The sequence below is a fragment of the Nocardia flavorosea genome (genome assembly GCF_015477805.1).
Lineage (GTDB): Bacteria > Actinomycetota > Actinomycetes > Mycobacteriales > Mycobacteriaceae > Nocardia > Nocardia flavorosea_A.
The window spans coordinates 745,710-803,240 of the sequence record NZ_JADLQL010000002.1; the positions used below are offsets into that span (position 1 = coordinate 745,710).

52 protein-coding genes and 1 tRNA gene (2 of these 53 running past the window's edge) are annotated in these 57,531 nt (G+C 67.7%); 24 read left to right on the forward strand and 29 right to left on the reverse strand.

Translation table 11 applies throughout. From position 1 onward, the window contains the following. A protein-coding gene (gene ftsH, locus IU448_RS12380) for an ATP-dependent zinc metalloprotease FtsH (RefSeq protein ID WP_228812647.1) crosses the window boundary here: on the reverse strand, window positions 1–365 show its start. 2,035 nt of this gene lie to the left of the window's left edge; 365 of the gene's 2,400 nt are visible here — the first part of the coding sequence; it begins with the start codon at window positions 363–365; its stop codon lies off the left edge, out of view. Between the two features lie 386 nt (window positions 366–751). On the opposite strand from ftsH, the gene IU448_RS12385 reads away from it, so the two are divergent. Further along, complete coding sequence (locus IU448_RS12385; RefSeq protein ID WP_228812649.1) at window positions 752–1,660, forward strand: hypothetical protein; 909 nt, start codon at window positions 752–754, stop codon at window positions 1,658–1,660. Between the two features lie 168 nt (window positions 1,661–1,828). Then, window positions 1,829–2,578, forward strand: coding sequence for an SDR family oxidoreductase (locus tag IU448_RS12390; protein ID WP_195055694.1), 750 nt, complete (start codon window positions 1,829–1,831; stop codon window positions 2,576–2,578). Window positions 2,579–2,601: 23 nt separating this feature from the next. Here the strand turns inward: IU448_RS12390 and IU448_RS12395 are convergent, their stop codons facing one another. After that, entirely contained in the window at window positions 2,602–3,417 is an 816-nt protein-coding gene (locus IU448_RS12395; RefSeq protein WP_195055695.1) for a DUF1266 domain-containing protein, read from the reverse strand. Between the two features lie 102 nt (window positions 3,418–3,519). On the opposite strand from IU448_RS12395, the gene IU448_RS12400 reads away from it, so the two are divergent. The 4 genes from IU448_RS12400 to IU448_RS12415 all read left to right on the forward strand — a co-directional run bounded on the left by IU448_RS12400 (window position 3,520) and on the right by IU448_RS12415 (window position 7,670). Continuing rightward, the gene (locus tag IU448_RS12400) at window positions 3,520–3,774 is read left to right on the forward strand and encodes a DUF2277 domain-containing protein (protein WP_195055696.1); all 255 of its coding nucleotides are present in this window, start codon (window positions 3,520–3,522) and stop codon (window positions 3,772–3,774) included. 169 nt (window positions 3,775–3,943) lie between these two features. Continuing rightward, window positions 3,944–5,533 (forward strand): aldehyde dehydrogenase family protein, encoded by a 1,590-nt coding sequence (locus tag IU448_RS12405; RefSeq protein WP_416382989.1) that lies wholly within the window; start codon window positions 3,944–3,946, stop codon window positions 5,531–5,533. Next, window positions 5,530–6,357, forward strand: a complete 828-nt coding sequence (locus tag IU448_RS12410) for an SDR family oxidoreductase (protein WP_416382990.1) — start codon at window positions 5,530–5,532, stop codon at window positions 6,355–6,357. Before IU448_RS12405 ends, IU448_RS12410 begins: the two co-directional genes overlap by 4 nt. Window positions 6,358–6,785: 428 nt before the next feature. After that, the gene (locus IU448_RS12415) at window positions 6,786–7,670 is read left to right on the forward strand and encodes a LysR family transcriptional regulator (RefSeq protein ID WP_195055697.1); all 885 of its coding nucleotides are present in this window, start codon (window positions 6,786–6,788) and stop codon (window positions 7,668–7,670) included. A gap of 100 nt (window positions 7,671–7,770) precedes the next feature. Here IU448_RS12415 and hpt read toward each other — a convergent pair whose 3' ends face one another. The 4 genes from hpt to IU448_RS12435 form a co-directional block, all read right to left on the reverse strand. Further along, entirely contained in the window at window positions 7,771–8,334 is a 564-nt protein-coding gene (gene hpt / locus IU448_RS12420; protein WP_195055698.1) for a hypoxanthine phosphoribosyltransferase, read from the reverse strand. 26 nt (window positions 8,335–8,360) lie between these two features. Beyond that, window positions 8,361–9,431 carry a tRNA lysidine(34) synthetase TilS gene (gene tilS, locus IU448_RS12425; protein WP_195055699.1) on the reverse strand — a complete coding sequence of 357 codons (1,071 nt, stop codon included), beginning with the start codon at window positions 9,429–9,431 and terminating at the stop codon, window positions 8,361–8,363. Window positions 9,432–9,498: 67 nt separating this feature from the next. Further along, on the reverse strand, window positions 9,499–10,608 hold the full coding sequence (locus tag IU448_RS12430) for a zinc-dependent metalloprotease (RefSeq protein WP_195055700.1): 1,110 nt from the start codon (window positions 10,606–10,608) through the stop codon (window positions 9,499–9,501). A gap of 14 nt (window positions 10,609–10,622) precedes the next feature. Then, window positions 10,623–12,107 carry a D-alanyl-D-alanine carboxypeptidase/D-alanyl-D-alanine-endopeptidase gene (locus tag IU448_RS12435; protein WP_195056268.1) on the reverse strand — a complete coding sequence of 495 codons (1,485 nt, stop codon included), beginning with the start codon at window positions 12,105–12,107 and terminating at the stop codon, window positions 10,623–10,625. 186 nt (window positions 12,108–12,293) lie between these two features. Here IU448_RS12435 and IU448_RS12440 point away from each other — a divergent pair, with 186 nt between their 5' ends. Continuing rightward, the gene (locus IU448_RS12440; RefSeq protein WP_043739743.1) at window positions 12,294–12,785 is read left to right on the forward strand and encodes an inorganic diphosphatase; all 492 of its coding nucleotides are present in this window, start codon (window positions 12,294–12,296) and stop codon (window positions 12,783–12,785) included. A gap of 229 nt (window positions 12,786–13,014) precedes the next feature. On the opposite strand, the gene IU448_RS12445 is transcribed toward IU448_RS12440, so the two are convergent. Beyond that, on the reverse strand, window positions 13,015–13,836 hold the full coding sequence (locus tag IU448_RS12445; protein ID WP_195055701.1) for a crotonase/enoyl-CoA hydratase family protein: 822 nt from the start codon (window positions 13,834–13,836) through the stop codon (window positions 13,015–13,017). Window positions 13,837–13,964: 128 nt separating this feature from the next. Between IU448_RS12445 and IU448_RS12450 the strand changes: the two genes are divergently transcribed. The 4 genes from IU448_RS12450 to IU448_RS12465 all read left to right on the forward strand — a co-directional run bounded on the left by IU448_RS12450 (window position 13,965) and on the right by IU448_RS12465 (window position 20,884). After that, window positions 13,965–14,438 carry a YbaK/EbsC family protein gene (locus IU448_RS12450; RefSeq protein WP_195055702.1) on the forward strand — a complete coding sequence of 158 codons (474 nt, stop codon included), beginning with the start codon at window positions 13,965–13,967 and terminating at the stop codon, window positions 14,436–14,438. A gap of 69 nt (window positions 14,439–14,507) precedes the next feature. Beyond that, the gene (locus tag IU448_RS12455) at window positions 14,508–15,068 is read left to right on the forward strand and encodes a flavin reductase family protein (protein ID WP_280458693.1); all 561 of its coding nucleotides are present in this window, start codon (window positions 14,508–14,510) and stop codon (window positions 15,066–15,068) included. Window positions 15,069–15,629: 561 nt separating this feature from the next. Then, entirely contained in the window at window positions 15,630–19,541 is a 3,912-nt protein-coding gene (locus IU448_RS12460) for a Pls/PosA family non-ribosomal peptide synthetase (protein WP_195055703.1), read from the forward strand. Beyond that, window positions 19,541–20,884, forward strand: a complete 1,344-nt coding sequence (locus IU448_RS12465; RefSeq protein WP_195055704.1) for a M1 family metallopeptidase — start codon at window positions 19,541–19,543, stop codon at window positions 20,882–20,884. The genes IU448_RS12460 and IU448_RS12465 overlap by 1 nt, the downstream gene beginning before the upstream one ends. On the opposite strand, the gene IU448_RS12470 is transcribed toward IU448_RS12465, so the two are convergent. Together IU448_RS12470 and IU448_RS28905 are read right to left on the reverse strand one after the other, a co-directional pair. After that, window positions 20,869–21,057, reverse strand: coding sequence for a hypothetical protein (locus IU448_RS12470; RefSeq protein ID WP_195055705.1), 189 nt, complete (start codon window positions 21,055–21,057; stop codon window positions 20,869–20,871). The genes IU448_RS12465 and IU448_RS12470 overlap by 16 nt on opposite strands. Before the next feature lie 91 nt (window positions 21,058–21,148). Next, window positions 21,149–21,634 carry a DUF2752 domain-containing protein gene (locus tag IU448_RS28905; protein ID WP_324188578.1) on the reverse strand — a complete coding sequence of 162 codons (486 nt, stop codon included), beginning with the start codon at window positions 21,632–21,634 and terminating at the stop codon, window positions 21,149–21,151. A 242-nt stretch (window positions 21,635–21,876) separates the two neighbouring features. Between IU448_RS28905 and IU448_RS12480 the strand changes: the two genes are divergently transcribed. From IU448_RS12480 to IU448_RS12495, 4 genes are all read left to right on the forward strand, one after another. Beyond that, on the forward strand, window positions 21,877–22,929 hold the full coding sequence (locus tag IU448_RS12480; RefSeq protein ID WP_195055707.1) for an alpha/beta fold hydrolase: 1,053 nt from the start codon (window positions 21,877–21,879) through the stop codon (window positions 22,927–22,929). 209 nt (window positions 22,930–23,138) lie between these two features. Then, the gene (locus tag IU448_RS12485; RefSeq protein ID WP_195055708.1) at window positions 23,139–24,059 is read left to right on the forward strand and encodes an NADP-dependent oxidoreductase; all 921 of its coding nucleotides are present in this window, start codon (window positions 23,139–23,141) and stop codon (window positions 24,057–24,059) included. An 83-nt stretch (window positions 24,060–24,142) separates the two neighbouring features. Continuing rightward, window positions 24,143–25,390 (forward strand): alpha/beta hydrolase family protein, encoded by a 1,248-nt coding sequence (locus IU448_RS12490; protein WP_195055709.1) that lies wholly within the window; start codon window positions 24,143–24,145, stop codon window positions 25,388–25,390. Window positions 25,391–25,491: 101 nt separating this feature from the next. Continuing rightward, the gene (locus IU448_RS12495) at window positions 25,492–26,547 is read left to right on the forward strand and encodes a dihydrodipicolinate reductase (RefSeq protein ID WP_195055710.1); all 1,056 of its coding nucleotides are present in this window, start codon (window positions 25,492–25,494) and stop codon (window positions 26,545–26,547) included. Window positions 26,548–26,607: 60 nt separating this feature from the next. Here IU448_RS12495 and IU448_RS12500 read toward each other — a convergent pair whose 3' ends face one another. Together IU448_RS12500 and IU448_RS12505 are read right to left on the reverse strand one after the other, a co-directional pair. Further along, the gene (locus IU448_RS12500; protein WP_195055711.1) at window positions 26,608–27,081 is read right to left on the reverse strand and encodes a DUF1772 domain-containing protein; all 474 of its coding nucleotides are present in this window, start codon (window positions 27,079–27,081) and stop codon (window positions 26,608–26,610) included. Between the two features lie 41 nt (window positions 27,082–27,122). Next, window positions 27,123–27,557: a DUF4267 domain-containing protein gene (locus IU448_RS12505; RefSeq protein WP_228812651.1), complete on the reverse strand. Its 435-nt coding sequence runs from the start codon at window positions 27,555–27,557 to the stop codon at window positions 27,123–27,125. Window positions 27,558–27,622: 65 nt separating this feature from the next. On the opposite strand from IU448_RS12505, the gene IU448_RS12510 reads away from it, so the two are divergent. From IU448_RS12510 to IU448_RS12525, 4 genes are all read left to right on the forward strand, one after another. Beyond that, window positions 27,623–28,249, forward strand: a complete 627-nt coding sequence (locus IU448_RS12510; protein WP_195055712.1) for a TetR/AcrR family transcriptional regulator — start codon at window positions 27,623–27,625, stop codon at window positions 28,247–28,249. A 397-nt stretch (window positions 28,250–28,646) separates the two neighbouring features. Next, window positions 28,647–29,939, forward strand: a complete 1,293-nt coding sequence (locus IU448_RS12515; RefSeq protein ID WP_228812653.1) for a lipase family protein — start codon at window positions 28,647–28,649, stop codon at window positions 29,937–29,939. Between the two features lie 209 nt (window positions 29,940–30,148). Continuing rightward, window positions 30,149–30,982 carry a hypothetical protein gene (locus IU448_RS12520; protein WP_195055713.1) on the forward strand — a complete coding sequence of 278 codons (834 nt, stop codon included), beginning with the start codon at window positions 30,149–30,151 and terminating at the stop codon, window positions 30,980–30,982. Between the two features lie 74 nt (window positions 30,983–31,056). Next, window positions 31,057–31,215 (forward strand): hypothetical protein, encoded by a 159-nt coding sequence (locus IU448_RS12525; protein ID WP_195055714.1) that lies wholly within the window; start codon window positions 31,057–31,059, stop codon window positions 31,213–31,215. A gap of 43 nt (window positions 31,216–31,258) precedes the next feature. Here IU448_RS12525 and IU448_RS12530 read toward each other — a convergent pair whose 3' ends face one another. Further along, window positions 31,259–31,825 carry a nuclear transport factor 2 family protein gene (locus IU448_RS12530; RefSeq protein ID WP_228812655.1) on the reverse strand — a complete coding sequence of 189 codons (567 nt, stop codon included), beginning with the start codon at window positions 31,823–31,825 and terminating at the stop codon, window positions 31,259–31,261. Here IU448_RS12530 and IU448_RS12535 point away from each other — a divergent pair. Next, window positions 31,820–33,034, forward strand: coding sequence for an MFS transporter (locus IU448_RS12535; protein ID WP_280458690.1), 1,215 nt, complete (start codon window positions 31,820–31,822; stop codon window positions 33,032–33,034). The genes IU448_RS12530 and IU448_RS12535 overlap by 6 nt on opposite strands. A 21-nt stretch (window positions 33,035–33,055) precedes the next feature. Here the strand turns inward: IU448_RS12535 and IU448_RS12540 are convergent. From IU448_RS12540 to IU448_RS12560, 5 genes are all read right to left on the reverse strand, one after another. Beyond that, a tRNA-Thr gene (locus IU448_RS12540) sits at window positions 33,056–33,131 on the reverse strand. Window positions 33,132–33,188: 57 nt separating this feature from the next. Continuing rightward, window positions 33,189–34,379, reverse strand: coding sequence for a DNA polymerase III subunit delta' (locus tag IU448_RS12545; protein ID WP_195055715.1), 1,191 nt, complete (start codon window positions 34,377–34,379; stop codon window positions 33,189–33,191). A gap of 249 nt (window positions 34,380–34,628) precedes the next feature. Continuing rightward, a complete protein-coding gene (locus tag IU448_RS12550) occupies window positions 34,629–35,135 on the reverse strand; it encodes a DUF664 domain-containing protein (RefSeq protein ID WP_195055716.1) in 507 nt (168 codons plus the stop codon). A gap of 55 nt (window positions 35,136–35,190) precedes the next feature. Next, entirely contained in the window at window positions 35,191–38,043 is a 2,853-nt protein-coding gene (gene topA, locus IU448_RS12555) for a type I DNA topoisomerase (RefSeq protein ID WP_324188609.1), read from the reverse strand. A gap of 606 nt (window positions 38,044–38,649) precedes the next feature. Beyond that, window positions 38,650–38,856: a cold-shock protein gene (locus IU448_RS12560; RefSeq protein WP_011206895.1), complete on the reverse strand. Its 207-nt coding sequence runs from the start codon at window positions 38,854–38,856 to the stop codon at window positions 38,650–38,652. A gap of 432 nt (window positions 38,857–39,288) precedes the next feature. Between IU448_RS12560 and IU448_RS12565 the strand changes: the two genes are divergently transcribed. Then, window positions 39,289–41,652, forward strand: coding sequence for a DEAD/DEAH box helicase (locus IU448_RS12565; protein WP_195055717.1), 2,364 nt, complete (start codon window positions 39,289–39,291; stop codon window positions 41,650–41,652). Window positions 41,653–41,894: 242 nt separating this feature from the next. Here IU448_RS12565 and IU448_RS12570 read toward each other — a convergent pair whose 3' ends face one another. From IU448_RS12570 to ssd, 7 genes are all read right to left on the reverse strand, one after another. Then, a complete protein-coding gene (locus tag IU448_RS12570; protein WP_267467111.1) occupies window positions 41,895–42,248 on the reverse strand; it encodes an Rv3654c family TadE-like protein in 354 nt (117 codons plus the stop codon). A gap of 98 nt (window positions 42,249–42,346) precedes the next feature. After that, window positions 42,347–42,661: a TadE family type IV pilus minor pilin gene (locus IU448_RS12575; RefSeq protein WP_195055719.1), complete on the reverse strand. Its 315-nt coding sequence runs from the start codon at window positions 42,659–42,661 to the stop codon at window positions 42,347–42,349. 82 nt (window positions 42,662–42,743) lie between these two features. Continuing rightward, window positions 42,744–42,980, reverse strand: coding sequence for a DUF4244 domain-containing protein (locus IU448_RS29385; RefSeq protein ID WP_195055720.1), 237 nt, complete (start codon window positions 42,978–42,980; stop codon window positions 42,744–42,746). Between the two features lie 73 nt (window positions 42,981–43,053). Beyond that, window positions 43,054–43,653: a type II secretion system F family protein gene (locus IU448_RS12585; protein ID WP_195055721.1), complete on the reverse strand. Its 600-nt coding sequence runs from the start codon at window positions 43,651–43,653 to the stop codon at window positions 43,054–43,056. 97 nt (window positions 43,654–43,750) lie between these two features. Next, a complete protein-coding gene (locus IU448_RS12590) occupies window positions 43,751–44,407 on the reverse strand; it encodes a type II secretion system F family protein (protein WP_416382991.1) in 657 nt (218 codons plus the stop codon). Window positions 44,408–44,565: 158 nt separating this feature from the next. Continuing rightward, window positions 44,566–45,765, reverse strand: coding sequence for a TadA family conjugal transfer-associated ATPase (locus tag IU448_RS12595; protein ID WP_195055723.1), 1,200 nt, complete (start codon window positions 45,763–45,765; stop codon window positions 44,566–44,568). Further along, a complete protein-coding gene (gene ssd / locus IU448_RS12600; protein WP_195055724.1) occupies window positions 45,762–46,868 on the reverse strand; it encodes a septum site-determining protein Ssd in 1,107 nt (368 codons plus the stop codon). The genes IU448_RS12595 and ssd overlap by 4 nt, the downstream gene beginning before the upstream one ends. A gap of 413 nt (window positions 46,869–47,281) precedes the next feature. Between ssd and IU448_RS12605 the strand changes: the two genes are divergently transcribed. Continuing rightward, window positions 47,282–48,067 carry an HAD family hydrolase gene (locus IU448_RS12605; protein ID WP_195056275.1) on the forward strand — a complete coding sequence of 262 codons (786 nt, stop codon included), beginning with the start codon at window positions 47,282–47,284 and terminating at the stop codon, window positions 48,065–48,067. 474 nt (window positions 48,068–48,541) lie between these two features. Here the strand turns inward: IU448_RS12605 and IU448_RS12610 are convergent, their stop codons facing one another. From IU448_RS12610 to IU448_RS12630, 5 genes are all read right to left on the reverse strand, one after another. Further along, window positions 48,542–49,288: an oxidoreductase gene (locus IU448_RS12610; protein WP_195055725.1), complete on the reverse strand. Its 747-nt coding sequence runs from the start codon at window positions 49,286–49,288 to the stop codon at window positions 48,542–48,544. A gap of 57 nt (window positions 49,289–49,345) precedes the next feature. Further along, the gene (locus IU448_RS12615) at window positions 49,346–51,001 is read right to left on the reverse strand and encodes a dipeptide ABC transporter ATP-binding protein (RefSeq protein WP_195055726.1); all 1,656 of its coding nucleotides are present in this window, start codon (window positions 50,999–51,001) and stop codon (window positions 49,346–49,348) included. Window positions 51,002–51,080: 79 nt separating this feature from the next. Then, window positions 51,081–52,034 (reverse strand): ABC transporter permease, encoded by a 954-nt coding sequence (locus IU448_RS12620; protein WP_195055727.1) that lies wholly within the window; start codon window positions 52,032–52,034, stop codon window positions 51,081–51,083. Window positions 52,035–52,048: 14 nt separating this feature from the next. Then, window positions 52,049–52,975, reverse strand: a complete 927-nt coding sequence (locus IU448_RS12625; RefSeq protein ID WP_195055728.1) for an ABC transporter permease — start codon at window positions 52,973–52,975, stop codon at window positions 52,049–52,051. Window positions 52,976–53,006: 31 nt separating this feature from the next. Next, entirely contained in the window at window positions 53,007–54,614 is a 1,608-nt protein-coding gene (locus tag IU448_RS12630; protein WP_195055729.1) for a peptide ABC transporter substrate-binding protein, read from the reverse strand. A 342-nt stretch (window positions 54,615–54,956) separates the two neighbouring features. Between IU448_RS12630 and acs the strand changes: the two genes are divergently transcribed. Together acs and nhaA are read left to right on the forward strand one after the other, a co-directional pair. Beyond that, on the forward strand, window positions 54,957–56,903 hold the full coding sequence (gene acs / locus IU448_RS12635; RefSeq protein ID WP_195055730.1) for an acetate--CoA ligase: 1,947 nt from the start codon (window positions 54,957–54,959) through the stop codon (window positions 56,901–56,903). A gap of 373 nt (window positions 56,904–57,276) precedes the next feature. Further along, window positions 57,277–57,531 carry the start of a Na+/H+ antiporter NhaA gene (gene nhaA, locus IU448_RS12640; protein ID WP_195056276.1) on the forward strand. It continues 957 nt past the right edge of the window, so 255 of the gene's 1,212 nt are visible here — the first part of the coding sequence; it begins with the start codon at window positions 57,277–57,279; its stop codon lies off the right edge, out of view.

The window sequence follows — 57,531 nt, forward strand, 5'->3', positions numbered from 1 at the left end:
ACGAACAGCAGGATCTGGGTGAGCCAGCTCTCCTGTTTGACGACGGTGTTGTACGGCGCGCCGGAGTTCTGTACAGCCTGGAAGATCTGCGCGGAGGTGTCACTGCCGCCGGGATACTTGGCGATGATCTTGTTCTGACCCTCGGTGGCCTCGTTCCCGTCCTTCAGCTCGATCCGCAACTGTTGCTCGCGATCATCGATCTGAACGTTGGTGACGTTCTCCTTGTTGTTCAGCTGCTCGAGCGCCACCGACGTATCGACGCTCTGCCAGCCGCGGGTGTCGTTGCCGAAGTAACTGAACAGATAGATCACGAGCAGAATGCCCGCGATTATCGCCAGGGTACGAAACACTGTCTTGCGGTTCATAGAGCGTCGGCCGGGCGGCCAGTCCTTTCAGGCGTCTCCGCGTTTTGCCTAGCGATGCGTCGGTCTCGAACGGCGCAACCCACATCCGCGCACCGCCCGGTGGGCGGATTCGGATGCGGACATGCCACGTTACCGCGTACGGTCTATTCGATACATCGCGCTTCCTGACTTATCGCAAGCGAGGAGTTCGGCAGGTGATGCAGTTCAACAGGTAAACGGCCGGAAAACCACGGTGGTTCCCGGCGTCGTGGTCTGTGATATCTCGTAGTGATCACAATCATGGCACGCCCGACCGATGATGATCGACGTACGACCCGAGCGCAGGGGGTATGGACATAGTCGAGTTACGGACACCCACAGCAATAGTTCGGCACGGTGCAGGACGGTTGGTAGTCCTGCGCCCGGAGGCCGACGGCGATACCGAGACCGACGGCGAGCGCGTCCTCGACGTAGCGGTCACCGACCTGCTGGAAGTACGGCTCAGCCGACGCGCCGACGATGCGGTCGTCATCGAGATCTACCTGCGTTATCCGACCCCGGTGCTGGTCGGCGTGCCCGCCGACCGGACGCCGCTGCCGGTACTGATCGCCGAGCACGACGTTCCCGCCGCCGCCGGGATCGTCTCCCGGATCAACGACCAGATCCTGGCCGCACAGCGCATCGATATCTCCGCTCCGGCGCTCAACCCGCCCGCCCCGGAAGTCACCGAGCGGGGACCGGTTCGCGCGGACGTCGACCGGGCCGTGGGCCGGATGTCGGTCACCGGGCGCGGCGAAGCGGCCCTGCACGAACTGCACGGCCTCGTCGACGGCGACGAGTACGTGCTGGAGACCGCGTACGTCATCGCCCATCCGCCGGTCGGTGACGACGACGCATGCCTGCTCACGGTCACCACCAAACGCCTGCTGCTGGCATCGCTGAGCACCGACGAGCCCTACGCCCACGACCTACCGATCCCGATGATCATGATGGCGCGGGCCACGGAGGAACCCGGCTCGATGGCGGGCGGCCTGCGCGACGCGGACCGCCGTCCCATCATCGAGGTGCGCGACGGCAACACCACGACGTGCTTCACGGGGCTGGATCGCGCCGATACCGAGCGGATGACCTACGCCATCAATTTCGCCGTCCGGCTGATCGCGCTGGACGGTTCGGCGGGACCGGCCGATCCGAGCGTCGCGCAGCTGTACTCCGAATGGGAACTGCTGGTCGAACGGCACTCGCTGGGCATGGTCGACGACACCCAGTTCCAGCGCTACGGCCGCGGCATCCTGCGCTCCCTGCCAGGGATCTGACAGGCTCGGCGGGCGCGAACGAGCGGGTCCTGGCGTGCCCGTGAGGCGACGGCGGGTGCGTTCGCGTGCCCACTCCGGTAGTTCGACCACCGGATCGGCGAGCGAAGTGGCGCCCGGGCTGCTCGGGACCTTCCCGCGCGAAGCACCCACCTCCAGAAAGGAACAGCTATGACCTCACGAGTCGCTGTTGCGGGAGCTACCGGAAACATCGGGTCACTCACCGCGGCCGCACTACAGAGAGCCGGCCACGAGGTCGTGCCGATCAGCCGCGCACGCGGGGTCGATCTCTTGCACGGCGAGGGGCTGGACGACGCGTTGACCGGCGTGAACACCGTCATAGATACGACCAACTACGGCGCAACCGACCGGGACGAAGCCGTCGCCTGGTTCGGCACCACCACCCGGAACCTCCTGGCCGCCGAGGAACGGTCCGGCGTAGGCCACCATGTCCTGCTCTCCATCCTCGGGGTGGACCGGGTGGAGGGGAACGCACACTATGCCGGTAAGCGCGAACAAGAACGACTGGTCGCCGAGGGCCGGGTGCCGTGGACCATCGTGCGGGCCACCCAGTTCCACGATTTCGCCGCCATGGTGAGCGGATGGACCGAACAGGACGGGGTCGCCCCGATCGCCCCGCTGCTGGTGCAGCCGATCGCTCCCGCTGATGTGGCCGCCGTCCTGGCCGAGACCGCGGCGGGCGCACCGCAGGGCCGGCACATCGACATCGCCGGCCCCGCACCCCAGGACCTCGTGGATATGGCCCGCCGTACCCACATGGCCCGCGGCCACACTGTGGATCTCGTACCGACCTGGTCTTCGATTTTCGGCCCCGAGATGGCCGGCAACGTACTGCTGCCGGGCGATGACGCGCGCCTGGCGCCGACCACCTTCGAGGAATGGCTGGCCGGCCATGCCTGAATGCCGCGGGGCGAGCTACCGCACTACAGCAGCTCGATACGACGCCAAGGGCTGGTCGGGCGTAGCCATAGTCGTAACAATTCCAGCCGGCGGTCCACGCCGCCGTCCTTGAGTTCGGCCAGGTCCTCGCAGGCCTGCCAGTAGGTCCAGCCGGTGAGATAGGCGTCGCCGAACTGGCGCCAGTTGCGGTATTTGCGCTGGGCCAGCGGGAGCGCGCGGGCCAGATAGTCCCAGGCGACATCCGTTTCGATATAGCCGGCGGTATAGGCCATCCGGGCTACCGCCACCACGCGCGCCAGGTCCCAGGCGTGGATATCGGCCGGCAGCGGGCGGGACAGATGGTCGGTGAAACCGATTTTGATCGCCTGGGACCAGATGTCGTAGTCGCGGACCAGGGCCTCGGAATTGTCGATACCGCGGAACGAAGCGACCTGCCGGAGGAAGGCGCGGTGCCGGTCGGCACGCTCGCCGAACCGGTCCCGTTCGCTGGCGTTCAGCGATGCCGTCACCAGCGGGTGCACCAGGGCATAGAGCGGGGCGTGCATTCCTTCGAGGAGTTGTTCCATCGAGGCCCGGGCCTCGGTTCCGTCGGTGATTCCCCAGGCTCCGGTGAGCGTATCGATGGCGAGTTCGCGCCGGTCACCCAGCGGATGGTCGCGTTCGGGGCCGAGCAGCAGCGCGTCGTGGAAGGCATCCCAGCGCGCCGAGTAGAAGGCGCCCAGCGACAACGCCCGCAGGCGGTCATCGTCGATCTGCGCGCCGGACCAATGGTCTTCCTCGCGCTTGTCGAGCTCCGGATAGGGGAAGGGGGTCGGCGTGGGCAATCCGGCAGCAGCCATACCGTGAGTGTAGGACTCCCGTCCAGCACCGGTCCGGTCAATGTGTTTTCACATTTGGGGCTTGTCCTGTCACGGCGCTGGTTCCGGGGCTAATGTGCAAACATGTGTAGAAATATCACCGTCTTGCGAGGTCTGGAACCCGCCGCCACCGAGGAGGAGATCTACGCCGCCGCACTGCAGTACGTGCGCAAGGTGGGTGGTCTGTCCGGACTGAGTTCGGCCACCAAACCCGCGGTGGACAAGGCAGTGGCCGCGGTGGCCGAGGCAACCACCGCCCTGTTGACGGAGTTGCCCGACCGGCGAGTCCCGCCCGCTACCGAACCGCCACTGCGCCGGCTGGCTCGGGAAAACCTGTAATCACTCACCGACGGGACGCCGCGACCGGGCGCGGTGACCCGAGACAAGCTGCCCCACATCTGTGAGATGCTGAGGCAGTCACCGATAGATTGTGTCACGATCGGTACTATGCGCCGATCCACTGTGATCGGCCGCCAGCGGTTCAGCACGACGCAGTGGGAGAACAGCAGTGACCGACACCGAATCGGAACGACCCGATACCGAGCCCGGAACGGGCCGGTCCCCCGACACGGATATCCGTGTCCGCAACCCCGCAACCGGCGAAACAGTCGGCAGCGTTCCCGACACCCCCGCCACAGCGGTAGCCGCGCGGATCGCCGAACTACGCGAGCACCAGCGCGAATGGGCGGCCATGGGCGCGAACGGGCGCAAGGAATGGCTGCTGAAACTGCAGGACTGGATCATCGACAATACCGAGTCGCTCGCCGACGTCCTCCAGTCCGAAACCGGTAAGCCCCGGGTGGACTCCCTCATCGATCCGATTTTCGGCAGCGATCTGATCGGCTACTACGCGCGTCGCGCACCGAAATTCCTGGCCGACGAACATCCTTCCCCACACAGCCCACTGTCCCGGGTGAAACGGCTGACCACGGTATTCGAACCGTACCCGGTGGTCGGCGTGATCACGCCGTGGAACTTCCCGCTGGCCATGCCGATCCTCGATGTGATCCCGGCGCTGGCGGCCGGGGCCGCAGTGATCTTGAAGCCGTCCGAGGTCACACCGCTGTCGGCCCTCGAACTGGCTCGCGGCTGGTCCGAGATCGGCGCGCCACCGGTGTTCTCCGTCGTCACCGGAGCGGGCGCCACCGGCGCGGCGGTCGTGGACAACGCCGATTACATCCAGTTCACCGGCTCCACGGCCACCGGACGCCGGATCGCCGCCGCCTGCGCGGCCCGCATGATTCCCTACAGCCTGGAGCTGGGCGGTAAAGACCCGGCGATCGTGCTCGCCGACGCCGATATCGATCGCGCTGCGCACGGAATCGCGTTCGGCGGCATGTTCAACTCCGGCCAGGTCTGCATCTCGGTGGAGCGGGTTTATGTCGAGGCCCCGGTCTACGACGAATTCGTCGCCAAACTGACCGCGAATGTCGAATCCCTGCGGCAGGGTCGCGACGATCGCACGCCTCGTCACGATGTCGGCGCCATGGCGAACGAGAACCAGGTCGCGATCGTGTCCCGGCATATCGAGGAAGCGGTCGCAGCGGGCGCGAAGGTGCTGACCGGCGGTAAACGCACCGGCGAAGGAACCTTTTTCGAGCCGACGGTGCTGGTCGATGTCGATCACAGCATGACCTGTATCACCGAGGAGACCTTCGGGCCCACCCTGCCGGTGATGAAGGTCGCCGACGAGGCCGAGGCCATCCGCCTGGCCAACGATTCGGTGTACGGCCTGTCCGCCTCGGTGTGGACCGGCGACAAGGCCCGGGGCGAACGGGTTGCGCGCGCGCTGAACGCCGGCGCGGTGAACATCAACGATATTTTCGCCAACCTGTTCAACTTCGCACTGCCGATGGGCGGCTGGGGCGATTCCGGTGTCGGCGCCCGCTGGGGCGGCGCCCAGGGTGTACGCAAATACTGCAAGGCCAAGGCGATCACCACACCGCTGTTGCCGACCCAGGAACGCGAGCTGACCTGGATGCCCTACGACCTGAACAAGATCCTGATCGGACTGGGCGCCATGCGCGCGGCCGGTGCGCGCGGGATGCGCCGGATCGACCTGCCCGCCCTGCTCCGACTCAAGGGAGATAAACGATGATGCGAGACCTCCGCGGCAAAGTTGTCGTGATCACCGGCGGCGCCCGCGGAATCGGCCTGGCCACCGCTGTGGCACTGGCGAAACTGGGCGCGAAGATCGCGATCGGCGATATCGACGAGAAAACGGTCAAGGAATCGGGTACCGATTACGATTTCGACCACTACGGCCGGCTCGATGTCACCGATCAGCAGTCGTTCACCACGTTCCTCGACGACGTCGAGCGCGAACTCGGACCGATCGACGTACTGATCAACAATGCGGGGATCATGCCGACCGGGCGGCTGGTCGACGAATCCGACCGGATCACCCGCCGGATCCTGGATATCAACGTCTACGGCGTGATCCTCGGATCGAAGATCGCGCTGGCCCGGATGCTCGCGCGCGGACGCGGGCACATCATCAATATCGCCTCGCTGGCCGGCGAGACCCATATTCCGGGCCTGGCCACGTACAACGCCTCCAAACACGCGGTATTGGGTTTCACCGACACCCTGCGTGAGGAGTACCGCGGAACCGGTGTCGAATTCTCCTCGGTCCTACCCACGCTGACCAAGACCGAACTGGGGTCCGGGGTCGCCGCACCCAAGGGGCTGCCGGCCGCCGAGCCGGCGGATATCGCCGCCGCGGTGGTCCGGCTCATCGCCAAACCCAGGGCGAAGGCGCGGGTTACGCGGGCGGCGGGCGCCATGTCGGTTTTCGTGAACCTGCTACCGCAGTCGGTGGGCGACGCGCTGGGCCGCTCGATGGGTTCGGCTCAGACCTTCCTCGACGACGTGAACACCGAACAGCGCAAGGCCTACGAGGAACGTATCCGACACGACTGACACCGCCTTGGGGGGATCTTTCCGATACGCACCGCGGCCCGCACGGTGGGGCCGCGGTGCTGTCGTGCGCACCATCGGACGGCCATCGAAACACCATTGTGATCAATATCACTTGACGTGCATAGTCGAGTACAGGCTGCACAGAAACCGCCGCCGCGGCCGGAGCCGAAACCGTGCAGCCTCTCCATCGCCCGAGGTGGACACCACATCGTCCACGAAGAGCTCTACCACCGCAAACGTCCGGCGTTTTACGTCGTATCGCCCGCGAACGACATACAGACCATGCGGCGCGAAACCGATGATGCACATCACCGTGACACCGAATAAGCTGTCACTAACAAACCTGCCGACTGTTTCTGGGCCACTATGCGGACCTTCCGAACATATTAGGGCTGGAAATTCGGCAACGATTCTGATAGCAAGGTGCTATGGACCCGCATTTGCGCGATCTGCGGTATTTCGTCGCCGTCGCCGAGGAACTGCACTTCACCAACGCCGCTCAGCGGCTGCACATCGCTCAACCGACACTGTCGCGTCAGATCCGGCAGCTGGAACGCCAACTCGATGTGGTCCTGTTCGATCGCAACCAGCGCAGCGTCGCGCTCACGGTTGCGGGTAAGGAACTGCTGGGCGGGGCCCGCAAGATCCTGGAACTCTGGGAGACCACCAACGGCTCGCTACAGGAAGCCGGCGAAGTACTGCGCGTCGGCCTGCAATCGAACCTGGGCCGCGGCCTGCTCAACGATCTGGAAAGCGCCAGCGGCCACCGTCTCGCGCTGCACCAGGCCTCCTGGACCGATCCGTCCAGCGGTCTGTCCGGCCGCCAGGCCGATCTGGCACTGGTCTGGCTCCCACTGCCCGATCCCAACCGGTACCGCTGGCAAGTGCTGCGCACCGAGCGGCGCTGGGTTCTGCTCCCGGAGAACCATCCACGAGCCGCCCAGGAAATGATCGACTTCGCCGATCTCGTCGACGAACCGTTCATCGCCCTACCCGCCGAGGCCGGCGCGGTCCGCGATTTCTGGCTCGGCAACGACGCCCGCAACGGCCGGACGGCGAAGATCGGCGCGGAAGCAGCCACCCCGGAAGACCGGCTGGAAGCCGTCGGGCTGGGGCTCGGACTGTGCTTGCTGGCCGAGAACAACGTGCCGATGTACCGCTGGCCCGGCCTGACCGCGCGTCCCCTCACCGGGATCGCACCGTGCGAACTCGCGGTAGCCTGGCGTGCCGACGACACCCGGCCGACCATTCTGGAATTCGGCCAGCGGGCCGTGTCCGGAGGTTTCGCGGAACCGCCCGCCATCCCTGCGTGAGCTGTGCTTATTTTGCGGCGCCTGCGGCGCCGCGGGGTTCGGCCGATGGTTCGCCGGCGGCGGGCGCGTTCTCGTGGCTCACCGCGGCACCGTCGCGCCTTCAGTCGGTTTCGCCGCCGTAGACCCGCGGGTGCAGGGTGCCGATATAGGGCAAGTCGCGGTAGCGCTCGGCATAGTCCAGGCCGTATCCCACGACGAATTCGTTGGGGATGTCGAAACCCACATTCGCCACCTCGACCTGGGTGCGCAGCGCATCGGGTTTCCGCAGCAGGGTCACCACCTCGAGCGAGGCCGGATTGCGGGTGGAGAGGTTGCGCATCAGCCAGGACAGCGTCAGACCCGAATCGATGATGTCCTCGACGATCAGCACATTGCGGCCGGCGATGTCCTTGTCCAGATCTTTCATGATGCGCACGACGCCGGAGGACGAGGTCGACGAACCGTAGGAGGAAACGGCCATGAACTCCAGCTGTGTCGGGATGGGTAGCGCCTTCGCCAGATCGGTCATGAAGAAGATCGCGCCCTTGAGTACCCCGATCAGCAGCAGATCCCCCTCCGGGGCATCGGCCGGATACCGTTTGGAGATCAGTTCGGCCAGCTCGCTGACCTTGGCCTCGATTTGTTCCTCGGTGATCAGGACCGAAGCGATATCGTCCCCGTACACGTCACTGGTTTCCCTTCGGTTTCGGCTCACCCGGTCGCGCGGGCAAGTGTCAGCCTGCCATGCTCGCGGGCGACGACCAACCTGATCCCCCGCTCTTTCCCACTCACCGCGACCCCGCCCTGACCGTGCCAGGCCACCACAAGATCGTCCACCGCCCGCAGATGGGCGCCCGTCACCACCCGCACCCCGCCGGCCAGCAGCCAGGCCCGCACGGTCCGGCGCCGTACCGCGGCCGCGGCGTCGGCGAGTACCGCGCAGGACAGGCCCGGCCCCCCGAATTCGGCCCGGACCAGCAGTTCGGCAGCGAATCCGTCGAGTGCGGTGTTGTCCTCGCGCAACAGGTCGGCGGTCCGGGCCAGCGCTACCGCCGCGCCACCGCCGAGCACATCTTCCAGCAGCGGCAGAACTTCCGTGCGCAGGCGGACGCGGGTGAACTCCGGGGAAAGATTGTGTGGATCCTCATAGGGCGACAGGCCCAGATCCGCACAGAACTGCCGGGTGGTCGCGCGCCGGACGTTCAGCAACGGTCTGCCCCACGGATTGTCGAACTGCGCCATGCCCTGGATCGAGCGCGCCCCCGAACCCCGACCGAGCCCGAGTAGCACGGTTTCGGCCTGATCGTCGAGCGTATGACCGAGCAGTACCGGCAGTTCACCGCGCGCACGGTCCAGCACGCCGTAGCGGGCGGCGCGTGCGGCCGCCTCCATACCGCCGGGACCGTCGACATCGACGGGCAGTACCCGCACCGAACGGCAGCCCAGCGCTCGCGCGACGGCCGCCGCTGTCGCCGCGACCTCGTCCGATCCGGCCTGGAGCCGATGATCCACGATCAGCGCGTCCACTGTCGCCGCCTCGGCCACGGCCGCGGCCGTCAGGGCCAGCGAATCGGCCCCGCCCGACAGCGCGACGGCTACCCCCGGTTGCGTAGGCCGGAACCGCGCCAGCCAGGCCCGGACGGCATGCCGCAGTGCCAGCACCGCGGGTGTCTCGGGTAGCCGGACCGGCCGTGCCGTAGCGCCGTGCGACGGCGCGGCGGTCGGGGTGGCAAGGCCCGGCCCGACCTCGGTCTCGTTGTCCACTCCACTGCTCCGTGTCATGGCGCTACTTTTCGGCGCGTCTCGAGGGTGGGGCCGCACCTCGTTCGGGCTGCCCCGGGTGGGCGGGTCAGGCCAGGACTCGGGTGATCCAGCGTTGGGGTACATCGATCTCGTCGGGGCGCGGGAGGGTGTCCGCGTCGGTCCATATCGCGTTGAACTGCTGCATGCCGACCGTTTGCACCACCTCGTCGACGAAAGCCTTTCCGCGCACGTACTGCGCGACCTTGGCGTCGATCCCCAGCAGTGCGCGCAGCAACCGCTGGACCGGATTGGCGGGACGAGTGCGCCGTTTGTCGAAGGCGGCCCGGATCTGCTCGACCGTGGGCACCACGCTCGGGCCGACGGCATCCATCACGTGGTCGGCGTGTCCCTCGAGCAAGGTACCCAGCATCAGCAGCCGGTCCAGCGCCTCCCGCTGTGCCGGGGGCTGAGTGGCACGCAGCAGGCCGACCACGCCACGCGAATTAGGATCGTCGGTGGCCCGGCCACTGCGCCGCAGTCTGAGTTCGGCGATCAGCCGCGCCAGCATCTCCGAGGTGGCCTCGTCCTCGATATCGCCGAGCACCTCGACGTTCTCGCGCATATAGCCGGCCAGCCACGGGGAAGCCGAGAACTGCACCCGATGGGTCACCTCGTGCAGGCAGACCCACAAGCGGAAATCTGCCGGTGACACCCCCAGTGCCCGCTCGACGCCGACGATATTGGGCGCCACCAGTAGCAACGTGCCGTCGGGGCCGGTGAACGGATCGTACTGGCCGAGGATCGCGGTCGACAGGAAGGCGAGCATGGCGCCCACCTGCACCCCCGCCGGTTTACCGGCCAGCGGGCCACCCCGGTCCGGCGTTCCGGCCCCGGTGAGCAGTGACATCGAATCGGCCGCGGCACCGATCCAGCCGGGCCGGTCGACGATCCGCGCCGCGGGCACCGGCTGATCGTCCAGCAGACCGGTCACCGCGCGGACCGGCTTCTCGGCCCGCACCGACGCGTCGGCGAGTTCGGCCACGGCCTGCTCGGCGGCGAGCCGCGAAGTTCGTGGCCCGGCGGGCACCAGCGCCGCCCCGGTGCGGGCGGCCCACCGCCAATCCACCGCGCCTGCGAACGTGCGCCGCTCACCTTCGGTATCGGATGGGCCGGCACCGGCCGTCTCGGACGCACCGGGACCTTGTCGAATCGTCATGCGCCCTCCAGCCGTCAGGAACATCCACAGTTGCGCAGCGTGGTCGCGACGGCGTCCAATGCGGGCCGGCTGACCTCCGGCGGCCGATCGCTCGACATCAAAGTGAAGGTCAGGACCCGGCCGTCACGATCCAGCACATACCCGGCCAACGTACTGGCCACCGACAGAGTTCCGGTCTTGGCGCGAACCCACCCCGCGCCGCCCTGGTTCTGGGTGACATAACGGCCGGCCAGCGAACCGGTACCGCCCGCGACCGGCAGATAGTCGAGCAGCGGAACCAATGTGGCGGTCAACATCTGCTCGGGGTCGGCTGGTTCGGACTTCGATCCGGCTCCCGCGCCGAGCGGCGATATCACCGGTTTCGGTGCGGTGCCGGTCGTCGCCGCATCGATACCGGGGCCGGCGGCGGTGGCCAGTATCCGGTCCAGCACCCGCGCCGGTATCCGGTCGTCGGTCGACAAGCCGCTGCAGTCGTACATGGTCACACCGCTCAGATCGAAGCCGTGCTCGGCGAGAACCGCGGCGACCGCGGCGGCCGCCCCGTCGAACGACGCCGGATGGCCGGTGGCCAGCGCGACCTCCCGGCCGATGGTTTCGGCCAGCACGTTGTCCGAATGCACCATCATGTCGCGCAAACGGTCACGCAGCGGCGCGGAAGCCACCTCGGCCAGCCGTTTGGTTCCCTCGGGCGCGATACCGATCCGCACCTTGGCCGGATCGAGGCCGAGTTCGGTCGCCAGCCGCCGGCCCACATCCAGCGCCGGGGTGCCCGAACGCGGGGAATACTCGACCAGCGGGTCCAGCCGGCCACCGTCGAGCATGATCGGTTCGAGGGGGGCGATCGAACCACCGCCGATATCGACCGGGTCCCAGCCGCGGGCCATCGTCGGCCCGGAGTAGCGCGAGATATCGACCACGACGGTGTCCGCCCGCACATCGGCGGTACGCACCTGATTCGCCAGATCGGCCAGGCTGGCGGCGCCCGGATAGTAACCTTCGCCGCCCGGTTGCGCGGTCAGCGTGGGATCGCCGCCGGCCACCAGCACGATCTCGTCCGGCGCCGCGCCCGCGACCACCCGGGTGTGCACGCGCTGATCGGCGGGCAGGGTGAGCAGCGCCGCGGCGGTGGTCATGATCTTCGCCGTCGACGACGGCACCCGCGGTTCGTCGGCGCGGGAATTCCACAGCACGGCGCCGGTCTCGGCATCGGTGACCGATCCGGCGAAACCACCCAGGTCAGGATTGGCCGTAACCGGTCCCAGAGCCGCCGCGACACCGGCCGGGCTGGGTACCGGAGCGGTATCGGGCGCGGGCCGGACCTCCGGAAGCACCCGGACCGGAGCGGGCGGCGCCGCGATGGTGAGCCCGCCGTGCCGGAATTCCGGGGTCCACGGCTGTAATACGACAGCCAGCACCACCGCCGCACCCACCAGCCCCACCAGGACAGTGATCAACCACGCCCGCAACCCACGGCGCCGGCGCCCCGCCGACCCGTCCATCCCGCTGCCACCCTGCCAAACCACGCTGCCGCCGTCTCCCTCGTACCTGTCCGTGGCACCGGGCCCCGCCGAACCCATGTGCCGCCGACAACCCTATCGGTGTTCGGCTACCGTTCTCGGCGAACAACCGGGTGCGCCGGACGCCGGCCACCACGGTGCATCGTGAGAGCAGCGGAAGGAGTTGGCGTGGAGTTCGACGTCACCATCGAGATCCCCAAGGGTTCGCGCAACAAGTACGAGGTCGACCACGAAACAGGACGGGTCCGGCTGGACCGGTTCCTGTACACCTCGATGGCCTACCCGGCCGACTACGGTTTCATCGAGGACACCCTCGGCGAAGACGGCGACCCGCTGGACGCCTTGGTGCTGCTGCCGGACTCGGTGTTCCCCGGCGTCATCGTCGAGGCCCGGCCCGTCGCCATGTACCGGATGACCGACGAGGCGGGCGGCGACGACAAGATCCTGTGCGTTCCCGCGGGCGATCCGCGCTGGGACCATATCCAGGACCTCGCCGACGTCCCGGAATTCGAACTGGCCGCGATCAAGCACTTCTTCGAGCGGTACAAGGACCTGGAGCCGGGCAAGTACGTCAAAGGCTCGGAATGGGTCGGGCGGGCCGAGGCCGAAACCGAGATCGAGGCGTCCTTCCAGCGGTTGAAGGACAAAGGCGGGCACTGAGTTTTTCGCCGCGCCGGCGCGCGGGGTTTCGGCCCCCTCGGCCCCTGCTTTCCGCCCGCGATACTCGCGGCTGCGCCGCACGGCGCTGAATGACAGGCACGGCCTGGCGGATGCCCGCGGCTCAGGGGCGAGGCGCACCGCTCAGACGATGCCTGCGGGTTTGTCCGCAGGCATCGTCGGCTCGGCTCTCGCGGCGGCGAGGAGAACTACCGTCCGCCGGTATCCGCTGTTACCGGCCCTTGTAATCGGGGGTGCGCTTCTCGAAGACTGCCTGGATGGCCTCGGTGAGATCCTCGGAGGGCAGGAAGGCGGCGTTCCAGGCAGAAACGTAGCGCAGCCCCTCGGTAACCGCGGGCGAATTGCGCTGGCCGAGGACGTCTTTCACCCCCTGGACCACCAGCGGCGGGTTGGCGGCGATTTCCCGGGCGGTCGCGTGGGCGCCGGCCAGCACCGCGTCCTGGTCCGGGAAGACGTCGTTGACCAGGCCGATCTTCTCCGCGCGGGCCGCGTCGATATCCTTGGCCGTGTAGGCGAGTTCACGCAGGTGACCTTCGCCGATGATGCCGGGCAGCCGCTGCAGTGAACCCACATCGGCCACGATCGCGACCTTGGCCTCACGCAGGCTGAACTTCGCCTCGGCGCTGGCGTAGCGGATATCCGCGGCGGAAATGAGGTCGAGACCGCCGCCGATGCACCAGCCCGAGACGGCGGCGATCACCGGTTTACGGCATTCGGCCACCGCGGTGATCGCATCCTGCAGGCGGCGGATCTCGCCGAGGAAATCGGTACGCGGGGCGGCCAGGGCCCGGTCGGCCATGAGCGGGCCGAAGGTACCGCTCATCGCGGGCAGGTCCAGGCCGTAGGAGAAGTGCTTCCCCGAGCCGGTGAGTACTACCGCCCGGACTTCGGGGTCGGCGTCGAGACCGCGGAAGATCTCCGGCAGCTCCCGCCAGAAATCCGGGCCCATTGCGTTTCCCTTACCCGGGCCGGTGAGCGTCACCCGGGCGACGCGATCGTCGGTTTCGACGGTGAAAGCCTGCCAATCTGTCATCGGCCCAGACTAATGCCCATACCGTACCGTCCCGGATTACCGGGCGGACCTGTCCACTCGCTGGGACGGGCCTGCTCGGTCATCCGCAAACGGCGGCGCAGGCGCCCGGTTCGCCTTACCCTGTGGCCATGCGCAGGTCGCTTCCACCGATAACCTGCCGGGTCTCGGACACTTTGATAGCGCGCGGACACCACGGTCTGATCGTCACCGTGCCGGATACCGCGGCCGGTCCCGCGGAAACCGCGCAGGCGATGGAGGTGGCGACCGGGGCATTGGTGCAGGCACAGGTCTTCCTACTCGGTGACGACCCGATCCTGCTGCTGGTTTCCGCGGCGCATCAGGTGGACGCCGCGCATACCGGCGCACGGCTCGACGGTGAACTGGTGCCCGCGCCCCCGCATCTGGCCGTCAAGTACACCGGACAGCTGCCGGGCAGTATCGCGCCCGTCGGTCATCCCGCGAACCTGCCGACCTGGGTGGACAGCACACTGTCGGGGTTCGGTGAGCTGGTGGCGGCCGGTGGCTACCCGGGTGCCGTTTTCCGCACTTCCTATCGCGAACTCCTGCGGATCACCGCCGGTCTCTCCCTCGATGTGGAATGACCCGGGTGAACCTTCCACCCAGCGGACCGCCCCGCGCGACCGGGACTATCCGGGCGTAGCGTCGACTGGGTGACCGAAGCACCACGGCCCGAGACCGGCATCCGGATTCCCGACGATCTCAGCGGGATCACCGCCGAGCAATACCGCGCCTCGATGCGGCACTATCCGTCCGGCGTCACCATCGTGACGTTGGACTCGGCCACCGGCCCGGTCGGTTTCACCGCGACCTCGTTCGCCTCGCTGTCCCTGGACCCGCCGCTCGTCTCGTTCAATATCGCCGATACCTCCTCCAGTCTCGCCGCGCTGACCGCCGCGAAATCGGTGGTGATCCATTTCCTGGGCGAACACCAGCGCCATCTCGCCCAGCGGTTCGCCCGGACCGCGGCGCACCGGTTCAGCGACCCCGCCCTGTGGTCGGCCCTGGACACCGGGGAGCCGGTCCTGCACGGCACCCCGCTGTGGCTGCGCACCACCATCGAGCAGCTCATCCCGATCGGCGACCACACTCTCGTGGTGGGCCGGGTGGTGAAGGTCCACGACGACACCGAGGAAGAACCCCCCACCGTCCCCTTGCTCTACTACAAGGGCCGTTACTACCGCCCCACCCCGCTCGCCGACGACGTCGACTGAACGCGGACGCTACCGTCCCCACTTCGCCGGGCGCAGACTTCTGATTCGGAGCCGTCGGCGCCTTCCGAACGATTCGACCTGCCCGGCCCCACGGCGACAGGAGACCTACGTCCCGCCGAGGCCGTATGCACGCGCGAGCAGTAGGAGTCCGGCGGTATTCACGGAAGTCGAATCGGCACCCTTCCACGTCCATGCCGCTGACGACCAAGCCACCTCACGGCACCGGCGACGGCCGGCTCAGGCGCGACCCGGCCTACTTCACCAGCGCCTGCTCGGAGCCGGACCAGACGCTGCCGAACAACGGCCCCGGCACAGGGCGGCATTCGATGGACTCCCTCGCGGTTACCGGAGGTGTCCAGCGTTCCGGCCGAGTCCGGCGAACCCCGAGAGTCCAGAGCGGGTCTGGGCCCGCGGCAGCGGTTTCGTCACCGGTGGACACAGGGGTCGAAGCCCGCGGGCACCTGCGCGTCAATAGACTCATTCGACCGCTGTTTGCCGGGCGGTAACCCTCGTGTGGGAGAACGAGTCGGTCGGCTGGGCGATGGAAGGTGGGCCGGGTACATGCAGGCGCAGCTGCAAACGGTGAGCGGGCTCCGGCGCGCCGAGGCGGCGCCGCGGGCACGCACGCTGGTCGATGTTCTCGCCGAGACGGCGGCCCGGCACCCGGACGCTCCCGCGGTGGCGACCGCCGACCGCACTCTCTCCTATGCCGAACTGCTGGCGGAGATCGACCGCTCGGTCCGGGATCTACGGGCGGCCGGGGTTCGCCGTGGTGATCGGGTGGGTGTCCGGATGCCGTCGGGCACCTGGGAGCTGTATCTGACCATTTTGGCAGTTCTGCATGCCGGTGCCGCCTATGTTCCGGTCGATGCCGACGATCCCGACGAGCGGGCCCGGCTGGTTTTCGGTGAGGCGCAGGTCACCGCGATCGCCACGGCCACGGGAATCGAACCGGCCGGCGACCGCCGCCCCGGTTCGGCAATCGACGGGCAATCCGCGCCCACCGTGGACGACGACGCCTGGATCATCTTCACCTCCGGCTCCACCGGCACACCGAAGGGTGTCGCCGTCACCCACCGCAATGCGGCCGCCTTCGTCGACGCGGAGGCGCGCCTGTTCCTGCGCGACAACCCGCTCGGTCCCGGCGATCGCGTACTGGCCGGGCTCTCGGTCGCCTTCGACGCCTCCTGTGAGGAAATGTGGCTGGCCTGGCGGCACGGCGCGTGCCTGGTTCCCGCGCCGCGCGCGCTGGTGCGGACCGGCGCGGATCTGGGACCGTGGCTGGTGCGGCAGGGCATCACCGTGGTGTCGACCGTCCCCACGCTGGCCGCGACCTGGCCCGCCGAGGCGCTGGAATCGGTGCGGCTGTTGATCTTCGGCGGCGAAGCCGTACCGCCGGACCTGGCCGAACGCCTGGCCGACGACGATCGCGAGGTATGGAACACCTACGGCCCCACCGAGGCCACCGTGGTCGCCTGCGCTGCGCTGCTGGATGGCACCGGTCCGGTGCGGATCGGGCTGCCGCTGGACGGCTGGGATCTGGCGGTGGTCGACGCGAACGGCGCCCCAGTGGGTGAGGGCGAATCCGGCGAACTGGTGATCGGCGGTGTAGGTCTTGCCCGCTACCTCGACCCCGTCAAGGACGCCGAGAAATACGCACCGCTGGCGTCACTGGGCTGGGACCGCGCCTACCGCAGCGGCGATCTGGTCCGCAACGACAGCGCCGGTCTGATCTTCCTGGGCCGCGCGGACGATCAGGTGAAGATCGGCGGCCGGCGGATCGAGCTCGGCGAGATCGACAATGCCCTCCAGCATCTCCCCGGGGTGAGCGGCGCCGCCGCCGCGGTACGCACCACTGCCACCGGCTCGCCTGTTCTGATCGGCTACCTCACCGGCGTCCCCGGCGATTACGATTTGACCGCTGCCCGCACGCAACTGTCCGGGCAGCTTCCCGCCCCGATGATCCCGCGACTGGTGGTCGTCCCCGAACTACCCACCCGCACTTCCGGCAAGGTCGACCGCAATGCCCTGCCCTGGCCGCTGGCGGGGGCCGATTCCGGAACCGAACACGGTCTCACGGGCACGGCTGCCTGGGTGGCGCAGATCTGGACCGATGTACTCGCCGCAGAGATCACCGGCGCCGAGGCCGATTTCTTCGAACTCGGCGGCGGATCGCTGTCGGCGGCGCAACTGGTGTCGGCATTGCGCACGCGGTATCCCCAGGTAACCGTCGCCGATATCTATGACCATCCGCGACTCGGCGCACTGGCCGAACTCCTCGACGACACCGGTCCGGGCGCCACCGCCGAAACGCGCCGGGTCGCGCCGACGCCGCGTTCGGCGCAGTTGATCCAGGTGCTCGCGACGATCGCCCTGACCACTCTCACCGGGCTGCAATGGGTGACCTGGCTTGCGGTGGCCGCGAGTGTCGCGGACGGGTTCGACGTGCTGCCGTGGCTGCCCCGTCTCTCCTGGTGGTGGACCGCATTGCTGTTCGGGGTGTTCATCACTCCGCTGGGCCGGATGGCGATCTGCGTCGCCGGTGCCCGTCTCCTCCTCACGGGTGTGAAGCCGGGTAGCTATCCGCGCGGCGGCTCGGTACATGTGCGGTTGTGGGCCGCGGTCCGGCTGGCCGAGGCCAGCGGTGCGGAAAATCTTTCCGGCGCCCCGTGGATGGTGCCGTTCGCCCGCGCGCTGGGGGCCACCGTCGGCAAGGGGGTCGACCTGCACACCCTGCCCCCGGTGACCGGCATGCTCGAACTGCGCGACGGATGCAGCGTAGAACCCGAGGTCGACCTGTCCGGTTACTGGATCGACGGCGATACCGTGCACATCGGTTCGATCCAGGTGGGCAAAGGCGCTGTCGTCGGTGCGCGCTCGGTGCTGCTACCCGGTACCAAGATCGGCCGGGATGCCGAGATCGCCGCCGGTTCGGCGGTATCCGGGAAAGTGAAGGCCGGTCAGGAATGGGCCGGTTCTCCGGCGGTGAAGGTCGGCCGGGCCCGGCATCGCTGGCCGGCGCAGACACCCGAGCGGGCCGTGCACTGGGTGATCGCGTACGGGATCGGTTCGCTGGCGCTGGGTGCACTGCCGCTGGCCGGGCTGGCGGCGGGCCTCGCGGTGATCGCGTGGGGCGTCCGGGATTCGGTGGATTTCACCGCCGCCCTGCTACCGGCCTTCCTGTGGCTGCCCGTGGCGACCCTGTTCAGCCTGGTGGTGTACGCGGTGGCCACCGTTGTCGCGGTCCGGCTGCTCAGCATCGGCCTGACCGAGGGCTATCACCCGGTGCGCAGCCGGGTGGGCTGGCAGGTGTGGGCGACCGAACGCCTGCTGGATTCGGCTCGCACGTTCCTGTTCCCGCTCTACGCCTCGTTGCTGACCCCGATCTGGTTGCGGCTGCTCGGCGCGAAGGTCGGCAAACGGGTCGAGGCGTCCACGGTGCTGCTGCTGCCCAAGTTCACCACCGTCGCCGACGGCGCGTTCCTCGCCGACGACACCATGATCGCCAGTTACGAACTGGGCGGGGGCTGGCTGCACATCGGTGAGGCAAAGGTCGGTAAACGCGCCTTCCTCGGCAATTCCGGGATGACCGCACCCGGCCGGCGGGTACCGAAGAACGGCCTGGTGGCCGTGCTGTCGGCGGCGCCGACCAAGGCCAAGGCCGGATCGTCGTGGCTGGGCAGTCCGCCGGTCCGGTTGCGCCGGGCGGCCGGCAGTGCCGATACCGACCGCACCTTCGATCCGCCGCTGCGGTTGCGGATCTTCCGCGGCGCCTTCGAAACCTGCCGGCTGGCCGCGGTGCTGGTGACCTTCGCCATCGGCCTCGGGGTTCTGTTCGCCCTCGCCCGAGTGGCGGGCTCTTTCGGCTACCTGGCCGCCGGGTTGCTGTCCGGGGTGGTACTCATGGTCGCGGGCGCGGCGGCCTGCGCGAGTGCGGTCACGGCGAAATGGGTTCTGGTGGGCCGGATCCGGGCCGAAGAGCATCCGCTGTGGAGTTCGTTCGTCTGGCGCAACGAAGTCTCGGACGCCTTCGTGGAAACCGTTGCGGCGCCGTGGTTCGCCCGTGCGGCGACCGGTACGCCCGTCCTGAATCTCTGGTTACGCGCGCTCGGCGCGAAGATCGGCCGCGGGGTATGGTGCGAGTCCTACTGGCTTCCGGAGGCAGACCTGGTGACACTCGGCGACGGAGCGACCGTGGAACGCGGCTGTGTGGTGCAGACCCATCTGTTCCACGACCGCATCATGGCCATGGACACCGTCACCCTGGAACCGGGAGCCACCCTCGGACCGCATTGCGTCGCCCTGCCGGCCGCCACCGTCGGCGCAGGCGCCACCGTGGGCCCGGCGTCGCTGGTGATGCGCGGCGATACCGTGCCGCCGTCCACGAGATGGTGGGGTAACCCCATCGCCCCCTGGACCGGCCCGGCGCGCGCACCGGACAGCGATTCGGCGGACGAGGAGACCGACCGCTGATGGGGAGCAGGTTCTACGACGCCCCCATCGACGACTATCTCCCACAGAACGGCAACCGGGGCTATCGCGTTTCGCGGTACGAGCTGGAGCTGAACTACAAGGTCGCCAGCAACCGCCTCGCGGGGCGCGCCGTGATCACCGCGGTGACCACGGCCGAACGCCCCCGGTATTCGCTCGACCTGTCCCAGGCCCTGGCGGTATCGAAAGTGCTGGTCAACGGCAACAAGTCCGTCAAGTACAACCATCAGCGCGGCAAACTCACCGTCACCCCCCGCGAGCGGATCCCGGCGGGCGGGATCCTGCAGCTCGTCGTCCAGTACGCCGGCGCACCGAAACCGGTGCGCGGCCCCTGGGGCGAGGTCGGCTGGGAGGAGCTCACCGAAGGTGCGCTGGTCGCCAGTCAACCCAACGGCGCCGCCTCCTGGTTCCCCTGCGACGATCATCCGAGCTCCAAGGCCAGCTACCGGTTCTCGATCACCACCGATACCCCGTACTACACCCTCGCCAACGGCAACCTCGTCGGCAAGCAGACCAAGGCAGGGCAGACCACCTGGGTCTACGAACAGGCCGAACCGATGGCCAGCTATCTGGCGACCGTGCAGATCGGCCGTTACCGCAGGCACCGGCTCAGCGACCACAACGCCCCGGTGCCGATGTACGCGGCCGTTCCGGCCACACTGCGCGCCGCCTTCGATCACGATTTCGCCCGTCAGCCGGCGATGATGTCGGTGTTCAGCGACCTGTTCGGGCCGTACCCCTTCCAGAGCTACTCGGTGGTGGTCACCGAGGACGAGCTGGAGATCCCCATCGAAGCCCAGGGCATCTCCATTTTCGGCGCCAACCACTGCGACGGCCGCCGCGGCGCGGAACGCCTGGTCGCGCACGAACTCGCACACCAGTGGTTCGGCAACAGCCTGACCATCCAGCACTGGTGCGATATCTGGCTGCACGAGGGTTTCGCCTGCTACGCGGAATGGATCTGGTCGGAAGCGGCCGGCGGCGCGAGCGCGGACCAGCTGGCCCGGGCGGCCTGGCATACCCTGCGCCGGGAGCCGCAGAACATCGTGGTCGGCGATCCGGGTCCCACTCTGATGTTCGACGACCGCGTCTACAAACGAGGCGCGCTCACCCTGCACGCGCTGCGGGTGGAACTCGGCGATACCGCGTTCTTCCGGCTGATCCGCGATTGGACCGCCCGGCACCGTCATGCGTCGGTCTCCACCGAGGAGTTCACCGATCTCGTCGGCCACTACAGCATGGTGCCATTGCATCCGCTGTGGCAGGACTGGCTGTATTCCGAACCGCTGCCGCAGTTGCCGCCCGCCGGTCAGAAAACCAGGTAGCGGCCCGCCAGCTGTTCGACCAGCGGGTCGTCCTCGCCGACACTGTCCAGGGCATCCAGATCGGCCACCAGCGAGATGAGGCGCGGATCCTCCGACTCGGGACCCGCCGGGCCGTCCTCGGCCAGTTGCCGCAGCATCTTGTCCCGTACCCGGTCCTTCAATGAGTCGCGCATATCCACCTCGTCTGGTCGGTCTCGTTCCGACATGATCGGAAGCACTGCGTGGTTACGCTGCGCTACCTCCTCCGCGCTCGACCCGATCATGTCAGACCGGCGTCAACCAGGTGCCCCATGGCGTGTTGCGCAGCACGGCGTACGCGGCGAGCGAGCCGAGCAGCACCCACATCGTGCCGGTTCCGATCCCGGGCAGCCGCGGTCCTTCACCGCGCCAGGCACGGACGGCCCAATCGCCCACCCACAGCGCGAACAGCACCAGCACCGGCAACGCCAGCAGGTTGCTGTGCAGGGAATCGATGATGTTCCCCTCGGTGAGGTTGTGCACTGCCCGCATACCCCCGCATCCGGGGCAGTACACCCCGAAAAGCGCATACGAAGGACACAGCCCGTACGACCCCGGAACGTGCGGATCCCGGAAATGCAACAGCAGTACTGCGCCCGCGCCCGCGCTCGCCACTGCGGCCGGCAGCGCGACCGCGCTCAGCCAAGCGAGCCTGCCTCGCACAGGCTCCGTTTCCGCGGCCGGAACACCGGATGGCGCCGGTGGTGGCGGGGCCGCGTCGGAGTCGTTCACGGTTCTCACCGTAGCCCCGGCGGCGGGGTTGATGCCACAACCATCGGAGGTGCTAGCTCCGGTTCGCGCCGAGAAGCATAGAAACGGGATCGAATGGGAATTCTGGGTTAACAGCACCGCCCGCGGAACCGACATCCGGGTTGAGAACCACATTCCGGGCAAGGGATCTCGGTGCGGCGCTTGCTCTTGTAAGCACCCAGCTTGCAGGTTACCGTGTCAGGCAGGCACAAAGGAGTGTTCTGATGCTGGTGAAATCGTTGACAGCGCTATCGCAGGCGCACCACGGCGCGCTGACCGCCCCGTACCGAGCCGCGTTACGCGCACGTCGTTTCCGGAACGCTGCCTTCAACGCCCCCGCCGATGCGCCCGAGATATCGACCGTCACCACCGTCGACGGCGCCCGCCTGCGCGTGCATTCCTACGGTCCCGCCGATGCCGAGCCGATCGTGTTCGTCCACGGCTGGAGCTGCTGTATCGAATACTGGAATCCGCAGATCAACGCCTTCGCCGACCGGTGCCGGGTGATCTCCTACGATCAGCGCGGCCACGGTGAGAGCACTCTGGGCCGCGCCCCGCTCGGCGACCGCACCCTCGCCGACGATCTCGCCGCCGTCCTCGATGCCACCCTGCGCCCCGGACGCACCGCACTGCTGGTCGGCCACAGCATGGGCGGTATCACCCTGCAGGCATGGGCCGCCCGCCATCCGCAGCAGGTCGCCCGGCGGGCCCGCGCGGTGGTGCTCGCCAACACCACCTCGGGCAATATCCGCTACGACACCGATCTGCTCCCCCTGCTGAACAAGCCGCTCAGCGTAGGGAATCAGCCGCTCACCCTGCTCGGCTCGCCCATCCGGCTCCCGATGATCGTCGCCGAATCGATCCTCACCACCCCGCTGCCCCTGCCGGGCGGCTGGGCGGCCCGGGAACTGCTCAAACAGCGCATCATGGCCCGTGGCGCCACGAACGAACAGGCGGATTTCGCCCTGAGTATCGTGCGTTCCTGTCGCCCCCTGGCCCGCGGCAGGCACGCCGCCATCCTGGCCGACCTGCAACTCGGCGCGGCGGCCGCCAACTTGACGGTCCCCACCACGATCATCGCCGGACAACACGACCGGCTGCTGCCCGAACGGATGTCGCGCATCATCGCCGACACCATGGAGGAGGCCGGCCACCGCCCCGATTACCAGGTCTGGCCCACCGGCCACCTGGGCAATATCGAGGCCGCCGACCGCTTCAACACCGAACTCGTCTCCATCCTGAATCGCACCGGTTCGCGGTCGGTGGCCGCGGGCTGAGCGGAGGTTCCCCGAGTTCGGTCGACGATGCCCGGCTCGGTGGACTTCATCACGGGGGCACCCCGAGAAGTCGGCGGCAGGAAGAGCCGTCTTGTCCCGGTACCGGAGACGCTCCCCGTGCCGGGAACGGCCGGCGCCATGTGAACAGGAATATCGGCGATGGCGCGTCGTTGCACCCAGCGACAGCTCCCTGGCGATAGGAATGGACTATGCGCGCAGCGACCTACGACCGCTACACCGCCGACGACAACGATGTACGAGTCCGTGACCTGCCCACACCAAAACTGTTCCCAGGATCGGTCCTGATCGAGGTTCGCGCGGCCGGAGTGAACCCGGTCGACTGGAAGCTGATGTCGGGTGCGCTCGACGGCCTGATCGATGCGGTGTTCCCGGTGATTCCCGGCTGGGATGTCGCCGGCACCGTGGTCGATACCGGACTGGACACTCCGGAATTCTCGGTCGGTGACGAGGTGCTCGCCTACGCCCGAAAGGACGTTCTGCAGGGCGGGACCTTCGCCGAACTGGTCGCGGTGCCGGCCGCGCATGTCGCCCGCAAGCCGGCCGAACTACCGTGGGAGCAGGCCGGCGCGCTCCCCTTGGCCGGCGGCACGGCACTGCGCACCCTCGACCTGCTCGAGGTGACCGCCGACGACACCGTGCTGGTCCACGCCGCGGCCGGTGGTGTCGGCAGCCTCGGCGTCCAGATCGCCACGGCCCGCGGCGCCCGGGTCCTGGGCACCGCATCCCAGCAGAACCACGACTACCTGCGCGACCTCGGCGCCGAACCGGTCGACTACGGCGACGGCCTGGTCGAACGAATCCGCGAACTCGCCCCCGACGGCGTGCACGCGGTGGCCGATTTCGTCGGCGGTCAGCTCGACACGACCCTCGCGGTACTCGCTCCGGGCGGCCGGCACGCCTCGGTCGCCGACAACAGCGTGGCCGAACACGGCGGGCATATCGTCTGGGTCCGCCCCGACGGCCGGCAGACCCAGCGCCTGGCCGACCTCGCCGCCAAAGGCAACTTGACGGTCCCCATCGCCCGCACCTTCTCCCTCGACGAGGTTCCCGACGCGTTCGCGGCGAGCCGTACCGGACACACGCGCGGGAAGAACGTCATCGTCCTCTGACCTCCCGGCAGCGCGGACCTCGAGCAGCGCGTCCCGGCCACGTATCGCGGCGTCCGACCTCCCCGGCTTCCGAAGGAGATCTCGTGCCCACGTTCCCGTTCCGGCCGGCTCTCCCGCACCAGGTGTTCAGCGCCGGTTTCTACCCGGATGCCGACGCCGATCATGCGGTGCGCTGCGTCCTCGGCGCGACCGCTTCCGGAGCGGCCGATATCGGCGAGGTTCTGTGGGCGATCGATGCCGCCGAACCCGATGACCACGAGAACTGGTTCCGCACCTGGGAAGCAGCCGGTGAACGTGCGCGCACCCTCGCCGATACCGCCGCCTCCGGCGGCCACCAACTGAGCGCTTCCTGGGCGTATCTCCGGTCCGCCACCTATTTCGCGGCCGCCGTGAACGCGCTCAGCGGTTCCGGCGCCGACGACCGGCTTCTTCCGACTTTCCGCAGCCACCGCTACGGCTGGGACCGTTTCGTCGACACCACCATGCATCAGGTCGAACGTGTCGCCATCCCGTACGAGAACAGCACCCTGCCCGGCTATTTCTTCACCCCCGCGCCGGACAGCACTCCGCGGCCCACCTTCGTGATGGTCAACGGCAGCGACGGCGCGCTGTGTGCTCTCTGGAGTTCGGGAGCATCCGGCGCGCTGGCCCGCGGCTACAACGTGCTGATGTTCGACGGCCCCGGCCAGCAGTCGATGTTGTTCGAGCGGAAAACGGCGTTCCGTCCGGATTGGGAAGCGGTACTCACCCCGGTTCTCGACCATCTGCTCGACCGGAGCGGCGTCGACCCCGAGCGGGTCGCGCTGTACGGGATCAGCCAGGGCGGATACTGGATCGCCCGGGCGCTGGTGTTCGAACATCGTTTCGCGGCCGCTGTCGCCGACCCTGGCGTGGTCGATGTCGCGGCCTCCTGGTCTGCGAATATCCCGAAATCCCTGCTGAGACTGTTCCATGCGGGTAAGAGGAAACAGTTCGACACCGAACTGGGTGTCGGCCTGAAACTCTCCGGAAAAAGTGCCCACACCTGGAACTTCCGGGCTCGCCCGTATGGGTGTGACAGCTATTTCGACACCCTCACCGCGGTTCGCGAGTACACACTCGGCGCGGCCGATGCCGCCCGGATCACCACCCCCCTGTTCATCGCCGACCCCGAGGACGAACAATTCTGGCCGGGCCAGTCCCGGCGTCTCGCCGAGATGGTCTCGGGGCCGGTGCACCGCTGCCGGTTCACCGCGGCCGAGGGCGCGAACTACCACTGCCAGCCGCTGGCCCGCGCCCTCACCGAACAACGCATGTTCGACTGGCTCGACGAAACGCTGCATCTCCGATGACGGTCGGCGCAGGCGGCCACTGAATGGGACCGGCCACCCAGCGGGCTCGGCCGTACGCCGATCCAGGATCCGGCCGCTGTTCCGGAAGGTAGGTTCGTACGATGGCTTTGCGCGTAGTTCAGTGGGCGACCGGGGGTGTCGGACAGGCCGCGATCGGACATATCCTGCGGCATCCCGACCTCGAACTGGTCGGGTGCTGGGTACATTCGCCGGAGAAGTCCGGTAAGGATGTAGGCGATATCGTCGGATCGGAGAAGACCGGTGTGATCGCGACCCACAGTGTGGAGGAAATCCTCGCGCTGGACGCCGATTGCGTCCTGTACGCGCCGCTACTGCCGGACGCCGGTCAAGTGCAGGCGATCCTGCGCTCCGGCAAGAATGTCGTCACTCCCCTGGGCTGGTTCTGGCCGACCGACAAAGAACGGTCGAAGATGGAACCCGCGGCCCTGGCAGGCAACGCGACCTTGCACGGCACCGGTATCGATCCCGGCGGCGCCACCGAACAGCAGCCCCTCTTCTTCAGCGGACTGTCCTCGGCCATCACCTTCGTCCGCGGCGAGGAGTTCTCCGATATCCGCACCTATAACGCCCCCGATGTAGTGCGGCACATCATGGGGTTCGGCGGAACCCCCGAGGAAGCAAAAGCGGGCCCGATGCTCGGCCTGCTGGCGCGCGGCTTCGAACAGTCGGTGCGCATGTGTCTGGACACACTCGGTTTCGCGGAGGCCGAGATCCGCAGCAGCCACGATATCGCGGTCGCCACCGCACCGATCGATTCACCGGCCGGCGTGATCGAACCCGGCCGCGTCGCCGCGCAGCGTTTCGCCTGGGAAGCGTTCATCGGCGAGACGAAGGTCGTACGGGTGGCGGTCAACTGGTTGATGGGTGCGGAAAACCTCGAACCCGCCTGGGAATTCGGGCCCGGTGGTGAACGCTTCGAGATCGAGGTGAAGGGCGACCCCGACTGTTCGGTGGTCATCCACGGCTGGCATCCGGCCAGTGTCACGGCGGGGCTGCTCCGCAACCCCGGAATCGTGGTCACCGCCGCGCATTGCGTCAATTCGATCCCCACTGTCTGCGCGGCGCCACCCGGGATTCTCACGTTCGTGGATATGCCTGTGGTCACCGGTCGCGCACATCCCGATCTCGCCGGATGACAACACCTTTCAGGCAGACGCGAACGAACCGGCACTCGTCCGGTTCGTTCGGGTAGCCGATCAGGCGGCGGCGATCGCGACCGTCAAAGCGACCAGCGCTGTCGCCTGCAGTCCCACGCGCAGGAAGATGATGCTTTCCCAGCGCTGTTGCAGCGCACGAGCATTGTCCGGGATCACCCCGGAAAGCGCGGCCGCCTTCTGGGCTGTATTGACCGGCTTGGCGATTCGCGCGTACAGGACGAGCCAGACGACCAGCGTGACCACGGCCACCGCCGCCGCTGCCGCCGACACCGGGTAACCGCCGAGCCCCGCCAGCACGGCGGCGGCGAGCGCACTCAGCAATCCGGTGATGCCGACCGGCGGCATCCGCGAGTCGGCGAAATAGTGCCCCCACCCGGCACTCAGGGTCATGGTGGTGTCGTCGAGCCGGGCATTGACCGAGCGCGTGACGAGTGCGGCGACGGCGTCCGCGCCGTAGACGACGGCATTGGTGACGACGGCGAGTGCAGCGAGAAGTTGGATGAATGTGGCCATAGCGGACTCCTGACGGTTTCGTTTCGGCTGGCTCGAATGAGCTACGCGGCCTGGGCAGCCGTATCGACGCCGGCGCGCTCGCGGATCAACAACAGTCCCGTCAGCGCAACGAGTACGGCGGTCAGCCCGTGGATCCCGAAAGCGGCAGCTGCCGAACCGTTGTGCAGCAGAACGGTGAGCATGTCCCCCACCGGGATCAGCGCGAATCCGAGCAGCACGACTCCCAGTGCGAACCGCTGTCCCAGCGCGAGTAGCACCAGCAGGACGATTGCGGTGACCACGTCGCGAACCCCCTTGAGGTTCGAGAACGCTGCCGCTTCGCCGGTAGGCCATACCGGCAGTCCGAATCCGGTGGCGATCCACTCGGGTGCGATCAGGTAACCGGTCCCGAAGTACAGGACGAATGCCGCCAGGCTCAGGGACAACAGGGTTGCGACGCGGCGAACGGTGATCATGGTCAACTCCATATCTAGCATTGCTATATCGAATAGCGACACTATCTTGCTAGCGCTAATTTGTCTAGCGCTGCTAGATTCAGGGCATGGGAATCCAGAACAGGCGCGAACGGGAACGATCCGAACGACACCGGCTCATCGTCCGCACGGCCCGCGAGCTGGCGGAAACCGAAGGCTGGGATTCCGTCACCGTCCGCAAACTCGCGGACCGCATCGAATACAGCCAGCCGGTCCTCTACAGCCACTTCGCCGGTAAACGCGCCATTGTCACCGCGGTCGCCCTCGACGGCATCACCGAACTGGCCGAATCCCTCCACCGCGCCCGTACCACTGCCCCCGACGAACCCGCAGCCCTCGCCGCCGTAGCCCGTGCCTACACGGATTTCGCCGCCGAAAACCACGCCCTTTACGACGCCATGTTCGTGTTACCCACCGACCTTACTTTCGGTGACGGCGCCCCCGAACCCCTCCGCAACGCCTTCACCGAACTGGTCACAACCTTCGCCCCCTTCGCCGCGAAAACCGACGTGGAAACCCTCACCGAAACCATCTGGAGCACCCTCCACGGCCTGGCCACGCTGGAACGCAACAACCGCCTCCGCCCAGGTCGCCGGGCACAACGCCTCGCCATTCTGCAGGACTGGCTGGCCACAACGGCAGCGCGACAACGTACCTCCTGGCCGCAGCTACCTGCTCCTGACCTCGAAAAATGATCGTTATCGACGCACGCCTCGGCAACGACTCGAATCAGCGCCCACGCTGTCAGCGAGTGGCGGCCGCAGTCCGGGGCGGACGCCTTCTGTACGGCATCGACAGCCCGGGCGATCGGCCCCTCGAGAACGGGCCGCCGCTTTCCGACCCGCGCCGTGCCCTCGACCGTCATCGTCGGCGCGCGGCCCCGGGATCACAGCGTGGCCGCGCGGCTTCGCTCGCGACCCGCGCGGCCTGTTCGTTGACCCGCGTTTGCGGGTGCGTTTCAATGCTCCGGCGTCCGAAAGACGTTTTCGCTGCTCAGGCTTGTGCACAGCCCGTCAGACCGCGCCGGTACCCGGCTGTTCCGGGGGCCTTCGCGCGGTAGCGCCCGCCGGTTGCCGGGGAATGGAGTCGACGATGAGGACGGTCGCATTCGGTTCCGGGGCACGGTCGCGGATGGTCCGCGCCCTGGTCACCACGGTACTGCTGCTCTCGGGCGGCACAGCGGCAATCCCGGCAGCCGCGCAAACCGTGCCACCATCCCCGTCCGAAGATCACTTCTACACCTACGACCAACCGCTGACCGCCACCACTCCGGGCACTGTCCTGCGCTCCCGGCCCGCGCCGTTCGCCTTCCCGAAGTTATCCACACCCATCACCAGCACCCAGGTGCTCTACCGGACCACCACTCAGCAGAACGAGCCCACCGCGGCGATCACCACCGTGCTGCGCCCACTCGTCCCCGGCCCCGCGCGGCTGTTGTCGTACCACATGGCCTACGACGCGCTCGGATCCCAATGCAACCCCTCGTACACGCTCACCGGCCGGACAGATAGCCCCGGTGCCGTCATGGAGCAGGCTGTTATCGCCGGTTATCTCGCCGCCGGATACACCGTCGTGGTACCCGATTACGAAGGCTTGGACCTGGAGTGGACCGTCGGCCGGCAATCCGGCTACGCCGCCCTCGACGGAATCCGGGCCGCCGAACAGATCCTGGGACTGCCTGCTTCGACTCCCGTCGCGATGTCCGGGTACTCGGGCGGTTCGGTGCCCACCGAATGGGCCGCCGAGATCGCTCCGCACTACGCTCCCGAACTCGCCCTGGTCAGCGCCGCCGCCGGCGGGCTACCCGTCCACCTCGCCCACAACCTCCCCTATGTGAGTGGCAGCACCAACTGGGCGGGCGTCATCCCGGCCATGGTCGTCACCTATCGGCGCACCTACGAACTCGACACCACCGCATTCCTCTCCGAACGCGGAGCCCAGCTCACCGCCACCGTGGAAAACCTCTGCCTCGGGCAGTTCGCCAAGCGCTATCCCGGCCTCACCGACGCCGAAATGGTCCGCGCCCCCTACCATTCGCTGCTCGATGTCCCCGCGGCCGCGGCCGCCGTCAACGACAACATCATGGGCACCGCCGGCACCCCCGCCGTTCCCCTGCTGCTCGCCGTGGGCCAGAGCGATCCCATCGGCGACTCGGTAATGGTCGCCCGCGATATCGAAGCCCTGGCCCACCTGCACTGCCGCCGCGGCGTCTCGGTGACATACGCCCGATACCCGCACCACGACCACATCGCCGCCTTCGCCCGCTTCCAAGCCGAGGCCGCACAGTTCCTCGCCGACCGTTTCGCCGGTATCCCACCCACAACCAACTGCGCATCCATCGGCCCGGGCAACTCTCTCGCCCCCGTCCCCATCCCGGCCGGGTGATCGGCCGCCCCACCTCGGCGCCCAGCATCTCCGAGCAGTTCCCGAAACCGTTCCCCGAGTGCCACTCGCACGCGCTGCCCCGTTCACTGCCCGCGGCACTCCTCGAATGGAGTCTCCGCGGCGCACACCCGCACCGAGAAGACCACCGGCCGCGGATCGGCTGCGCCGACCACTCGCGCACCGTTCTGCGCGCCGAGAGAATAGACGGCATGACCGGTCTCGCGCTTACGCCCGAACGTCGAACCGAACTGGCCGCGTTGCTCGACGATGGGCCACGGTTGACGGCGGAGTATCCGAAGGTCGCCGAGTATCTGGATACCGCGCCGATGCTGTCGGGTACCGGGGACCCGGAGGCCGATGGCGCGTTCGATCTGCGGTTCGTGCACTTCATGACCGGTGGTACCGCAGAATTCGGCAATCCGTATTGGGAGATCGTCGGCCCGGCCGTCGGAACCGATGGCGAGCGCAGGGTGATCAACGGCGGAAGCGCCGACGGCAGCGTTCGACTCGGGTTCGTGCAGACAATCCTCCAGGCCGCATATGCCTATGCGATCCCCTCTCCCGAGACCCTGGAGTGGGTGAAGAGGTTCAGCCAGGGCCGCACAGTGGTCGAGCTGGGTGCCGGTCGTGGGTACTGGGCACGACAGCTGTCGGACTACGGCATGACGGTCGAGGCGTTCGATTCCGAACCGCCGGACACCTCCGCGAATCTCTCCTTTCCGGACACTCCGGGGCAGCCTGCTGTGTGGTTTCCGGTGGGCGGTCCCGAGGAGTTCGCCACCGAACTCGATGCGGACTCGGTGTTGTTCCTGTGCTGGCCGCCCGGCTGGGGCAACACGATGGCGTCCGAGGCGCTGAAGCTGTTCGAGTCGCGCGGTGGCAGCCGACTGGTGTTCATCGGTGAGCCCAAGGGCGGCAAGACCGGTGACGATGCGTTCTTCGATCGGCTGTCGGCAGCCTGGTCACTGGAGAGTGCCGATGAGCGGTTCGTGTCCTGGTGGAACCTCACCGATGTAGCTCAGGGCTGGGTCCGGCGACCCTAGCCGCCGGCCCAGCTATTGGACGAAACAGCCGGCAGCGGTAATCATTGCAGCGGCCCGACTACGGGCACCATGGTGTGGCAGTGGCCTCCGGCCCGAACCGGGCCGAGGCCGAGCGCGCCGCGTATCAGCGGCTCACGGAATTCACGCCGACGGCGGTGCTCGCCAATTTCGGCTCCGCCGACCTGAGCGGCGCAAAGATCATCGAGGTCGTCTGCACGAGCAACGCACGCTGATTCGGTCCGAGTATCGGATAGGCATCACCGCTCGAGGCGGGCGTCATTCGTCGCTCACCGAACAGGCGTCGACGATAGCCGCGGTGTCCCAGTAGAACGGGCGCACTTCGCTGATCAGCCCCTCGGTCACCGTGATCGTTTGCAGTATAGGGAAATTCAACTCTCGACCGCTGTCGCGGGAGCAGGCGTTCACATGAGTCAGAACAACCAGCGGGCTCATTTCGGATAGAAACACCTGTTCGGTCATTTCGAAGCGGTCCCATGTCGCGCTCATGGCAAGGAAAAACTGTTCCATACCGCCGTGACCGCGCCAGATACCTCCGTAAGGAAGCGTATCCGCTTGCCACAGCACTACATCGGGAGCGAAGAACGGCGCAAGGGTGGCGAACGAAGCCTTGCCGGGGCCGCCGGCAGCGAGGTATTCGACCTCCGCTCGGTACATGCGTTCCAATATGAGCCTGGGCGAAGTGACGGTCATGAGATCAGTATCGGACTGCAGGTCCATGACAGGCTGGCGGTAATCGGACGGCACAATCGCCGACGACGGACGGTCACGTCGTATTTCCGCCGGTAGCGCGGTTGCTGCGTCCTTACGGTCGGTCGAGTGCATATTGATACTGAGCCCAGGGCTTCTGATACTGCCCAGCTACGCGGTCCCGTCATCCTGTTCATGGCAGTTGCGGCTGCTCTCGGCACCTCGACCATCTACCCGCTGCAGCCCGCAATCGCGGACGTGGCGGACACGCTGGGGACGCAGATCACCGCCGTCGGGATCGCGCTCGCCTGCGGGCCCGTCGGCTACATGATCGGCCTCGGCCTACTTGTGCCGTTGGTCGACCGGTTTGCCCCCGGACGCATCCTCGCCGCACAGTTCGCGGTTCTGGCGTGTGCCCTTGCGGTCGGTGCCGCTGTCGGCACCGTCGGATTGCTGGGTCCGATAGTCGGCCTGATCGGAGCCTGTTCGGCGGTCGGAGCGGGCCTCAGCTCCGTCGCGGGCCGATTGGCCCTTCCGCATAGGCGGGCAACGGTCTTGGGGATGGTGACCGCCGGCATCTCGGTCGGCATCCTCGCAGGCCGGATCGTGGGCGGCTGGCTCGCCGACGAGCTCGGCTGGCGCGGGATGCTGCTGGTGTTCGCCGCCGCGTGCGGTCTCGTTGCCACGTGTTGCCTGGTGGCGCTCCCCTCGGCACCCGGCAACTCCGAACGCGGCTACCTCGCTACGTTGTGTTCCCTGCCCGGCTTGTTCGTCCACCACGCGACCCTGCGCGTTGCTGCGCTCCGCGGCGCCCTGTGGTTCTTCGCGTTCTGCGCGGTGTGGGCCGGTCTCGCCGTGGCGCTCTCCGAGCCCCCGTACTCCTACTCTGCCGAACGGATCGGCCTGTACGCACTCGCGGGTCTTTCAGGGCTCCTGGCCACCCAGATCGCGGGCGCGCGGACCGACCGTGATGGTGCTCGCCGGGTGATCCTCGTCGGCCTTGCCTTGGCCGGGATAGCCGCGGTCGGCGTGGGCTTCGGCCTCGCGAATACGGTCGTGACGCTGGTCTGCCTGGCCGTGTTCGACGCCGGACTGTTCGCCGCCCAAGTGGCCAACCAAAGCACAGTCCTGGCAATCGATCCCTCGGCCCCGGCCCGTTTCAACAGTGCGTACATGCTGGTCTACTTCGTCGGTGGCAGCCTCGGCACGGCCTTCGGTGCCGCGGCAGTCGAGTGGTTCGGGTGGCCGGCCACCGCGTCGATCGCCGCGGCAGCGATCGGAGCCGCCGCGATGATCACCGGCTTCGGCAAACCGGCATCAGCACCGTTGAGCGGTACGAACTGACCCTGTACCTACGGAAAAGTGTGGAGCCGCCTGGGGGAATCGAACCCCCGACCTTTTCATTACGAGTGAAGCGCTCTACCGACTGAGCTAAGGCGGCGTGCCGTTCGGCGTCGCGAGTCTATCGTCTCCGGCCGGGGAACGCGAAAACGCGTGGTCAGGACGTTTGGGCGAGGAGAGTGGCGGCCATTGCGGCGAGAGCGAAACGGGGTTTGACGTTGACGTCCAGGGCTTCGCGGCAGGCCAGGACGGCGTCGATCGAGCGGAGCAGGCCCTCGGGGCGGATGCGGGTGGCGAGGTCGCGGGCGCGGTCGGCCATATCGGGGTGGGTCATGGTGAGGCCGGTGGCATCGCCGAAGCTCACGGCCAGGGCGTCGCGGTAGAGGCCGGCTATATCGAGGAGGGCGCGGTCGAGGGCGTCGCGGCCGGTGCGGGTGGCGCGGGATTTCTGGCGCTTCTCCAGGTCCTTCAGGACGCCCGCGGAACCACGGGTGGCGCCGGCCGCGCCTTTACCGGTGCCACCGGCGCCCAGGGCGGTGGCGAGTTCGTCGCGTTCGCGTTCGTCGCGATCGGCACTGAGCTCCTTCGCCTCGTCGTCGGCGGCCTTCACCAATTCATCGGCCGCGAGGTAGGCGTTGCCACGAAAGACCGCGGCGACCAGGTCGAGCGCGCGGCGGCGGCGGGCGCGGGCTTCGTCGTCGGTGGCGAGGCGGCGGGCGCGGCCGATGTGGCCGCCACTCACCGCGGCCGCCCATTCGGCGGTTTTCGCGTCCAGGCCGTCGTGGTCGCGCAGCACCTGGGCGATGGCAGGAGCCGACGGAGTGACCAGGTGGATATGCCGACAGCGAGAACGCAGCGTCACCGAGATGTCTTCGGGGTCCACCGAGGGGGCACACAGTAGGAAGACAGTCCGCTCGGGCGGTTCCTCGACCACCTTGAGCAGGACGTTGCCCGCGGCTTCGGTGAGACGGTCGGCGTCTTCGATCACCACCACCTGCCAGCGGCCGGTGCTGGGCCGGCGGGCGGCGATCTGCACGATTCCGCGCATCTCCTTGGTGGAGATGCTCAAGCCCTCGGGGATCACCCGCCGCACATCACCGTGCGTTCCGGCCATCGTGGTGGTGCAGGCGTGGCAATGGCCACAACCGGGCCGATCGGGGTCGGTACATTGCAGTGCCGCGGCGAAGCACAACGCAGCCACGGATCGTCCCGAACCCGGCGGGCCCGTGAACAGCCACGAATGTGTCATCGCCGAATCCGCGGTGCCGGAGCGGCCCGCCACCGCAGCGGCGGTCAGTTCGGCCGCCACCGTCTCCTGCCCCACCAGCCGATCGAAGACGCCCGTCACGTCCGACACCCTAATGGAATCGCCGGGCCTTGCTCATCGGATGGCCTCGAACAATCCATGCACATCCGGTCGCGAACAACACGTACGCCGATCGATGCGGGCACGGGAACTTGCCCCGATCGCGCCCTGATCGACTTGTCGCCGGGCACTCGGCCGGTGTCGCAGGCAGCGGTACTCCGACATGCCCACCCCCAGTTGCGAGGCCGAGCCGACTGCGAAACGCGCGGCCGGAGCAGAGAAGGGACCGGCCTACCCAGCACGCTGAGCGGTCGTGTTCGCACCGTCCAACTGTTCGCGGATGATATCGGCGTGCCCGCTGTGGTGGGCGATCTCACGCAGGATATGCAGGATCAGAAAGCGCGCCGACCACCACACCCGACCGGGCACCCAGGGGTTGGTCGGGGTGGGAATGGAGGCGTCGAGGTCGCCTGCCGAACGAATGAGTTCCGCGGTGTTCGCCGCGACGATCTCCCACTCCGCGAGCAAACCGGCGACTGTCTCCTCGTCGCCGATGCTGTATTGGCCTTCGAAGTCTTCCAGTTTCTGTTCCGCGTTCTCGTCGCGGTCCACGAGCACTTTTGTCCACAGCCGTTCACAACTGACCAGGTGATGCAGCAGCCCGCCCAGGGTGAGTTCGCTGGCGGTGGTGCGCTGCCTCGCTTGCTCTTCGCTGATCCCCCGCAGGGTGATGCGAAACATCTCGCGCTGTTCATCGAGCAGTTGGATGAGGTCGTCGTGCTCTCGGCGGCCGGCCATCGGCGCTCCTTCGGATCGGGGTCGCGCGTCAGATTACGGCTCGGGTACGACAGTTCTATTTGTCGCTCTCGGCTGTGGCGCGGCTCGCGGCCTGCTTTGCGGGCGCCTTCTTGGCCGTCGACTTCTTCGCCGGCGTCTTCTTCGCGGTGGTCGACTTCTTCGCCGCGGTGGTGGTCTTCTTCGCCGCGGCTTTCTTTGCCGGAGCCTTCTTCGCGGTCTTCTTGGCGGTCTTCTTCACCGGACCCCGCGCGCGGCGGTCGGCCAGCAGTTCCGAGGCCCGTTCGTCGGTGATCGATTCCACCTCGTCGCCCTTACGCAGGCTGGCGTTGGTCTCCCCGTCGGTGACGTAGGGTCCGAACCGCCCGTCCTTGATCACCATGGGTTTACCAGTGGCCGAATCGTTGCCGAGTTCCCGCAGCGGCGCAGCGGCCGCAGCCTGTCTACCTCGGCGTTTGGGTTCGGCATATAACTTGAGGGCGTCGTCCAGGGTTACCGTGAAGATCTGGTCCTCGGTGGCCAGAGACCGCGAATCGGCCCCCTTCTTGAGGTACGGGCCGTATCGCCCGTTCTGCGCGGTGATCTCCTCACCGGATGCCGGATCCGTACCGACCACTCGTGGCAGCGAGAGCAGCTTGAGAGCGTCGTCGAGGGTAACCGTCGCCGGGTCCATGGATTTCAGCAGCGACCCGGTGCGCGGTTTCGGCCCGTTGTTCTTCTTCGTGGTCTTCTTGGCTGCCTCGTCCTCCGGAGGTTCGGGCAGGATCTCGGTCACGTAGGGCCCGAAACGGCCTTCCTTCACGACGATTTCGTGCCCGTTAACCGGATCGACACCGAGTGCACGCCCCTCCTGTGGGGTCGCGAACAGTTTCTCCGCGACGTCGGGGGTCAGCTCGTCGGGCGGTAGATCGTCGGGCAGGTTGGCACGTTGCGAGGTCGGTTCCGCATCGGGCTTGTCGGGGTCGGTGACCATACGCTCCAGGTACGGCCCGTACCGGCCGACCCGCACCACCACATCGCGGCCCGCGTCGTCGGTGAAGAGTTTGATCGAATTGATCTCGCGGGCATCGATATCGTCGAGCCGTTCCCCGACCATCTTCTTGAGCCCGCCGGCCCGCGCGACCGACCCCTCGGCGCCGTCGTCCCCACCGAAGTAGAAGCTGGACAACCAGTTTCCGCGCCGGGCCCGGCCGGTGGCGATAGCGTCGAGATCGTCCTCCATGGCGGCGGTGAAATCGAAATCGACCAGCCGGCCGAAATGCGATTCCAGCAGTCCGGTCACCGAGAACGCCACCCAGGACGGCACCAGCGCGCTGCCGCGCTTGTAGATATAGCCGCGGTCGAGAATGGTTTTGATGATCGAGGAGTAGGTGGACGGGCGTCCGATACCCAGCTCCTCCAACGTTTTGACCAGCGACGCTTCGGTGTATCGAGCGGGCGGATTGGTGGAATGCCCATCGGGGTTCAACTCGACCGCCGTTACGCCCTCGCCCTCCGCGAGCTGCGGCAACCGGGTTTCTGCATCGTCGGATTGGCCGCCGGCCTCCTCGTCGACGCTTTCCACATACGCTTTGAGGAAGCCCGGGAAGGTGATGGTGCGCCCCGAAGCAGAGAACACGCATTCTTCGCCGGTACCGGCCGTGCCGGTGATCCGCAAGGTGAGAGTGGTGCCCTTGGCGTCGGCCATCTGCGAGGCGACGGTGCGCTGCCAGATCAGCTCGTATAGCCGGAACTCGTCGTTGTCCAGCCGGGAATGCAACTGCCCGGGTGTGGCGAAGGTATCCCCGGCGGGGCGGATCGCCTCGTGTGCTTCCTGCGCGTTCTTGACCTTGCGGGTGTACTGCCGCGCGGTCGGGTGCACGTACTCCGCGCCGTACAGCTGGGTCGCCTGGGTGCGGGCAGCATTGATCGCCGACTCCGACAGGGTCGTCGAGTCGGTACGCATATAGGTGATGTAGCCGTTTTCGTACAGCCGCTGCGCGGTGCGCATGGTGCGTTCGGAGGTGAACCGGAGTTTGCGGCCGGCCTCCTGTTGGAGGGTGGAGGTCATGAACGGCGCATAGGGTTTCCGGCTGTACGGCTTGGATTCGGCGGAGGTCACCACCAGGTCGGCGCCGTGCAGCGCCTCGGCCAGCCGCCGAGCCCGCGCCTCGTCCAGCACCAGGGCACGGGAATCGGCTTTGAGCTGCCCATCGGAACCGAAATCCCGGCCGGTGGCCACTCGGGCCCCGTCGACATCGACCAGCCGCGCGGAGAAAACCCGCGGGTTGGCGGTATCGGATTCCCCGCCGGCGTCCAGTTTCGCCGCGATATCCCAGTACTCGGCCGACCGGAACGCCATCCGCTCACGTTCCCGCTGCACGATCACCCGGGTGGCCACGGACTGCACGCGGCCCGCCGACAGCCGCGGCATGACCTTCTTCCACAGCACCGGGCTGACCTCGTAGCCGTACAGCCGGTCCAGGATGCGCCGGGTTTCCTGCGCGTCGACCAGGTCGTTGTCCAGCTCGCGGGTATCGGCGGCGGCGGCCCGGATGGCCGGTTCGGTGATCTCGTGGAACACCATCCGCCGGACCGGGACCTTCGGCTTCAGCGTCTCCAGCAGATGCCAGGCGATCGCCTCGCCCTCACGGTCGGGGTCGGTGGCGAGATACAGCTCGTCGGCGTCGGCCAGCAGGCCCTTGAGTTCGGTGACCTTACCCTTCTTGTCAGGGCTCACCACATAGATGGGTTCGAAGTCGTTGTTGACGTCCACCCCGAGCCGGGCCCAGTCCTGCCCCTTGTATTTGGCCGGCACGTCGGCGGCGCCGCGTGGCAGATCGCGGATATGTCCCACCGAGGCCTCGACCGTATAGTTCCGGCCCAGGTAGGGCGCGATTTTCCGAGCCTTTGTCGGAGACTCGACGATCACGAGACGACGCACGGGACGGCCCGCCTCGGCTGCGCTACGGTCTCGTGTTGCCACCGGCGAATCCCTTTCCTTCTCGACCCGCTGGACGCTGCTGGGGCGCAGGACGCGGCTGGATGAACAGATGGTGACGACCAACATCACCACCAGACACGTTTATACCTTGACGCTGCGCGTGGTCGAGCGGTCGCGACCATCGGGCGATGGCGCGTCGATGCCGTTCAGTATGCAGGGCGCGGGGCCACCACAGCACGCACGGTAGGTCACGAAGTCGTGCCTTGTCGAGGTGAGCGGTGCGCGAGGACGGTAATCGGCCGTCCGTCCGCGCGTGGCGCAATTCGGACGAGATGAGCCGGCGGTCCGCCAGAAGTGTGACGCGACACCGTCTGCCACGGCTCGATGATGGGGGGCCGGACAGTGCGCGGCCGATGCCGGGGAATCCGGTTGCCGTACGGCCGGAGCGAAAACCCGGATGCGTGGGGAGCGCACGACCCGGGCGGGCGCGTCGAGATGCGCGGGCTCATGGCCGCAGCGGTACACATACTGCACATATAGTTCGTCCCTCGCTCCCGTTACGGGATCGAGGGACGAACTGGGAGGTGTACTCGCTCAGCTGAGCGCACGAACTCCGGTGGCCTGCGGGCCCTTGGTGCCCTGACCAACCTCGAACTCGACCTTCTGATTTTCCTCGAGGGTACGGAACCCCGAACCCTGGATTTCGGAGTAGTGGACGAAGACGTCCGCAGAGCCGTCTTCGGGCGCGATGAAGCCGAAGCCCTTCTCCGCGTTGAACCACTTCACAGTTCCCTGTGCCATTCTGTTCCTTCTCTTTTCTTACTCGGAACGGCGGACAACTGAGTTTCGTCCACCGGGCCTGTTCCGAACCCCTGTACTCTGGACTCCCGCAGGGCCTTCGTAAGCGGTTCGCAACATCGATCCTGCCAAGGTTTGGACTTTGCATCCGTTCCCTCGAACACAGAAGCTTGCGACCGAGACCCAGTGAACCATGTCTTTGGGAAATTCAACAGCGGAGTTACCGACAATTTGCAAAAAAATTGATCTCGCGAATGCGGCTATAAGGGATAGCCCGCCGGAATCTGAACCTCCGGTATGTTTGCCTACCGATAACCAGCGAGCGGACCGCACACCCGGCTGTGACCCAGATCGCTATCGGGTACCGAATCCGCAGGCAACAGGCGGCGGACGGCAATGTTTCACATTCTCCGGCCGCGCAGAAGGTGTGGCGACATGATTCGCGAGGTCCGATCCGAGGCCGGCTACGGGCGATCGTTGCTGAATCGTGTCCTGCGCGCAAGCGAGGATACCGATTCGCGGCTGACACATATCGCGGAGGTCCCCGGCCGCGCGGCCCAGACCGTCGAATGGCCGATCTGGGCGGCGTCTGCGGTGATCGACGCGCTACGCGAGGAAGGTATCGCGGCGCCGTGGAGCCATCAGGCCGCCACCGCGGAACTCGCTCACAGCGGGCACAACGTGGTCGTGTCCACCGGAACCGCCTCCGGTAAATCACTGGGCTACCAGCTCCCGGTGCTCACGGCATTACACGACGACCCGCGAGCCACAGCGCTGTATCTGGCCCCGACCAAAGCTCTCGGCGCCGACCAATTGCGAACAGCCGGCGAGCTCACACGGCACAAAGCACTGCGCCATATCCCGGTGGCCGCCTACGACGGCGACACACCGACGGAGATCCGGCAGTTGGTACGGGCAGAGGCACGGTGGGTATTCACCAACCCCGACATGCTGCATCTCGGCATGCTGCGCTCCCACCAGCGCTGGGCCCGGCTGTTCCGCCGGCTGCGCTATGTGGTCGTCGACGAATGCCATGCCTACCGCGGGGTCTTCGGCTCCCACGTGGCACTGGTACTGCGGCGGCTCCGCCGGTTGGCCGCCCACTACGGCGCCGATCCGGTGTTCGTGCTCTGCTCCGCGACCGCCGCCGACCCGGCCGCCGCCGCGGCACGGTTGATCGGCGCGGACTGCGCCGCGGTGACCGAGGACGGGTCGCCGCAGGGACCACGGACGGTGGCATTCTGGGAGCCGCCACTGCTCACCTCGATACAGGGCGAGAACGGCGCCCCGGTACGCCTGGGCGCCACCACCGAGGCCGCCCGGATCACCGCCGACCTGGTGCTCGAAGGCGCCCGTACGCTGACCTTCGCGCGGTCGCGGCGGGCCGCCGAACTGATCGCCCTGCACACCCGGCAGCGACTGGCGGAAACGGCCCCTGAGCTGGCCGGACGTATCGCAGCCTACCGTGGCGGCTACCTACCCGAAGACCGCCGGGAACTCGAAGCGGGACTCGCCGACGGATCGCTACTGGCCGCGGCGACCACCAATGCGCTGGAACTCGGCGTGGATATCGCCGGTTTGGACGCGGTGGTCCTCGCGGGCTTCCCCGGGACGGTGGCCTCCTTCCGCCAGCAGACCGGCCGGGCCGGACGGCGAACCCAGGGGGCTCTGGCGGTGCTGGTGGCCCGCGACGATCCACTGGACACCTACCTCGTCCACCACCCGGAAGCCCTGCTGGACCGCCCGGTGGAAGCCACGATCATCGATCCCGCCAACCCGTACGTGCTCGGCCCGCAACTGCTGTGCGCCGCCATGGAGCTTCCGCTCGACGACGCCGAGGTCCAACGCTTGGCCGACCATCACATCGTGGCCGAACTCGCAGGTAGGGGGCTCATTCGCCGGCGCCGCTCCAACGGCGGTCACCGCTGGTTCTATACCGCCGCCGAACCACCGCACGATTCGGTCGATGTCCGTGGCGGTATCGGCACCCCGATGGCGATCGTGGTCGGCGAAACCGGACGGTTCCTGGGCACGGCGGACGCGGCGCGCGCGCCGGCCACCCTGCACCCGGGAGCGGTACACCTACACCAGGGTGAGACCTACGTGGTCGACGAACTCGACCTCGAGGGAGGCGTCGCGTTCGTACGTGAAGAGACCCCGGGGTGGACCACCAGCGCCCGGCAGATCACTTCTCTCACCATTGACTCGATCCGGGAAAGTCGTGCATTCGGCCAGGTCACGGCCGCATTGGCCACGGTCACCGTACACAGTCAGGTCACGGGTTATCTGCGTACCGCGGTCACCGGCGAGGTACTCGACCTGGTCGAACTGGACCTGCCGCCGCAGCAGCTGCCCACTACCGCGGTGTTCTACACGCTGACTCCCGACCTGCTGAGCCGTGCCGGAATCGCGGACGCCGATGTGCCCGGCTCGTTGCACGCCGCCGAACACGCGGCGATCGGACTGTTGCCCCTGGTCGCGACGTGCGACCGGTGGGATATCGGCGGTGTGTCCACTGCGCAGCATCCCGATACCGGCCTGCCCACGGTCTTCGTCTACGACGGACAGGCCGGTGGTGCCGGATTCGCCGAACGCGGCTACGCCATGCTGCGGCGGTGGCTGGCGGCCACCCTGGCCGCCGTCGAGTCGTGTTCCTGCCGCACCGGCTGCCCGTCGTGTGTGCAATCACCGAAATGCGGCAACGGCAACGACCCGCTCGACAAGACCGGAGCAATCAGGTTGTTGACGGCGATTCTGGCCGAGCCCGGCCAAGCCGGACGCTCGTCCAGCTCGCCATGAGCGGTACACACTGGTCAGCACATCCACCCCATGGCAACACCCGGCAACGTGTCCACTTCCCCGCCCGATTTAATAGGAAGATGATCATGTTAACTGGTTTGTTGCCACGTAACCGATAGGTTGCTGCCGGCAATGCGCCCGATTCAATTCAATAACAAACTCCTATTTCCGGTAGCGAGCCATTAATTGCCGTACCTAAGCGAATGCGGTATTCGTAGTCCACAGAATTCCACGAAGGCCGATCACCTCTCCTCCGCGACCGGACCTGCCCGGGCAATCGCTCGTATGCTGCGTGATCCGAACGGACCCACTGGTACTTTTTCTTCGACCTCGATCAATACGTCCCATCCGGCGATCTCGCATCGGATCAGTCCGGCCTTCATACGCCGGCCGATCGATTCGGCAGCACCACAGCCCGCATCGGCGCCTTCGAGTAGTTTCGCGGCGGCGGCCAAGGCCGCCAGATCAGCCGCGGCCTGCGCCCGGTGCCGCGCCGCGATCACGCCACCCACATGAGTGACGAGCACGGTGAGTGCAAGCAACGCGATCAAGGCGAGGCACCCTGCCACCGTTGCCGACCCGCCGTCCCGGGACAGACACGCAGAACCCGGGCGGCCGAAACCGTGAGTACCGCGGTCTCGACCTTGCGCCCCACCCGGTCGGCGGCTCGATCGCACGCCCACGGATTCATACTTCATCCGTCCTCCCCGGGCTCGCGTGCGGCCACCGCTTCGGCACGCAACTCGAGTGCAGGTAAGAGCGGAACTTCCGCGGTGACAACCGCGACCACGCGACCGGCCTCGTAGCGCACCGCGATACGCGCACCGTCCGGCGCGACCTGCCGTGCGGTGGGCTCGGCGGCCGCCCGGTCGCCCCGTGCGGCGAGCCGGGCTGCCTCCCGGGCGGCATCGATACAGCGCACCTGGGTAACCGCGGCGAAGATCGTACCCACGCACAGCGCTACCGCCGCGGCAAGCGCCCCGAGGGCGATCGCCGCCTCGACAGTCACCGAACCGGCGTCGTCACGCAGAACCGCCCGTGCAGTCCCAGGAACTGCGGGACAGGGCCGCCGGCCGGGCCCGCTCGCCGCGCTAGACACTTGTATTCAAGGCCTTTTCGATGATCCCGGTGAGCGCGTCGGGGATACTCTCGCCGGTCACCACCGTGTACAAGACGGCACCGAAGGCCGCCGCGGCGATGGTGCCGATCGCATATTCGACGGTGCTCATACCATCGTCGGCGACCGCTGCGCGCAGGAGCCGGGCAGTGAGTTCTTCACCGGCCGCGCACAAGCGGCGCACCGCCTTGCATTCGATCACATTCCACATCTGCTTCCCCCTTTTTCTCTCGACCCCGTACAGTCGGTCCGTACGGGGCACATCTGCGTGTCCGGTGGCCCGCTCACAGCAACGCACCGCCCAATACCCGGCCTGCCAGGCCCACGATCACCGGGACGATGCCCAGGCAGACGAACGCCGGCAGGAAACACAGGCCCAGCGGGCCGCCGATCAGTACACCGGCGCGTTCGGCCCGCGCAGTTGCCGCTTCCTCGACCTGGGCCCGTTGTTCTTCGGCCAGTTCGCTCACCGCCGCCGCCAGTGAAGACCCGGAGCGAGCAGACCGACGCGCCAGCCGGGCCAGGGCTTCGAACTCCGGTGCAACCGCGACTCCCGGCGCGGCCGGTGCCCAGGCGGTGGCCGGGTCGGCGCCCATGGCCAGTAGGTCGGCGGCATGCTGTAGCGGCGCTGCCAGCCGGGCGGGGCAGGTGGGCACGACGGCGCGGACCGCGGCGTCGGTCGGCAAACCGGCACGTAAACACGCCGCCAGCAAATCGAAGAGAGTCGCGGTCGCCACCGGATCGGCCGGAACGCATACATCGGCTACCGGCGTGTGTCCCCGGGCGGGACCGGTACGCAGCCGCGCGATAACCGGCACTCGTGCTGGGGTCAGCAGTAACGCCGCGGCCAGCAGCAGGCAGGACAATTCCGGAGCGGAGTTCATCGCCGACACCGGCGCGGCCGCCGACTCGGATTCCGGCCGGGCATCGATCGGCATCGCGACCGCGGATTCGGGCGGCGATCGTGGCAGGTAGGCGGGCTCATCTCGATACCACCCGGCGGGTTATCTCGTCGGCCCACAGCAATCCGGCACACGCCAGTCCGGTGCCGAGCGGCAGAAGGTAGGTGCCGATTCCCGAGAAGAGGAGAACGCGCAGCGGATCCGCGCCCATCAGCTGCCCCAAACCGATGCCCAGCACCGGAAGTACCGCCAGGATGGCGGCAGTGGCCCGGGCACCGGCCAGCGCGGCCTCTGTCCGGCTGCGGAATCTGGCTCGGGCGGCCAGATCGGCGCGGGCCGCCGACAGCAGTTCGGCCAGGGCGAGGCCGTGCTGCTCGGCTACCCGCCAAGCGTCGGCCACGCGGGCCAGTTCGGTAGCGATCACCGTTGCGGGAGAAAGCAATCCATCGGCACCGGATCCCCCCAGGCGGCTACGTGCCGCGCCGACTGCGAACACCTGTGCCGCGATACCGGACGTTTCACGGGCGGCGACGGCGGCAGCCGCACTGGGATGGGCGCCCACGTGCAGTTCCGCGATCACGGCTGCCAGACCGTCGAGCAGATATCCGCATTCGGCGCGGTGCCGCCCGGACCGGCGGGACCGGCGCACCCGCACCGTCACGGTGGCCCCGACGAAGACGGCGGTGACGAGTGCCCCACTGCCCAGGCCCAGCGTGACCGCACACCCCAGACCCACAATCCAGTGGAGGCAACGGTGCCGGCGGATTCGGCGCGCCGGCTGCGTGCGGAAGACCCGTAGGCATCGACGCCGGGCAGCCGGCCCGGGAAGGATGAGCAGGCTCAGCGCGATACAGCCGAGTGCTGCGATGGCCGGCCCGTCCGGTTCTCCGGGAATCATCCGCGCAGCCGTTCCGCGAGCTGCCCCGCCAGCAGTCCTGCCCCGGGACCGGGGCCACCCGGGTGCCAGGCCGGGCAGATCTCGACCCAGCCGTGGGCATTCCGCCGCACCACGCCGATTTCCCGGAGCACGCGCGAACCGTCGGTGCGCCGCTGTACGTGCAGCACGACCTGGACGGCGGCGGCCAGCTGACTGTGCAGAGCGGGCCGGTCCATACCGCCCGAACCGGCGAGTGCCTCGAGCCGCGCCGGGACCTCGTGCGGTGAGTTGGCGTGAACTGTCCCTGCACCACCGTCGTGCCCGGTGTTGAGGGCGGTGAGCAGGTCCACGACCTCCGCGCCGCGCACCTCCCCGACCACTATGCGATCGGGCCGCATCCGCAGCGCTTGGCGCACCAGATCACGCACAGTGATCTCGCCCGCGCCTTCTATATTCGCCGGGCGAGCCACCAGCCGCACCACATGGGGATGCGGCGGCGCGAGTTCGGCCGCGTCCTCCACGCAGACGATTCGCTCTTCCGCGGCGACCTCCGCGAGCAGCGCAGACAACAGCGTTGTTTTCCCGGCGCCGGTTCCCCCCACCACCAAGAAGGCGAGCCGGGCCCGGACGATCTTGCGCAGCAGGCTTTTCGCTTCGGCGGATACCGTTCCTGCTCGGGACAGGGCGTCCAAGCCCTGGGTGGCCGGGCGCAGCACGCGTAGCGATAGGCAGGTACCGCCGAGCGCGACCGGAGACAGTACCGCGTGCAGGCGGACACCGAAGTTGTTCCCCAGCAGGAGCTCTCGGCCGGAGAGCCGGCCGTCCGCCCAGGGCTGCGCGTCGTCGAGCCGACGGCCGGCCGAGAGCGCCAGCCGCTGGGCCAGGCGCCGCACCGCGGCCTCGTCGGGGAAGGTGATCGAGGTTCGTTCGATCCCGTGGCCGCGATCGACCCAAACTGCGTCGGGCGCCGTGACCAGTACATCGGCGACCGCCGGATCGTGCAGCAGCGGCTCGAGTACGCCCGCGCCGGTGAGTTCGGTCTGCAGCAGTCGTAATGCGCGCAGGAGATCGGTATCACCCAGCATGCCACCGGCCTCGGCCCGGATGGCCGCCGCGACCCGCGCCGGTTCGGGCTGGGCGGATTCGCCGGCCAGCCGCCGGCGCACTCGCTCCAGGAGCTCGGCCGTGACGACGGTGTCTTCGGTGCCGGTGCTCATGCCGTTCGCCGTTCGTCCGGCGGGCTCAGTACCGCCAGAACCGCGTCGCAGGCGGTACGCAGTGGGCCACGGGACAACCGCAGGCCGCCCCGTTCCAGACGGGCACCGAGCCCGGGCTGAGCGCGTACAGCGGCCAGCAGTGGCAGCTCGAGAACCCTGGCGATTTCGTGACCGCGGAGGTTGCCCGGGGCCGGCCCGCGCACCACCAGCCCTTGGTTCGGATTCCGGTCGGCGATCCACCGCGCGACGGCCTCGGCCGCTGCCACCGCGCGCAACCGCGCGGGTACGACGAGCACCACCAGGTCTGCAGCGTCCAGTATCCGGTCTACCTGCGGGCCGCGTTCGCTGGAGATATCGCAGACGACGAGATCGCCGGCACCACGGGCTGCTTCGATCACCGCATGCGCGGCGGCGGCACCGATCGGGCCTGCCCGGCCGGCGCCGCGACCGCAGGACAGCACCGACAGGCCCACACCGGCACCGGGTAGGGCGTTGTGTAATTCGGCGGCGGCCACCCGGCCGTCGTCGATGACCAGATCGGGCCAACGCAGCCCCGGCGCCCCCTCGATCCCGAGTAGTAGATCCAGACCGCCCCCGTGCGGCACGCCGTCGACGAGCACGGTATGCGGCCGGAACCGGGAAGTCGCCGACCGTAATGCGACCGCCGCGGCCAGGGTGGACGCACCGGCCCCGCCACCGGCACCGGCCAGCGCGATGACGACTCCGCCCTCGGCATGCCGTTCGGCGTATTCGGCGAACTTCTCGATGAGCCCGACCGCCGCGGTGGGCAGTGCGACCACTCGTTCGGCGCCGATCACCGCCGCCGCCTGCCAATCGCCCAGTTCGGGCTCGCCGTCGGTGACGGTGACCACCCCGCTGCGCCGCGGCGGCGCGACGGCGGCGCATTCCACCGCCGCCGGGGTGTCCAGTACGACGAGCGGTGCCACCGCCCAGGTATGCCGGCTCACCGGCGGATCGGTTTCCTCGATACGCCGCCCGGCCGCTGCGGCCACCCGGCGGACTTCCTCGCGGAGCCGCTGGTCTCGGATGGACACCAGCACAGCGGGTCCGGCGTCGTCCGCGATGGTCGTGTCGTGGTCCATACGAACCAGCGTGGCCGAGGAAACCTTGCCGGAACCGGGCCGTGCCGGCGATTGTGGACAACTCGCGGCCTGTGGACAACTCTGGCGAGTTCGCGGCCGTCCCCTGAATAGAGGACGGCCCCAGCCGGGGGGGGAGGAGGCTGGGGCCGTCGGGGTTCAGCCCCGGGGGGTCGGGCTGAACGCGCCTGGAACATGTCCAGGTGACAGCCATACTACACCCAATCCCCGACGGGAGCGCAAGCCCCGCGACAAAGAAGTTCGCTGCCGCCGGCCCACCCGCGCTCACCAGGAGAAACCACAGGTCAGGACCGTCGAAACCGCCCGGCGGCGCCGACACGCCAGGCGCAGATGCCTATCCTGAACCCGTGACGGACCCCGCTGATTCGACATCGCTCCCCGGCGATCGCCACGGCATGAACGGCCGAATCGCCGCATTCTTCGACTTGGACAAGACGGTGATAGCCCGCTCGAGCACCTATGTGTTCAGCAAACCCTTCTTCGCCGAGGGGCTGATCAACCGGCGCGCGGTGCTGGAGAGCAGCTACGCCCATTTCATGTTCCTGCTCTCGGGCGCCGACCACGATCAGATGGAGCGGATGCGCGCCAACCTGACGAATATGGTCGCCGGCTGGGATGTCGCCCAGATCCGGTCGATCGTGGCCGAGACCTTGCACGATCTGGTGGATCCGCTGATCTATGCGGAGGCAGTCGATCTGATCGCCGATCACCGGATCCGCGGCCACGATGTGGTGATCGTCTCCGCCTCCGGGGAGGAGGTGGTGGCCCCGATCGCCGAAGCGCTGGGCGCCACGCATACCGCCGCGACCCGGATGGAGGTGGTCGACGGCAAGTACACCGGTGCCGTCGATTTCTATTGTTACGGGGAGGGCAAGGTCACTGCCATGGAAAAGTTGTCCGCCACAGCGGGTTACGACCTCTCGCGGTGCTACGCGTATTCCGATTCGATCACCGATCTGCCGATGTTGTCGGCAGTCGGCCACCCGACAGCGGTGAACCCCGACCGGAATCTGCGGCGGGAGGCGACCGCCCGGGGCTGGCCGATTCTCACCTTCTCCAACCCGGTGTCGCTGTGGTCACGGTTCCGCGCACCGTCGAGAACGACGGCCGCCGGCATCGCTGTCGGACTGAGCGCACTGGCCGCCGGCGCCCTCACCTATCGACTCCTGCGCCGCCAGTGAAGATAGCCGCCGACCTGGTCTTATAGCATGCATCTCCGAATCAGGGGAGCGTTCGGCGAATGTTCGGCGATGTTCCGCGAAGCCTTGATGTGAATGCGCTCACAGTGTAAAAATGGAGGCACGGAAGGACGGAAGGCCAAGGCGCAGCCGGAAGAGAAGGCTCAGCCTCCCGACCGCCCCTTCCCAGCACGGACACCCGGTACCCACGCGGAGCTCGCCGCGACAAGGGCAGGAGTGTTGTGGGCCTGCGAAATCCGGTTCGTTGTCGGCGATGGCCTCGCATAGCTGCGGGGATGAGCTGCTGCGGAGCCCGGAGGAACGCCGAGGCCGGAGAACACAACCCATTTCAGCACGCATGGTAACCAGGTAGTCCGTGCTCGCGGGCGGTGAGGTCCAAGGACCACGCCGCCCGCTTTATGTGCGGAGACAGCCGCGTACCGGGTCTCGAACAGGTCCGGTTCTTCCGCGCGGTATTCAGCCGGCCGCCGCCTCTGCGATCGACATCGCCTCCCGGGCACCGTCTTCGAGGGCTCCGCAACAGAAAACCACCCAGCCGCCGACTCCGGCGGCCGTGCCGGCGCCGAATCCCGCCGCCGCGTCGAGGTAGGCCTGGCGGCGCCGTAACAAGAAAACCTCCGGCACACCGAGCGCGTGCGGATCCAGCCCACTGGACACGGTCACCAGCCGCGACGCCGCACGCGCTACCAGCCCGTCCGCGGTACCGAACGGTTTCAAGGTCATCAGTTCGCCGTGCACCACCGCGGCGGTCACCGGGGCGGGTGCCGAGGTGGCCAGCACAGTCTGGGCCAGGACATCCAGGCGCTCGGCCACCCCGCCATGCGCGCGGGGCCGGCCCAGCTCGCCTTCGTCGGCGACCATGTCCGCGGCGGCGAGCAGGTGGAGCCGGGCCAGCGCCTGCAACGGGGCCCGCTCCCAGATCCCGACCAGGTTGCGCAGCGAATCGCCTTCCAGGGCCTGTCCGATGCGCAGTGCGCCGGCCAGGATCGGATCGGCGACCGCACCGTCGGCGGGGAGTTCGGTGGTGCCGCCGTCGAGCGCCGCCGACGAGCGCGCGGCGCGGACCGCTGCCTCGGCGGCGGTCGTCGGCCAGCCCCGGCGGTTGGTTTTGTGCCGGTGCACCTCGGCCAATGCGTCCCGGGCCTTGTCGGCGGCGGCCCGGACGCCGGGTAGATCGGTGAGGGGCGCGAGCGGATCGGTCACGGGGTGCAGGCTACGCGGCGCGGCGGTACGGCGGGTGCGGGGCCCGCGAGGATCCGGTTATTCCAGGGCGAGGTCGCGACCCGGGATGGCCGCGAGCAGGCCGCGGGTGTACTCCGCGGCGGGTGATTCGAAGATCTGCTCGGTCGGCGCCGCCTCGACGATACGTCCGTCGTGCATCACCAGGACCTCGTCCGCGATCTGGCGAACCACCGCCAGATCGTGAGTGATGAAGAGGTAGGTCAGGCCCAGCTCGCCTTGCAGGCGATCGAGTAGATCGAGGATGGCGGCCTGGACGAGCACATCGAGCGCCGAAACCGCCTCGTCGCAGACCAGCAGGTCCGGTTCGAGGGCGAGTGCTCGCGCGATGGCCACCCGCTGACGCTGCCCGCCGGATAGTTCGTTCGGATAGCGGGACGCGATACCGGCCGGCAGCGCGACCTGGTCCAGCAGTTCACGAACCCGGGCGTCACGTTGGGCGCGGGTGCCCAGGCCATGGGTCCACAGCGGTTCGGCGATACACCGGTGGATCGAGTACATCGGATCGAGTGAGGCATAGGGGTTCTGGAAGACCGGCTGTACCCGGCGGCGGAACCGGGTCTGTTCGTGGCGGGCGGGCCGGGAGATGTCGGCACCGTCGAAACGGACTGAACCCGAGGTGGGTTCGAGCAACCCGAGGATGAGCTGGGCGACGGTGGATTTTCCGGAGCCCGATTCGCCGACCAGCGCGGTCGTTGTGCCACGGTGTAGACGGAACGAGACATCTTCCACGGCTGCGCTCTCCCGGGAGCGCCACGGGGCCGAACCGCGTACCCGGTAGCGTTTGGTGAGCCGGTCGGCGATCAGGAGCGGCTCCACGCCGCCCGCCGGGGCCTGCTCGGCATCGTGGAGACGCACGACCCGCCGCCCGGCAGCCAGTGAGGGTGCCGAATCGACCAGTTTCCGGGTGTAGGCATGCCGCGGATCCCGGAGCAGTTCGAGCGCGGGACCCGATTCGACGACCCGGCCCCGGTACAGCACGACCAGATGCTCCGCCCGTTCGGCGGCCAAGCCCAGATCATGGGTGATGAGCAGCATGGCGGTGCCGAACTCACCGGTGAGACTGTCGATATGGTCGAGAATCCGGCGCTGCACGGTTACGTCCAGGGCCGAGGTGGGTTCGTCGGCGATCAACAGCGCCGGGCGCGCGGACAGTGCCATCGCGATGAGCGCACGCTGGCGCAGGCCCCCGGACAGCTCGTGGGGATATTGGCCGGCCCGGTATTCCGGGTCGGGTATTCCGGCGGCGCGCAGCAATTCGATTGTCCGCTCGCTCGCTGCCCGGCCGCGGGCTACACCGTTGGCGGCCAGCGTTTCCCGGATCTGGAAGCCGATCGTGTACACCGGGTCGAGGTTCGACATGGGGTCCTGCGGTACGAAACCGATCTCGGTACCGCGCACAGCCACCAGCCGGGATTCCGGCGCACCGGCCATTTCCGTGCCGGCGAAGCGGATACTGCCGCCGGTGAGTCGGCCACCGGGCGGCAGCAGGCCGAGTACGGCGTGCGCGGTGGTCGATTTACCCGATCCGCTCTCCCCCACGATCGCCACGGTCTCACCGGGATAGACGCTGAGGTCGACGCCGCGCACCGCCTCGACGCGGTCCTCGCCGGTGCCGAACGATATGCGCAGATCCCGGACCTGCAGCAGTGGGCGGTCGTCGAGGGCACCGGTCATGATCGATTCCTGTCTCCGGTCCGCGGATACGATGTGCCGGCTCGGGTTCCGGGCGGCCGAATTCACCGGTTCCCGCCGTTCACCGAGTCCGCCGGGTTTTCGGATCGATGGCATCACCCAGCGCGTCGCCGAGCATGATGAAGCTGAGCACCGTCAGCGCCAGGGCGGTGGCCGGATAGAACAGGATCAGCGAACCGCCGCGTAACTGTTGCCGGCCGGTCGCGATATCGGCGCCCCAGGAAACCACGGTGGGTGGCAGCCCGACCCCGAGGAACGACAGTGTCGCCTCGGTGACGATGAAAACACCCAGCCAGATCGCGGTCACCACGATGACCGGGCCCAGCGAGTTGGGCAGAACATGGCGAACGAGAATACCGAGACGGGAGACCCCGAGCGCCCGGGCGGCCAGGACATACTCGCTGTTCTTCGCCGCGATCACCGAACCGCGGGCGATGCGCGCCGCCTGCGGCCAGGTGAAGCCGGCCAGCGTGACGATCACCAGCCAGATGGTGCGCTCGGAGGACAGTTGCATGAGCACGATGGCGGCGAGCATGAGCGGGATGGCGAAGACGATCTCCGAAATCCTGGAGATGATCGAATCGAGCAGCCCGCCGTAATAGCCGGCCAGCGCTCCCAGCGCGGCTCCGACCAGGACGAACAGCATCGCTGCCCCCACCCCGGTGAGGATGGAGGCGCGCGCACCGTAGACGGTGCGCGCGTAGATATCGCAGCCCTGCAGGTCGAACCCGAACCAGTGCGCCGAGCTGGGCGGCAGCAGGCTGTTGTCCACCAGGCAGTAGCGCGGGTCCTGATCGGTGAACAGTCCGGGAAAGGCCGCCAGGACGACCACGAGCAGTATCAGCGCCGCCGCGACCCAGAACAGCGGGTTGCGGCGCAGATTCCGCCAGGTCTGACCCCAGAACCCGCGTGGTGTGCCCGCGACCCGGACCCGATCGGCGGCCTCGACGGTCACCGCGTCCGGTTCGGCGGCCCAGCGTTGCCGGTCGGGCCGGCGGGGCAGCTCATCCGACATTGCCGCACTCCTGTTCAGGCATAACGGATCCGGGGGTCGAGTACCGCGTACAGCAGGTCCACCACGAGGTTGGCGAGCAGGAACACCACGATCAGCACCGTGACGAACGAGACCACGGTCGGCGCTTCACCGCGCACCACCGCCTGATAAAGGGTGCCGCCGACCCCGGGAATGTTGAAGATGCCCTCGGTGACGATCGCGCCGCCCATGAGCGCGCCGAGATCGGCTCCCAGGAAGGTGACCACTGGGATCAGGGAGTTCCGCAGGATGTGGACGGAGACCACACGGCGCCGGGGCAAGCCCTTGGCCGTCGCCGTGCGCACGTAGTCGGCGTCACGGTTGTCCGCGACCGCGTTACGGGTCAACCGCAGGACGTAGGCGAACGAAAGCGACCCGAGGACCAGCGCGGGCACCACCAGACGGCCCCAGCTCGCGTCCGCGCCGACCGTGACGGGTGCGATCCCCCATTTCACGCCGAGCAGGAACTGTGCGAGGAAGCCGAGGACGAATACCGGTATCGCGATGACCACCAGGCTCACCACCAGCATGGCCGAATCGAACAGCTTGCCCTTGCGTAAACCGGCCAGCACACCGAGCAGGATGCCGAGCACCGCTTCGAAGACCAACGCCAGGAAGGCGAGCCGGAAGGTGATCGGAAAAGCGCGCGTCAGTTCGTCTTTCACCGAACGTCCGGAGAAAGAGGTGCCGAGGTCGAAGGTGAAAATGCCTTTGAGGTAGTAGAAGTACTGCACGAAGAACGAGCGGTCCAGGTGGTACCGCGCGCGCAGTTGTTCTTCGAGTGCGGGTGTGAGGGTGCGCTCACCGGCCAGTGCCGCTACCGAACCTCCCGATACCTTGTAGATCAGGAAGTAGACCAGCAGGGTGGCGCCGAAGAACACCGGAACCATCTGCAGCAGGCGCCGCACTATGTACCAGGCCATACACGCTCCTCCCGCCGGCGGGTTCGCGGTGTCATATCAACTCGAGATTCTCGAAATCCGCCATCCCGTTCCAGCCGAAGGTGACCCCGCGGACCCGGTCGGAAAACCCGGACGAGTTCACATAGTCGAAGATCGGGATGGCCGGCAGGTCGTACAGGAGCACCGTCTGTGCCCGGGCGACCAGCGCCCACGATTCGGGCTCGGTCGCCGCGGCTTCGGCCGCCGCGATGAGAGCGTCGAATCCCGGGTTGTGGTAGTCGAAATCGTTGGTTTCGGAGTGGCCCAGGAACGACGGCTCGAGGAACTGGAGCATGGTCGGATAATCGCCCTGCCAGCCGGAACGGAAAGCCTTGCCGACGGTCCCCGAGGTGATCTGGTCGCGAAGCTGTTTGAACGTCGGATAAGCGGCACCGACGGCCTCGATACCGAGGGTGTTCTCGATACTGTTCGCGACCGCGTCGATCCAGGACTGATGGTCCCCGTCGGCGTTGTAGGCGATTTCGAAACGGCCGCTCCACGGCGAGATCTCATTCGCCTGTGCCCACAACCGGCGGGCCTGCACCGGATCGAATTCCAGAACCTCCGAACCCGGCAGGTCGGCGTCGAAGCCGGGCAGCACGCTGGAGGTGTAATCGCGGGCAGGCGCGCGGGTACCGCGAAAGATCTTGTCGCCGATGGCCTGCCGGTCGATCGCCCGCGATATCGCGTGCCGGCGCAGCCGGCCCTCCGCACCCGCGAAATGCGGGAGGCCCGGCTGGAAACCGATCCATTGGTTCTTCGCGGTAGCCGCGGCGACGGCGCGGTCGCCCAGATCCGCGTGGACGACGGTGAGTGCGCTGGTGGGAACCGAATCGAGCACATCCAGGTTACCGGCCAGCAGATCGGCGTACGCGGCATCGATATCGGAGTAGAAGACGAAGGTCAGGCCCTTGTTCCGGGGCGGCCGCCCACCCCGGTACGACTCGTTCGGCACCAGATCGAGTTTCACATCGTGCTGCCAGGCATCCGGACCCGCGAAACGGTAGGGGCCGTTCCCGATCGGATGCTGCCCGAACGCCGCCATATCCACGAACGCCGCCTCGGGCAACGGGTAGTACGGGGCGTAGGCCAGCCGGGTCCGGAAATCGATGGTGGGCGCCACCAGATCCACGGTGAAGGTGAGATCGTCGAGCACCCGCAGACCCGACATCGTCTGCGCCCGCGGCGGATCGGCCTGTACATCGGCGAAACCGACGATCGGCTCAAAGGTATAGCTCTGCAACTGGGCATTGGTGACCAGGGCGCCGTAGTTCCAGGCGTCCACGAACGAGTGCGCGGTGACCGGTGAGCCGTCGCTGAAGGTCCAACCGGGTTTCAGCCGGATGCGATAGTGCTGCTGATCGGTGGTCTCGATCGATTCGGCGACCTCGTCGTGCAGAGTGCCGTCGGCGGCGATCCGGCGCAGCCCGGCGAACAATCGATCGACGATCCGCCCGCCACCGTTCTCATTCGTATTCGACGGCACCAGCGGATTCTGCGGCTCCGAGCCGTTGACGGCGATGGAATCACCCAGCGCCGGGGTCACCGTACAAGCGGGCAGAACCGCCACAGCGGCCAGTACCAGCACCAGGACGATCGCCCGCCACGACGCTCCCCGCACCCAAACTCCCCGTTCGCTCGCTCCGCTCGGTGTCCTCCGCGCCGCGAGATCGAGGCCGTTGCCTTCGCGACCCCCCGCCGCGGTATCCGGCTCTCGGCCCGGAAGACGAGATGCCAGGCGCGGCCCATACCTCGCAGAGTTGTCTGAGGATATCGGCACACGGTCCCCGATGCGCGGCTTCGCGAACTTCCCGCCGGATCGCCACGACCGTTCATCCGCTCCCGGCAGCCGTTCATCCCATGTCGACGGCCTTTCGTCCGGGGATACGCACGGCCGGACCCAGGAGAGTTTAGGGTCACAGATAGCCCTCATGGTGCAGGTAACGCGAAGGAAGTGACTCAGATGACCGAAACGCCGGACGCCTACCCGCCGAGCGCGGAGTTCGCTGCCGCGGCGAATGTGGATGCGGGTATCTACGAGCGTGCCGCGCAGGATCGCGAAGGGTTCTGGGCAGAGCAGGCCGGCCACCTCCACTGGCACCAGCGCTGGAACCAGGTGCTCGACTGGAGCGAGGCCCCGGTGGCGAAATGGTTCGTCGGCGGACGCCTGAACGTCGCCTACAACTGCGTGGACCGCCACGTCCTCGAAGGACGCGGCGACAAGGTCGCGCTGCACTGGGAGGGCGAACCGGGCGACTCCCGCACGATCACCTACGCGGATCTGCTCGCCGAGGTCGGCCGGGCAGCCAACTATCTGACCTCGCTCGGTCTGACTGCCGGCGACCGGGTCGCCATCTACATGCCGATGATCCCGGAGACCATCGTGGCGATGCTGGCCTGCGCTCGGCTGGGCCTGACGCATTCGCTGGTTTTCGCGGGTTTCTCCCCGACCGCCCTTCGGCAGCGTATCGACGATGCCGAAGCGCGCCTGGTCATCACCACCGACGGCCAATGGCGACGGGGTAATGCGGCGCCGCTGAAGGAGGCGGTCGACGAGGCGCTGTTCGCGCACGGCGATGTCCCGTCCAGCGTGGAACATGTGCTGGTGGTACGCCGGGTCGGGATCGAGGTGGCCTGGACCGAGGGCCGCGATCTGTGGTGGCACGAAACCGTCGCCCGGGCCGAGCCGGCGCACGAGGCCGAGGCCTTCGATTCCGAACAACCGCTGTTCATCCTCTACACCTCGGGTACGACGGGTAAGCCCAAGGGCATCCTGCACACCAGCGGCGGATACCTCACCCAGACCGCCTACACCCACCGCGTGGTGTTCGACCACAAACCGGAAACCGATATCTACTGGTGCACCGCCGACGTCGGCTGGGTGACCGGGCACAGCTATATCGTCTACGGCCCGCTCGCCAACGGCGCCACCCAGGTGCTCTACGAGGGCACACCGAACTTCCCCGACGAACACCGGCACTGGCAGATCATCGAGAAGTACGGCGTGACGATCTACTACACCGCCCCCACTCTGGTTCGCACCTTCATGAAGTGGGGCCGCCAGATCCCGGACGCCCACGATCTGTCCTCGATCCGCGTGCTCGGCTCGGTCGGCGAACCGATCAACCCGGAGGCCTGGCGCTGGTACCGCGATGCGATCGGCGGCGGTACCGCACCGATTGTCGATACCTGGTGGCAGACCGAAACCGGAGCCATCATGATCTCCCCGCTGCCCGGTATCACCGCCACCAAACCCGGCGCCGCGATGACACCGCTGCCCGGTATCTCGGCCACCGTTGTGGACGAGGAGGGCAATACCGTGCGCCGCGGGGAAACCGAGGCCAACGGCTATCTGGTCCTGGATCAGCCGTGGCCGGCGATGCTGCGCGGCATCTGGGGCGATATGGAACGCTACCGGGCCACCTACTGGGACCGTTTCGCCCAGCAGGGCTGGTACTTCGCCGGTGACGGCGCGAAACTCGACGTCAACGGTGACCTCTGGGTGCTCGGCCGGGTCGACGATGTGATGAACGTATCCGGGCATCGCATCTCCACCGCGGAGGTCGAATCCGCCCTGGTCGGCCATTCCGGAGTCGCGGAGGCGGCGGTGGTCGGCGCCACCGACGAAACCACCGGTCAGGGGATCGTGGCCTTCGTGATCCTGTCCGCCGACGCCGCCGATACCGGCGCGGCCATGGTGGACGAACTCAAGGCCGAGGTAGCGCGCGAGATCAGCCCGATCGCCCGCCCCCGGGAAATCCACGTAGTACCGGAACTGCCCAAGACCCGCAGCGGCAAGATCATGCGGCGGCTGCTGCGCGATGTGGCCGAAGGTCGCGAACTGGGCGATACCTCGACTCTGGTCGACCCGCAGGTGTTCGAGAACATTCGCGCCGGTCGTTCCGAATAGGCCGGGGACGGCCGAAACCTGCATATGCGATCCCGCACCGAACGAACCGGACAGCGGCTCACAGCTCGGGCCGCATTGCGTGCCGGTGCCGCTCCCGCTCCGGGTTCTGAGCTCGGGTTTTCCGCTGCGGATACCACGCCCGAAGTTGCCGGCAGAGCGGGATTCCCCGCTGGTTTTCACCGTCGGATAGCGCATCCCCGGCCCCGCAGCGCTCCCCTGGCTGAGGGTACGCAGGGAGATACGGAATTACCGACCGTTAAGATTGCCTATGGTGTGCCGGGAAGTCTGGTCGGCGAGATGGTCGTGCGCTCGCCGGTGATCCCCGGGTCGAGCGGACGCAGAATATGTCCGTACGACCGAAAGGATTTCCGTGCTGAGCAGGCCCCGGTCGGAACTCGCCAGATATCTGCGCACCGAAACCGTGGGCGGTTCACTGCTCCTGGTCGCGGCTGCGGTGGCATTGCTCTGGGTGAACTCACCGTGGGGCGGGAGTTATCTGACCCTCACCGAAACCCGGCTGGCGATCCCGCCCCTACATCTCGACCTGTCCCTCGCGGATTGGGTCAAGGACGGGTTGCTCGCCGTCTTCTTCTTCGTCGCCGGGCTCGAACTCAAACGCGAACTCGTC

Excerpts from the sequence above, each read along its gene's own strand:
- IU448_RS12400 (WP_195055696.1), top strand. The coding sequence starts at position 3,520 with ATGTGTAGAAATATCACCGTCTTGCGAGGTCTGGAACCCGCCGCCACC.
- IU448_RS12615 (WP_195055726.1), bottom strand. The coding sequence starts at position 51,001 with ATGACCGGTGCCCTCGACGACCGCCCACTGCTGCAGGTCCGGGATCTG.
- IU448_RS12510 (WP_195055712.1), top strand. The coding sequence starts at position 27,623 with ATGGGAATCCAGAACAGGCGCGAACGGGAACGATCCGAACGACACCGG.
- IU448_RS12505 (WP_228812651.1), bottom strand. The coding sequence starts at position 27,557 with ATGCTAGATATGGAGTTGACCATGATCACCGTTCGCCGCGTCGCAACC.
- acs (WP_195055730.1), top strand. The coding sequence starts at position 54,957 with ATGACCGAAACGCCGGACGCCTACCCGCCGAGCGCGGAGTTCGCTGCC.
- IU448_RS12395 (WP_195055695.1), bottom strand. The coding sequence starts at position 3,417 with ATGGCTGCTGCCGGATTGCCCACGCCGACCCCCTTCCCCTATCCGGAG.
- IU448_RS12585 (WP_195055721.1), bottom strand. The coding sequence starts at position 43,653 with ATGAACTCCGCTCCGGAATTGTCCTGCCTGCTGCTGGCCGCGGCGTTA.
- IU448_RS12550 (WP_195055716.1), bottom strand. The coding sequence starts at position 35,135 with ATGGCCGGCCGCCGAGAGCACGACGACCTCATCCAACTGCTCGATGAA.
- IU448_RS12595 (WP_195055723.1), bottom strand. The coding sequence starts at position 45,765 with ATGAGCACCGGCACCGAAGACACCGTCGTCACGGCCGAGCTCCTGGAG.
- IU448_RS29385 (WP_195055720.1), bottom strand. The coding sequence starts at position 42,980 with ATGTGGAATGTGATCGAATGCAAGGCGGTGCGCCGCTTGTGCGCGGCC.
- IU448_RS12625 (WP_195055728.1), bottom strand. The coding sequence starts at position 52,975 with ATGGCCTGGTACATAGTGCGGCGCCTGCTGCAGATGGTTCCGGTGTTC.
- IU448_RS12515 (WP_228812653.1), top strand. The coding sequence starts at position 28,647 with ATGAGGACGGTCGCATTCGGTTCCGGGGCACGGTCGCGGATGGTCCGC.
- ssd (WP_195055724.1), bottom strand. The coding sequence starts at position 46,868 with ATGGACCACGACACGACCATCGCGGACGACGCCGGACCCGCTGTGCTG.
- IU448_RS12390 (WP_195055694.1), top strand. The coding sequence starts at position 1,829 with ATGACCTCACGAGTCGCTGTTGCGGGAGCTACCGGAAACATCGGGTCA.
- IU448_RS12565 (WP_195055717.1), top strand. The coding sequence starts at position 39,289 with ATGATTCGCGAGGTCCGATCCGAGGCCGGCTACGGGCGATCGTTGCTG.
- IU448_RS12560 (WP_011206895.1), bottom strand. The coding sequence starts at position 38,856 with ATGGCACAGGGAACTGTGAAGTGGTTCAACGCGGAGAAGGGCTTCGGC.
- IU448_RS12485 (WP_195055708.1), top strand. The coding sequence starts at position 23,139 with ATGCGCGCAGCGACCTACGACCGCTACACCGCCGACGACAACGATGTA.
- IU448_RS12410 (WP_416382990.1), top strand. The coding sequence starts at position 5,530 with ATGATGCGAGACCTCCGCGGCAAAGTTGTCGTGATCACCGGCGGCGCC.
- IU448_RS12530 (WP_228812655.1), bottom strand. The coding sequence starts at position 31,825 with ATGCACTCGACCGACCGTAAGGACGCAGCAACCGCGCTACCGGCGGAA.
- IU448_RS12500 (WP_195055711.1), bottom strand. The coding sequence starts at position 27,081 with ATGGCCACATTCATCCAACTTCTCGCTGCACTCGCCGTCGTCACCAAT.
- IU448_RS12415 (WP_195055697.1), top strand. The coding sequence starts at position 6,786 with ATGGACCCGCATTTGCGCGATCTGCGGTATTTCGTCGCCGTCGCCGAG.
- IU448_RS12520 (WP_195055713.1), top strand. The coding sequence starts at position 30,149 with ATGACCGGTCTCGCGCTTACGCCCGAACGTCGAACCGAACTGGCCGCG.
- IU448_RS12435 (WP_195056268.1), bottom strand. The coding sequence starts at position 12,107 with ATGGACGGGTCGGCGGGGCGCCGGCGCCGTGGGTTGCGGGCGTGGTTG.
- IU448_RS12460 (WP_195055703.1), top strand. The coding sequence starts at position 15,630 with ATGCAGGCGCAGCTGCAAACGGTGAGCGGGCTCCGGCGCGCCGAGGCG.
- IU448_RS12480 (WP_195055707.1), top strand. The coding sequence starts at position 21,877 with ATGCTGGTGAAATCGTTGACAGCGCTATCGCAGGCGCACCACGGCGCG.
- IU448_RS12605 (WP_195056275.1), top strand. The coding sequence starts at position 47,282 with ATGAACGGCCGAATCGCCGCATTCTTCGACTTGGACAAGACGGTGATA.
- IU448_RS12495 (WP_195055710.1), top strand. The coding sequence starts at position 25,492 with ATGGCTTTGCGCGTAGTTCAGTGGGCGACCGGGGGTGTCGGACAGGCC.
- IU448_RS12620 (WP_195055727.1), bottom strand. The coding sequence starts at position 52,034 with ATGTCGGATGAGCTGCCCCGCCGGCCCGACCGGCAACGCTGGGCCGCC.
- IU448_RS12450 (WP_195055702.1), top strand. The coding sequence starts at position 13,965 with ATGCGCAGGTCGCTTCCACCGATAACCTGCCGGGTCTCGGACACTTTG.
- IU448_RS12470 (WP_195055705.1), bottom strand. The coding sequence starts at position 21,057 with ATGCGCGACTCATTGAAGGACCGGGTACGGGACAAGATGCTGCGGCAA.
- IU448_RS12465 (WP_195055704.1), top strand. The coding sequence starts at position 19,541 with ATGGGGAGCAGGTTCTACGACGCCCCCATCGACGACTATCTCCCACAG.
- IU448_RS12445 (WP_195055701.1), bottom strand. The coding sequence starts at position 13,836 with ATGACAGATTGGCAGGCTTTCACCGTCGAAACCGACGATCGCGTCGCC.
- tilS (WP_195055699.1), bottom strand. The coding sequence starts at position 9,431 with ATGACACGGAGCAGTGGAGTGGACAACGAGACCGAGGTCGGGCCGGGC.
- IU448_RS12430 (WP_195055700.1), bottom strand. The coding sequence starts at position 10,608 with ATGACGATTCGACAAGGTCCCGGTGCGTCCGAGACGGCCGGTGCCGGC.